The 41,775-nt window shown below is 55.8% G+C and carries 46 protein-coding genes, 2 tRNA genes and 1 pseudogene; 25 read left to right on the top strand and 24 right to left on the bottom strand.

Going from position 1 to position 41,775, the window contains the following annotated elements:
* Nucleotides 1-74: 74 nt before the first annotated feature.
* From HBA26_RS17420 to fumD, 4 genes are all read left to right on the top strand, one after another.
* Nucleotides 75-1,097, top strand: coding sequence for an ATP-binding cassette domain-containing protein (locus HBA26_RS17420; RefSeq protein ID WP_126345695.1), 1,023 nt, complete (start codon nt 75-77; stop codon nt 1,095-1,097).
* Entirely contained in the window at nt 1,090-1,758 is a 669-nt protein-coding gene (locus HBA26_RS17415; RefSeq protein WP_049138910.1) for a methionine ABC transporter permease, read from the top strand. Before HBA26_RS17420 ends, HBA26_RS17415 begins: the two co-directional genes overlap by 8 nt.
* A gap of 23 nt (nt 1,759-1,781) precedes the next feature.
* Complete coding sequence (locus HBA26_RS17410) at nt 1,782-2,594, top strand: MetQ/NlpA family ABC transporter substrate-binding protein (protein WP_028012875.1); 813 nt, start codon at nt 1,782-1,784, stop codon at nt 2,592-2,594.
* A gap of 110 nt (nt 2,595-2,704) precedes the next feature.
* Complete coding sequence (fumD, locus tag HBA26_RS17405; RefSeq protein WP_028012876.1) at nt 2,705-2,914, top strand: fumarate hydratase FumD; 210 nt, start codon at nt 2,705-2,707, stop codon at nt 2,912-2,914.
* Here fumD and HBA26_RS17400 read toward each other — a convergent pair.
* Genes HBA26_RS17400 through HBA26_RS17385 form a run of 4 tightly spaced genes read right to left on the bottom strand, consistent with a single transcriptional unit; the run spans nt 2,895 to nt 5,959 of the window.
* On the bottom strand, nt 2,895-3,581 hold the full coding sequence (locus HBA26_RS17400; protein ID WP_126345694.1) for an ABC transporter permease subunit: 687 nt from the start codon (nt 3,579-3,581) through the stop codon (nt 2,895-2,897). The genes fumD and HBA26_RS17400 overlap by 20 nt on opposite strands.
* On the bottom strand, nt 3,565-4,311 hold the full coding sequence (locus tag HBA26_RS17395) for an amino acid ABC transporter permease (protein ID WP_063153883.1): 747 nt from the start codon (nt 4,309-4,311) through the stop codon (nt 3,565-3,567). The genes HBA26_RS17400 and HBA26_RS17395 overlap by 17 nt, the downstream gene beginning before the upstream one ends.
* Nucleotides 4,311-5,126, bottom strand: a complete 816-nt coding sequence (locus HBA26_RS17390) for an amino acid ABC transporter ATP-binding protein (protein ID WP_063153884.1) — start codon at nt 5,124-5,126, stop codon at nt 4,311-4,313. The genes HBA26_RS17395 and HBA26_RS17390 overlap by 1 nt, the downstream gene beginning before the upstream one ends.
* Nucleotides 5,127-5,128: 2 nt before the next feature.
* A complete protein-coding gene (locus HBA26_RS17385; RefSeq protein WP_071993779.1) occupies nt 5,129-5,959 on the bottom strand; it encodes an ABC transporter substrate-binding protein in 831 nt (276 codons plus the stop codon).
* 241 nt (nt 5,960-6,200) lie between these two features.
* On the opposite strand from HBA26_RS17385, the gene HBA26_RS17380 reads away from it, so the two are divergent.
* From HBA26_RS17380 to HBA26_RS17360, 5 genes are all read left to right on the top strand, one after another.
* The gene (locus tag HBA26_RS17380) at nt 6,201-6,368 is read left to right on the top strand and encodes a hypothetical protein (protein WP_032644868.1); all 168 of its coding nucleotides are present in this window, start codon (nt 6,201-6,203) and stop codon (nt 6,366-6,368) included.
* A 144-nt stretch (nt 6,369-6,512) separates the two neighbouring features.
* Nucleotides 6,513-7,919 (top strand): DUF1996 domain-containing protein, encoded by a 1,407-nt coding sequence (locus tag HBA26_RS17375; protein WP_063153885.1) that lies wholly within the window; start codon nt 6,513-6,515, stop codon nt 7,917-7,919.
* A 91-nt stretch (nt 7,920-8,010) separates the two neighbouring features.
* On the top strand, nt 8,011-9,321 hold the full coding sequence (locus HBA26_RS17370) for an ATP-binding protein (RefSeq protein WP_243854848.1): 1,311 nt from the start codon (nt 8,011-8,013) through the stop codon (nt 9,319-9,321).
* The gene (locus tag HBA26_RS17365) at nt 9,314-9,925 is read left to right on the top strand and encodes a LuxR C-terminal-related transcriptional regulator (protein ID WP_063153887.1); all 612 of its coding nucleotides are present in this window, start codon (nt 9,314-9,316) and stop codon (nt 9,923-9,925) included. The genes HBA26_RS17370 and HBA26_RS17365 overlap by 8 nt, the downstream gene beginning before the upstream one ends.
* 90 nt (nt 9,926-10,015) lie before the next feature.
* Complete coding sequence (locus HBA26_RS17360; protein ID WP_047368400.1) at nt 10,016-10,495, top strand: heme-binding protein; 480 nt, start codon at nt 10,016-10,018, stop codon at nt 10,493-10,495.
* Nucleotides 10,496-10,531: 36 nt separating this feature from the next.
* Here HBA26_RS17360 and HBA26_RS17355 read toward each other — a convergent pair whose 3' ends face one another.
* Nucleotides 10,532-10,672 carry a hypothetical protein gene (locus HBA26_RS17355; protein ID WP_003857665.1) on the bottom strand — a complete coding sequence of 47 codons (141 nt, stop codon included), beginning with the start codon at nt 10,670-10,672 and terminating at the stop codon, nt 10,532-10,534.
* Nucleotides 10,673-10,797: 125 nt separating this feature from the next.
* Between HBA26_RS17355 and HBA26_RS17350 the strand changes: the two genes are divergently transcribed.
* Both HBA26_RS17350 and HBA26_RS17345 read left to right on the top strand, forming a co-directional pair.
* Nucleotides 10,798-11,580, top strand: coding sequence for an MBL fold metallo-hydrolase (locus HBA26_RS17350; RefSeq protein WP_166720963.1), 783 nt, complete (start codon nt 10,798-10,800; stop codon nt 11,578-11,580).
* 72 nt (nt 11,581-11,652) lie between these two features.
* Nucleotides 11,653-12,288 (top strand): carbonic anhydrase, encoded by a 636-nt coding sequence (locus tag HBA26_RS17345; protein WP_028012884.1) that lies wholly within the window; start codon nt 11,653-11,655, stop codon nt 12,286-12,288.
* Nucleotides 12,289-12,316: 28 nt separating this feature from the next.
* Here the strand turns inward: HBA26_RS17345 and HBA26_RS17340 are convergent, their stop codons facing one another.
* The 4 genes from HBA26_RS17340 to mdtK all read right to left on the bottom strand — a co-directional run bounded on the left by HBA26_RS17340 (nt 12,317) and on the right by mdtK (nt 15,715).
* Nucleotides 12,317-13,912: an FAD-NAD(P)-binding protein gene (locus HBA26_RS17340; protein WP_126345691.1), complete on the bottom strand. Its 1,596-nt coding sequence runs from the start codon at nt 13,910-13,912 to the stop codon at nt 12,317-12,319.
* 118 nt (nt 13,913-14,030) lie between these two features.
* Nucleotides 14,031-14,107 (bottom strand) — tRNA-Val (locus HBA26_RS17335).
* 4 nt (nt 14,108-14,111) lie between these two features.
* Nucleotides 14,112-14,188 (bottom strand) — tRNA-Val (locus tag HBA26_RS17330).
* Nucleotides 14,189-14,341: 153 nt separating this feature from the next.
* Nucleotides 14,342-15,715: an MdtK family multidrug efflux MATE transporter gene (mdtK, locus tag HBA26_RS17325; RefSeq protein WP_047368403.1), complete on the bottom strand. Its 1,374-nt coding sequence runs from the start codon at nt 15,713-15,715 to the stop codon at nt 14,342-14,344.
* A 225-nt stretch (nt 15,716-15,940) separates the two neighbouring features.
* On the opposite strand from mdtK, the gene HBA26_RS17320 reads away from it, so the two are divergent.
* On the top strand, nt 15,941-16,582 hold the full coding sequence (locus HBA26_RS17320; protein WP_028012887.1) for a riboflavin synthase: 642 nt from the start codon (nt 15,941-15,943) through the stop codon (nt 16,580-16,582).
* A gap of 31 nt (nt 16,583-16,613) precedes the next feature.
* Here the strand turns inward: HBA26_RS17320 and cfa are convergent, their stop codons facing one another.
* Both cfa and punC read right to left on the bottom strand, forming a co-directional pair.
* A complete protein-coding gene (gene cfa / locus HBA26_RS17315) occupies nt 16,614-17,762 on the bottom strand; it encodes a cyclopropane fatty acyl phospholipid synthase (RefSeq protein ID WP_126345690.1) in 1,149 nt (382 codons plus the stop codon).
* 297 nt (nt 17,763-18,059) lie between these two features.
* Nucleotides 18,060-19,250, bottom strand: a complete 1,191-nt coding sequence (punC, locus tag HBA26_RS17310) for a purine nucleoside transporter PunC (RefSeq protein WP_047368404.1) — start codon at nt 19,248-19,250, stop codon at nt 18,060-18,062.
* A 114-nt stretch (nt 19,251-19,364) separates the two neighbouring features.
* On the opposite strand from punC, the gene punR reads away from it, so the two are divergent.
* Nucleotides 19,365-20,276: a DNA-binding transcriptional activator PunR gene (gene punR / locus HBA26_RS17305; protein ID WP_028012890.1), complete on the top strand. Its 912-nt coding sequence runs from the start codon at nt 19,365-19,367 to the stop codon at nt 20,274-20,276.
* A gap of 17 nt (nt 20,277-20,293) precedes the next feature.
* Here punR and purR read toward each other — a convergent pair whose 3' ends face one another.
* The gene (gene purR / locus HBA26_RS17300) at nt 20,294-21,319 is read right to left on the bottom strand and encodes an HTH-type transcriptional repressor PurR (RefSeq protein WP_008500597.1); all 1,026 of its coding nucleotides are present in this window, start codon (nt 21,317-21,319) and stop codon (nt 20,294-20,296) included.
* A gap of 297 nt (nt 21,320-21,616) precedes the next feature.
* On the opposite strand from purR, the gene HBA26_RS17295 reads away from it, so the two are divergent.
* Nucleotides 21,617-21,706 carry a YnhF family membrane protein gene (locus tag HBA26_RS17295; RefSeq protein WP_020688313.1) on the top strand — a complete coding sequence of 30 codons (90 nt, stop codon included), beginning with the start codon at nt 21,617-21,619 and terminating at the stop codon, nt 21,704-21,706.
* Nucleotides 21,707-21,869: 163 nt separating this feature from the next.
* A complete protein-coding gene (locus HBA26_RS17290; protein WP_100170409.1) occupies nt 21,870-23,036 on the top strand; it encodes an MFS transporter in 1,167 nt (388 codons plus the stop codon).
* Nucleotides 23,037-23,073: 37 nt separating this feature from the next.
* On the opposite strand, the gene sodB is transcribed toward HBA26_RS17290, so the two are convergent.
* Both sodB and HBA26_RS17280 read right to left on the bottom strand, forming a co-directional pair.
* Nucleotides 23,074-23,655 carry a superoxide dismutase [Fe] gene (gene sodB / locus HBA26_RS17285; RefSeq protein ID WP_063438362.1) on the bottom strand — a complete coding sequence of 194 codons (582 nt, stop codon included), beginning with the start codon at nt 23,653-23,655 and terminating at the stop codon, nt 23,074-23,076.
* Nucleotides 23,656-23,777: 122 nt separating this feature from the next.
* Nucleotides 23,778-24,551, bottom strand: coding sequence for a C40 family peptidase (locus tag HBA26_RS17280; protein WP_028012893.1), 774 nt, complete (start codon nt 24,549-24,551; stop codon nt 23,778-23,780).
* A 338-nt stretch (nt 24,552-24,889) separates the two neighbouring features.
* Here HBA26_RS17280 and grxD point away from each other — a divergent pair, with 338 nt between their 5' ends.
* Complete coding sequence (grxD, locus tag HBA26_RS17275) at nt 24,890-25,237, top strand: monothiol glutaredoxin 4 (protein WP_003832760.1); 348 nt, start codon at nt 24,890-24,892, stop codon at nt 25,235-25,237.
* Between the two features lie 44 nt (nt 25,238-25,281).
* On the opposite strand, the gene rnt is transcribed toward grxD, so the two are convergent.
* The 5 genes from rnt to eptA all read right to left on the bottom strand — a co-directional run bounded on the left by rnt (nt 25,282) and on the right by eptA (nt 29,953).
* The gene (gene rnt / locus HBA26_RS17270; protein ID WP_028012894.1) at nt 25,282-25,932 is read right to left on the bottom strand and encodes a ribonuclease T; all 651 of its coding nucleotides are present in this window, start codon (nt 25,930-25,932) and stop codon (nt 25,282-25,284) included.
* A 95-nt stretch (nt 25,933-26,027) separates the two neighbouring features.
* Nucleotides 26,028-26,435 carry a lactoylglutathione lyase gene (gene gloA / locus HBA26_RS17265; RefSeq protein WP_013096923.1) on the bottom strand — a complete coding sequence of 136 codons (408 nt, stop codon included), beginning with the start codon at nt 26,433-26,435 and terminating at the stop codon, nt 26,028-26,030.
* Between the two features lie 100 nt (nt 26,436-26,535).
* A complete protein-coding gene (locus HBA26_RS17260) occupies nt 26,536-27,633 on the bottom strand; it encodes an alkene reductase (protein ID WP_100170408.1) in 1,098 nt (365 codons plus the stop codon).
* A gap of 53 nt (nt 27,634-27,686) precedes the next feature.
* On the bottom strand, nt 27,687-28,286 hold the full coding sequence (locus HBA26_RS17255) for a TetR/AcrR family transcriptional regulator (RefSeq protein ID WP_047368408.1): 600 nt from the start codon (nt 28,284-28,286) through the stop codon (nt 27,687-27,689).
* 41 nt (nt 28,287-28,327) lie between these two features.
* Nucleotides 28,328-29,953 carry a phosphoethanolamine transferase EptA gene (eptA, locus tag HBA26_RS17250; protein ID WP_048960364.1) on the bottom strand — a complete coding sequence of 542 codons (1,626 nt, stop codon included), beginning with the start codon at nt 29,951-29,953 and terminating at the stop codon, nt 28,328-28,330.
* Nucleotides 29,954-30,102: 149 nt separating this feature from the next.
* On the opposite strand from eptA, the gene HBA26_RS17245 reads away from it, so the two are divergent.
* The 3 genes from HBA26_RS17245 to sodC all read left to right on the top strand — a co-directional run bounded on the left by HBA26_RS17245 (nt 30,103) and on the right by sodC (nt 31,886).
* Entirely contained in the window at nt 30,103-30,342 is a 240-nt protein-coding gene (locus HBA26_RS17245) for a DUF1289 domain-containing protein (RefSeq protein WP_045630183.1), read from the top strand.
* A gap of 48 nt (nt 30,343-30,390) precedes the next feature.
* Nucleotides 30,391-31,287 (top strand): aldo/keto reductase family oxidoreductase, encoded by an 897-nt coding sequence (locus tag HBA26_RS17240; protein ID WP_069732381.1) that lies wholly within the window; start codon nt 30,391-30,393, stop codon nt 31,285-31,287.
* An 80-nt stretch (nt 31,288-31,367) separates the two neighbouring features.
* The gene (sodC, locus tag HBA26_RS17235; protein WP_028012900.1) at nt 31,368-31,886 is read left to right on the top strand and encodes a superoxide dismutase [Cu-Zn] SodC; all 519 of its coding nucleotides are present in this window, start codon (nt 31,368-31,370) and stop codon (nt 31,884-31,886) included.
* Here sodC and HBA26_RS17230 read toward each other — a convergent pair.
* Genes HBA26_RS17230 through HBA26_RS17220 form a run of 3 tightly spaced genes read right to left on the bottom strand, consistent with a single transcriptional unit; the run spans nt 31,865 to nt 34,997 of the window.
* On the bottom strand, nt 31,865-33,898 hold the full coding sequence (locus HBA26_RS17230) for an FUSC family protein (RefSeq protein WP_041910337.1): 2,034 nt from the start codon (nt 33,896-33,898) through the stop codon (nt 31,865-31,867). The genes sodC and HBA26_RS17230 overlap by 22 nt on opposite strands.
* Nucleotides 33,898-34,758, bottom strand: a complete 861-nt coding sequence (locus HBA26_RS17225) for an HlyD family secretion protein (RefSeq protein ID WP_126345689.1) — start codon at nt 34,756-34,758, stop codon at nt 33,898-33,900. Before HBA26_RS17225 ends, HBA26_RS17230 begins: the two co-directional genes overlap by 1 nt.
* Before the next feature lie 2 nt (nt 34,759-34,760).
* On the bottom strand, nt 34,761-34,997 hold the full coding sequence (locus tag HBA26_RS17220; protein WP_028012903.1) for a DUF1656 domain-containing protein: 237 nt from the start codon (nt 34,995-34,997) through the stop codon (nt 34,761-34,763).
* 186 nt (nt 34,998-35,183) lie between these two features.
* Here HBA26_RS17220 and slyA point away from each other — a divergent pair, with 186 nt between their 5' ends.
* Nucleotides 35,184-35,624: a transcriptional regulator SlyA gene (gene slyA / locus HBA26_RS17215; protein ID WP_126345688.1), complete on the top strand. Its 441-nt coding sequence runs from the start codon at nt 35,184-35,186 to the stop codon at nt 35,622-35,624.
* Nucleotides 35,625-35,661: 37 nt separating this feature from the next.
* Here the strand turns inward: slyA and HBA26_RS17210 are convergent, their stop codons facing one another.
* Together HBA26_RS17210 and slyB are read right to left on the bottom strand one after the other, a co-directional pair.
* A complete protein-coding gene (locus HBA26_RS17210) occupies nt 35,662-37,023 on the bottom strand; it encodes a GGDEF domain-containing protein (protein WP_126345687.1) in 1,362 nt (453 codons plus the stop codon).
* Between the two features lie 196 nt (nt 37,024-37,219).
* On the bottom strand, nt 37,220-37,687 hold the full coding sequence (slyB, locus tag HBA26_RS17205) for an outer membrane lipoprotein SlyB (RefSeq protein WP_028012906.1): 468 nt from the start codon (nt 37,685-37,687) through the stop codon (nt 37,220-37,222).
* Nucleotides 37,688-37,942: 255 nt separating this feature from the next.
* Between slyB and anmK the strand changes: the two genes are divergently transcribed.
* The 5 genes and pseudogenes from anmK to HBA26_RS17180 all read left to right on the top strand — a co-directional run.
* Nucleotides 37,943-39,067, top strand: a complete 1,125-nt coding sequence (anmK, locus tag HBA26_RS17200) for an anhydro-N-acetylmuramic acid kinase (RefSeq protein ID WP_028012907.1) — start codon at nt 37,943-37,945, stop codon at nt 39,065-39,067.
* A 93-nt stretch (nt 39,068-39,160) separates the two neighbouring features.
* Nucleotides 39,161-39,484, top strand: a complete 324-nt coding sequence (gene mliC, locus HBA26_RS17195) for a C-type lysozyme inhibitor (RefSeq protein ID WP_126345686.1) — start codon at nt 39,161-39,163, stop codon at nt 39,482-39,484.
* A 57-nt stretch (nt 39,485-39,541) separates the two neighbouring features.
* Nucleotides 39,542-40,198: a pyridoxamine 5'-phosphate oxidase gene (pdxH, locus tag HBA26_RS17190; protein ID WP_028012909.1), complete on the top strand. Its 657-nt coding sequence runs from the start codon at nt 39,542-39,544 to the stop codon at nt 40,196-40,198.
* Nucleotides 40,199-40,323: 125 nt separating this feature from the next.
* Entirely contained in the window at nt 40,324-41,598 is a 1,275-nt protein-coding gene (gene tyrS, locus HBA26_RS17185; RefSeq protein ID WP_047368414.1) for a tyrosine--tRNA ligase, read from the top strand.
* Between the two features lie 66 nt (nt 41,599-41,664).
* Nucleotides 41,665-41,775, top strand: a pseudogene (locus tag HBA26_RS17180) (pyridoxal kinase); the annotation flags it as partial.

The following is a 41,775-nucleotide window of genomic DNA, read 5'->3' as shown; positions in this document are numbered from 1 at the left end:
GATAACGCCTGTTTACTATCTTTTGGACATCCATACTGCTAAACCGCCGAGGGCGGCACGGATAACGAATAAGAATGATTGTACTGAGCAATATTTCGAAGGTTTTTGACAACGGAAAGGTGGCACTCACAGCCGTTGATAACGTCAATTTGACGATAGCACAGGGACAAATATACGGAATTATCGGTTACAGCGGCGCCGGGAAAAGCACGCTGATTCGCCTGCTGAACGGTCTGGAGAAACCCAGCGCCGGGAGCGTCACCATTAACGGGCAGGATATCTCCGCCGCAAAAGGTGAAGCGCTGCGCCAGGCGCGTCTGAAAATAAGCATGGTGTTTCAGCACTTCAACCTGCTGTGGTCGCGCACGGTGAGTGAGAACATTGCTTTCTCCATGCAAATTGCCGGTGTGCCAAAAGCGAAGATTAAGGCGCGCGTCGCCGAACTGGTGGAGCTGGTTGGCCTGAAGGGACGCGAAAATGCGTATCCGTCGCAGCTGAGCGGCGGGCAAAAGCAGCGCGTGGGGATTGCGCGCGCGCTGGCCAACAACCCCGACGTGCTGCTCTGCGATGAGGCTACGTCCGCGCTCGACCCGCAGACCACCGATCAGATCCTCGATCTGCTGCTGGACATTAACCGCCGCTTCAAGCTCACCATCGTGCTGATCACGCACGAGATGCACGTGGTGCGCAAAATCTGCGACCGCGTGGCGGTGATGGAGAACGGCAAAGTGGTGGAAGAGGGCGACGTGCTGAGCGTCTTTACCCATCCGCAGCAGCCGATTACGCAGCAGTTTGTCCGCCAGGTGAGCCAGTACGCCGAGGAAGAGACCTTCAATACTGAACTCGCAAACGATCTGGAAGGCACGGTGATCAGGCTGACCTTTACCGGACACAGCACGCACAAGCCGATTGTCGGGGAACTCACCCTGCGCTACGGCCTGCCGTTTAACATCCTGCACGGAAAAATGACGCAGACCGCCCACGGTGTTTTCGGGCAGCTCTGGGTCCACGTGGCGGCATCCGATGAACAACTGAACAATATCCTCGCCGACCTGCAGCACAGCGATATTGAAGGCGAGGTAATTAAACATGTTTGAGAATCTCTTTCCGCATCTTAAGTGGGATCAGCTCTGGGCTGCAACGCTGGAGACGCTGTACATGACCGCGCTGTCCGGCGTGGCGACCTTTGTGCTGGGCATCGTGCTGGGGCTGGCGCTTTTTTTAACCGCGCGCGGTGGCTTGTTCCACAACCGCACGGTCTACAGCGTCATTTCGATTGTGGTGAACGTGTTCCGCTCGATTCCGTTCATCATTCTGATCGTCCTGCTGATCCCGTTCACCAAGACCGTTGTCGGCACCATTCTTGGTGCCAACGCGGCGCTGCCGGCGCTGATCGTGGGCGCCGCACCGTTCTACGCACGCCTGGTGGAGATCGCCCTGCGTGAAGTGGATAAAGGCGTGATTGAAGCCACGCGCTCGATGGGCGCACGGCTGAGCACGCTCGTGTTTCGGGTTTTACTGCCGGAGTCATCACCTGCACTGGTATCGGGTATTACGGTAACGCTGATTGCGCTGGTGAGCTACAGCGCAATGGCGGGGGTGATTGGCGCCGGTGGTTTGGGAAATCTGGCTTATCTGGAAGGATTCCAGCGCAACCATGGTGACGTCACGCTGGTGGCAACGGTGACCATTCTGATCATCGTTTTCATTATCCAGTTCTGCGGCGATGTCATTACTTCACTGTTAGATAAACGCTAATAAATACACACAGGAACCACATCATGAAAAAGACACTGACGCTGATCGCCGCCGCAACCCTGAGCGCCCTGAGCTTCGCCTCCTGGGCCGACACCCTGACCGTGGGCGCATCCAACACGCCGCACGCCGAAATTCTGGAGCAGGCAAAGCCGATTCTGGCTAAGCAGGGAATCGACCTGGAGATTAAACCGTTCCAGGACTACATTCTGCCGAACACTGCGCTGGCGGGTCATGACATCGACGCGAACTATTTCCAGCACATTCCTTACCTGAACAGCGTGCTGAAAGATCATGCTGGCGATAAAGACTACGATTTTGTCAGTGCGGGCGCGATCCACATTGAGCCAATCGGCATCTACTCAAAAAAATACAAATCCCTGAAGGACCTGCCGGAAGGCGGCAAGATCATCATGCGTGATGCGGTTTCCGAGGAAGGCCGTATTCTCTCCATCTTCGAAAAAGAGGGCGTGATCAAGCTGAAGCCGGGCATCGACAAAGTGACGGCGCGCATCAGCGATATCGTTGAGAACCCGAAAAAACTGAAGTTCACGCCGAACGTGGAAGCGTCCCTGCTGCCGCAGATGTACAACAACGACGAAGGCGACGCGGTGGTGATTAACGCCAACTATGCGATAGATGCCGGTCTGGATCCGGTTCACGACCCGATTGCGGTCGAGAGCGGTGAAAACAACCCGTACGCCAACATCATTACCGTGCATCGTGGCGACGAGAAAAAGAAAGACATCGTCGCGCTGGTGAACGTGCTGCACTCCAAAGAGATTCAGGACTGGATCCGCACCAAATACAAAGGCGCGGTCATTCCAGTAAACAACTAATTATTTGATTTTCCAGATGAAGCCCGGCGAGATCCTCGCCGGGCTTCTTTTTTGTATCCGGCGGGAGAATCATTTAAGCTCAACGTTTAACAGGCAATGGAGTGATGACGATGGGTAACGTGACCAAAGATGAAGCGCTGTACCAGGAGATGTGCCGGGTGGTCGGAAAGGTGGTGCTGGAGATGCGTGATTTAGGGCAGGAGCCGAAGCATATTGTCATTGCGGGCGTGCTGCGCACGGCGCTGGCGAACCAGCGCATCAAGCGCAGCGCACTGACAACCGAAGCGATGGAAACGGTGGTTAAGGCGCTGGCCGGCTAACGCGCCAGCGTTTCGCGACCTGTTCAAGCGAGCAGCAGAGCAGGTAATAGACCGCACCCGTAAAGATAAAGATGGCCGCCGGGTAGATTTGCACCCGGTTGTTGACCTGTCCCGCCACCGTGGTTAGCTCCGGGACGTTGACGATGAATGCCAGCGACGTATCCTTCAGCAGGCTGATAAAAATTCCCACCAGCGACGGCAAAATATTTCTCAGCGTCTGCGGCAGCAGCACGCGCCACAGGGTTTGCTGCGTGCTGAACCCCTGAGACAGCGCGGCTTCGTGTTGACCCGCAGGGAGCGCCCTGAGCCCGGCAAAAACCGAATGCATCACCGATGCCGCCGTAAACCAGGCCAGCGCCAGCGTCACGGTCAGCGCCCCCGGCAGGTCCCCGCCGGTGATCAGCGGCAACAGGTACCACATCCAGAAAATCACAAAAATCAGGGGAATACCGCGAATCAGCTCTGCCCACAGAAAAAGCCCCCTGCGCACCAGCCCAGGATAGCGCCAGGCGAGGCACGCCAGCGCCACGCCGCCGGGAAGCGCAAGCAGGGCGGCCCCTGCGGCCATCAGCAGCGAAAGCAGTACGCCGCCGGGTTCACCCGCTGCCGTTCGTCCCCACAGCAGATAATCCAGGTTTTCGACAATAACGTTAAATCCTGCAACCATCTTTTTTCCTCCCTGAATGCGGACCGACGCGCACCAGCACCATCCCCATGACAATGCCGGTAAGCAAATAGAGCACCGTACCGACGATAAACGCCTCCATGGCGTGGGCGTTGTAACTTTCAATCTGCCGGACCTGGTAGGTTAGCTCAGCGAAGCCAATCCCGCTGGCGAGCGAGGAGAGCTTCATCAAGTTGAGGTACTGGCCGACAACGGGCTGCCAGGCGTTGGCGAGCCCCTGCGGCAGAAGGATGTAGCGAAATAAACGCCACGAGGAGAATCCTTGCGCCAGCGCCGCTTCCTGCTGTCCGGCAGGAACAGAACGCAGTCCCGATGCCGCTTCCTCAATTAAAAATGCCGAGGTAAAGACGCCCAACCCCCAGGCAGAACATAAAAACTCAGGGGTAAACCACCAGACGTCGCCGGGCAGAATTGACCAGTTGTGATCCGCATTCACCGCGTCTCGAAAGCCCTGCGGTAACCCGTTCCAGGCGGCGAAATACCAGAACAGCAGCTGCACCAACAGCGGCGTATTGCGAAACAGCGATACCCAGCCGTTGACGACCGCATTCCCGATGCGTCCACCGGAAAGACGCAGGAGCAAAAAGGTCAGTGCAAGCAGGCTGGCGATCAGGCCCCCCGCCAGCGTCACCCACAGGGTGGTGAGAAAACCGGAGAGTATCCACTGCAGAGGCTGTCCGGCCAGCACGCCCTGCCAGTCGAGGGCGGGCATCAGAGGTGCTCCTGGTGCAGCGGGTTCAGCACTTTTTGCAGGAAACGCTGCGCCCGGGGATGCGACGGTTGACGGAAAAATTGCCCCGGCGGCGAGGTTTCAAGAATCTGCCCGCCGTCGATAAAGACAATCCGGTCGGCAATTTCCCGGGCGAACTGCATCTCATGAGTCACGACAATCATGGTGATCCCGCTATGGGCAAGGGCTTTCATGACGAATAACACTTCGCCAATCATCTCCGGATCGAGCGCCGACGTCGGCTCGTCGAAGAGGATGATCTGCGGCGATGAGGCCAGGGCGCGGGCAATCGCCACGCGCTGCTGCTGGCCGCCGGAAAGCTCAGCGGGGAAGTGGTGAGCCTTTTCCTGCATTCCGACCTTCTCCAGCAGCGCCAGCGCGCGCTCCTGAGCTGGCTGCGGCTTCCAGCCGTGCACATGCTCCAGCGCCAGGGTGATGTTCTGGCTGGCGGTGAGGTGGGCATACAGATTGAACTGCTGAAACACAAATCCAACGCGGCTGCGCAGCTGACGCAGCCTGCTGCCGGAAAGCTGCCCGGTCGGCTTGCTGTCGACCAGGATTTCCCCGCCGCTCAGGGTTTCAAGCTGATTGATAAGACGGATCAGCGTTGATTTACCCGAACCGGAAGGGCCGAGAATAGCAACCACTTCACCGGGCGTGATGGTGAGGTTAATGTCGCGTAAAACCTGATGGTCGCCGTAGCGTTTGTCCACGTGACGAAACTCAACACTGGCCTGTTCCAGATGTGAAAAATCCGCGGCAACGGCCGCGGAGTGGGAAAATAAACCTGAGAGCATAATTACCTGGCTTCTATTTTAAAGGCGCGAGGCTGTGGAGCGGGCGTGTTTGGGCCAAACCAGACGTCATAGATTTTTGCCGCCTGACCGTTCTTCTCGAGATTAACCAGCTCATCATTGACTGCTTTCAGCAGCGCCGTTTCACCTTTCTTCACCCCGACGCCAATTTCTTCTTTACTGAGCAGATCGGGCAGGATTTTGAAGTTCGCTTTATCCGGGGCCTGTGCCAGCAGGCCTGCAAGAATTGTGCTGTCCTGGGTAATGGCCTGCACGTTGCCGTTGCGCAGCGCCGTCAGCGCCAGAGGAATGTCGTCATAAGCCAGCACGCGGGACTGCGGGAAACGCTGGTGGAGCGCCTGTTCACCCGTGGTGCCTTTGACCGCGCCAATGCGCGCCCGGCTGTATTCATCCAGCTTATCGGGCGATTTGGCGGGAACCAGGAACTGTTGTCCGGTCACGAAATAGGGGGTGGAGAAATCAATCACCTGCGCGCGTTCCGGGGTGATGGTGATATCCGCTACGATCAGGTCTGCTTTACCGGACTGAAGCAGCGGAATGCGGTTGGCCGGATTGGTGGCAACCAGTTCAAGCTTCACGCCGAGTGATTTTGCCAGTGCTTTGGCAAAGTCCACGTCGTAACCCACGATCTCGTGCGTTTTTGCATCAATTGAGCCAAACGGTGGGTTGGCGTCAAACGTGGCGACTTTCACCACCCCCGCGGCCTTAATATCCTCCAGCCGATCGGCCAGCGCCTGCGCTGAAAACAGGCTCCCGGCGGCCAGTAATCCCAGAACTGCCGTCCCTTTTTTAAACCTTTTCATCTTTGCTGCCATAGTCATCGTTCGTCCCGTTGTTTTTGTTTTGCACCGTTACGCTCCCATAAGCAAAAGCTATCGCCAAATAAGAAATTGTTCTTTGCTCTATACAAAAAAGCATTAGTGAACAGTATGTTACCGGCAGGTAAATGTAAGGAGCTATTTGCACATCCTGCACATCGACTGCCGGAATTGATATTTCCGCGGCCAGGAAACGCGTGCTTAACTCAGGGCTGGTGAAGCGAGAGGGGTAAAGGCAATGAAAAAATGGATCGGCACGCTACGGCGGTTTTTTGCGACCCGGCCAGCGAATGCGGAGAACAGCGCGCAGCGTGTTCTGGAGTCAATACTGCCTGTTGCCAGCCTGTATGGCGTGGACGTCGCTAACATCGACCCGGAGTGGTTCCATGATAAAACGTCACGCTGAACTTCGCCGCACGCGCGAAACGTACTGGAATGAGCTGTGCGTGATCCGTGTAAAGCAGGGATGAACGGAAAAATACGCGGGCAAATCCTCGGTAAACCCTGGCCGTTTTGATACCAATATCTCCTTTCTCAGAAGGAGATGATAATGAAACGGACAGTATTAATCCCGGCACTTTCTGCCACCGCACTACTGATTGCCATGCAGGCGGCGCACGCTGCGCCACAGGCGCACGTCGTCTGCGGTTACTCCCACACGCTCGGCGACGATGCCATTATGATGCACGGCATGCCCAACGAGGCCATGCTGCACGATTTTTTTGGCAACGTGCAAACTGATGCCTTCTCCAGCCGTGAATCGCTGCGTAAAGATGAAAAGACCACCTGCGATAACAAAGCAGACAGCTCGGCCTACTGGGCACCCTCTCTGAAATTGCCTGACGGAACGGTGGTCAAACCCGCCTATCAAAAAACCTATTATCAGGCATCGAACGTCGACGCCTGGCCGCTGCACCCGTTCCCGGCGGGGCTGTCGCTGCTGGCGGGCGATCATCACGGCACCGCGCCGAATCCACATATCACCTTCCTGTGCGCTAACGGCAAGGGCTACACCACCAAAACGGGTGAGGTCTGCGGCTTACGCAAGGCGAACGATGCCGTGCAGTTTAATATTGGCATTCAGTTTCCGAACTGCTGGGACGGGGTAAATCTTAAGCCCGCTCACGGTCTGGCCAACGCCACCTACGACACCAAAGGGCAGTGCCCGTCCGACTTCCCGGTGAAAATTCCCACCGTGAACATGAACATTGCGTACGTGCTCCCGACGATTAGCTCGCTTGATACCAGCAAAGCGCAGCTTTCTCTCGACCCCATCATGCACGGCAACGAGCGTGAAGAGCGGTGGGGGAGCCTGTATACGGCGCATGCTGATTTTATGAACGGCTGGACGGAAGACGCCGCGCGCTTTATGACCGACCTGTGCATGAACCGCGGTCTGGACTGCGGCACCACCGTTCCGTATGGTTATTCAAAAGCGAAGGCCAGCGTCTGGCTCAGCAGCCTGGAGCCCGCGCTTACCCAGCCAGAGCCCCAGGTCCTGCTGGTGCAGGATAACTGGCAGAACGGCGGGCGCACCAAAAACAGCGAAACGCTGTCGCTGGTGAAGTTTCACATTCCCCCGCTGCCTGCCGGACAGGATCCTTCGCAGTTTAAATACCGCGTGCGGATTTATGGCGGGAAAGTGGAAACCAACGGCGCGGATCAAATTTTCTTCTATCCGGCAAGCAACGACTGGGATCCGGCCAGCGTGAGCTGGCAGTCGCGGCCAGCCTGTAACTACCGCTCGGATGCGGTGCTTTACCTTAACCACTCCCGCGAATACCGGATGGTGGACGTAGATAAAGCGGTGCGCAAGGCGCTGGCAGAAGGGAAAACCGAGATTTCGTGGTACATCGGCGGCGATCGTCAGGGAAATCACTACCAGTTTGAGACGGCGTCTTCCCCGCAAAGCCTGATCCTGATGCTGACCGGCTTTAGCAAAACGCCGGAGGTCTGATTACGCCCGCGTTTTTTTGTTCTCATCAACGTTAACTGGTAATGTCGACAGCCTGAATGACGGGCCAGTTAACGCGATGAGCATAAAAAAGATGATAAAGCGCAGCATCGCTGCGTGGGTGGTGGTCTGCCTGATAAGCGGCGTGCTGCTGTATGCGGAACAGATACGCCGCCAGTTCTGGGAGCGCGATCGCGAGTTTACGGCGCTGTATTCGGGGATCGGCGCCGTGCTGACGCAAAACGAGTCGGTACTTCCGCTTCTGACCGGCGATGAAGACCTCACCGCGTTACGCAAAAAATTCCCCCACATTAAGGCTCTGGAAAAAACCACCGGTCGCGCGCTGGACGCCGCCCGCGTGGAGCCTTTTCGCGGCGTTCAGTACTGGTTATACAACCCGTGGCGGCAGATCCGCATCCTGATCGACTTAAGCGCGCTGCTTGCGCCGATCCATAGCTTTGCAGAGCTGCATCTGAACCTTTCGAATGACGATCGTCCGCGGTCAACGGGCACTTTCTGGCACTGGCAGCGCACCTTCCCGCAGCATACTCAGCCCTTTATTCTCACTGCCGCGGCAGATCCGGACTGGTTCAGGGTCTCCTGGCTGGCGTATCCGCTGCTGTTTCTGACATGGGGGATAGTGATTGGGGGCGCGGGAACCGTGCTCTGGCAGCGCAAACAGCGCCAGCAGGCTGAGCAGCGTGCGCTCTATTATCAGCACGCCAGGCTTAACACGCTGGGAGAGATCACCGCGGGCATCGTCCATGAAATCAACCAGCCGCTGACCGCCGTGCAAACCTGGATCCAGGGGGCGCAGCGACAGCAGCAGGATAATCCGCAGGCCGTGTCGCAGGCGCTCGCGGTCGCGCTGCTGCAAACGCAGCGTATCAGCGCCTTGCTGACCCGGTTTCGCGAGCATGTGGTACAGGAAAAGGTGACCCTGCGCGAAACCGATCTGGTACAGTGCTGGCAGCAGGTGGAGAATTTACTGGAGCACGAGCGTAAATCCCGGCGTATCGCGGTTATTCATGCGTTTGCTGTGGATGCTACGACCGTAATGGCGGACCGACTCTGGCTGGAGCAGATCCTGCATAATCTGCTCAGCAATGCGATTCAGGCGCAGCAGGAGAGCGCGGACGGCTGGGTGCGAATCGACAGTCAGAAAAATGAGAAGGGCATTCTGGTTACCCTGACCGACGGCGGGCCCGGGTTTAGCCCGGATGCCCTGCAGAACGCATTTATGCCATTCTTTAGCGGACGCCCCGGCGGAATTGGGCTGGGAATGACGTTAACGGAAACGCTGATGACGCGCATGAACGGCTCGATCGCCCTGGACAATGCCCCGCAGGGTGGGGCGCAGATCCGCTTGCAGCTGGCAGCAGGAAAGGAGTTAAAACATGGATAAGGTGGTCTGGCTCATTGATGACGACGAGTCCATCAGAGAATCCCTGTCGTTTTTACTGTCGGGGATGGGCTGGCAGGTTAAGACGTTTGCGAGCGTCGAGGCTTTTACTCAGGCGCAGAGCGGTGAATCGTCGCTTGTCGGCTGTCTGCTGCTGGATATGCGCATGCCGGGTAAAGGCGGGCTGGCGTGGCTGGAAGAGGGCGAATGGCCGTGGCCGCTGCTGCCGGTCGTTGTCATGACCGGACACGGAACGATCGACGCCTGCCGTCGCGCGTTTCGCAACGGCGTATTTGAGTTTTTCACCAAGCCGTTAGACGCCGATAAGCTCATCGAAACGGTTGGGCTGGCCTTTGAGGAGAGCCAGCGACGGTCTGCCACCTGGCAGGATATTTCGCAGATCAAAGCACGCTTTGAACAGCTAACCGCGCGGGAGCACGAGGTACTGACCGTACTGATGGAAGGGTGCAGTAATAAAGAGGTGGCAGCACGCCTGAATCTTTCCCCGAGAACCGTGGAAGCGCACCGTGCGGCGGCGTTTGCCAAGCTCGGCGTCACCAGTCTGGTACAGGCGAGCCGGGCGTACGATAAATTGCAATCCGTATAACTACCAGGTGGAGTGCGTAATCAACCGAATTACGTTTCATCGCGCCGTTAAGTAACCTCCGGGATGTCTAACAACACGCGAGGAAGTGCGATGAAAAAAGTCATGATGGTTGCGGCACTGGTCGCAGGTAGCGTAAGCCTGGCCGCACAGGCCGAGACGTTGACCCAAAAAAATCTCTCTCTGACGCAGGCTAACGCACTGGCAACATCCGCCATTCAGTCCTGTGCAGCGAAAAATTACCAGGTCGCGGTCACGGTGGTTGACCGTGCGGGCGTGGTAAAAGCGGTGCAGCGTATGGATAACGCCGGTCCTCACACGGTTAAAGCCAGCGAAATGAAAGCGTTTACGGCGCTCAGCGCAAAGAATGCGTCAGGCAAAGTGATGGAAGCGGCGCAGAGCAATGCGGGCGCACAGAACATGCGTGATATTCCTGGCTACCTGCTGCTGGCAGGTGGTCTGCCGGTAAAAGAAGGCGATGAGGTGATTGGGGCGATCGGCATCGGCGGCGCGCCGGGCGGTCATCTTGATGAAGCCTGCGCTCAGGCGGCCATTGACGGGCTGAAAAAGTAATATAAAAAAAGCACCGGTTTACCGGTGCTTTTTTTATCAAATCTTGCAGGCATCACCGCAGTCGTCGTCGGCAACAATCGCCTGCGCTTTTTTATCCGCGTCGTCCAGACGTTCCGCGTTACGCTCTTCCGCTTCATCCAGACCGTTAAAAACTAAGTTATCGAGATCAATTTCCATGTTGCACCTGCTCTGTTCGGTTTTTGATACTGGCACAGTATAGGGTAAAAAACATCGGCAATGTACCTCGCAGCACATAAGGATAATCCCTGCCATACTCAGTGCTTTATCACCGAGGAGCGCTCATGATTACACTCTGTAAAACCTGCGGTACCTCCTATGATGGAAAGCCGGAGAGATGTCCGATTTGCGAGGATGAACGCCAGTATGTCCCGGTCAGCGGTCAGGCGTGGATTGATTACGCGACGGTGACGGCCACGCACGTGAGTAAATGGCAGCAGCTGGAGCCCGCGCTGTTCAGTATCAAAACGGTTCCCGCTTTTGCGATTAACCAGAGGGCGCTGCTTCTGCGCACCCCGCACGGCAATATTCTTTGGGACTGCATTGCCAACCTTGACCCGGCAACCCAAACGCTCATCACCGCGCTCGGTGGCCTTCACGCCATTGCGATTTCGCATCCGCACTATTACACCACGATGCAGGAGTGGGCCGCGGCTTTCGATGCGCCAGTCTACCTGCACGCCAGCGACCGCGAATGGGTGATGCGCAACAGCCCGGCGATTCATTTCTGGGATGGGGAGGCGCTGGAGATTTGGCCGTCCGTCACGTTGCTACGTCTCGGCGGCCATTTTGCGGGCGGAACGGTGCTGCACTGGCAGGAGGGCGAGGGCGTTTTGCTGGCGGGGGATATTTTGCAGGTCACCCCGGGGAAAGATGCGGTGTCTTTTATGTGGAGCTACCCGAATATGCTCCCGCTGCCTGCCCGTACGGTTGAGGACGTTACCCGGCGCCTGGCGGGAAAATCGTTCGCTCGTCTTTACGGCGCATTCGAAGGGCAAAACATCCCGGCGAACGCCGACGACATCGTGCAGCGGTCGGGCCAGAAATATATTGCTTGTCTCAGGTAAAGTACGGTGGGTAAACTTTACGAGTGTGATCGCGATCATACCTAAACGAAAACAGATAAAAGAGAAATTGCTATGCAACATATCATTGAAGGTTTTCTCAGCTTTCAAAAAGAGATTTTCCCGCAACGTAAAGAGCTCTTTCGCAGTTTAGCGTCCAGCCAGAATCCCAAAGCGCTGTTCATCTCCTGCTCCGACAGCCGTCTGGTTCCTGAACTGGTCACCCAGCAAGAGCCGGGACAGCTTTTTGTCATTCGTAATGCTGGCAACATTGTCCCGCCTTTCGGGCCGGAGCCGGGCGGCGTATCTGCAACTATCGAGTACGCGGTGGTGGCGCTGGGCGTGACGGATATCGTGATCTGCGGCCACTCCAACTGCGGCGCGATGAAGGCAATTGCCGATAACGCCAACCTGGAGCCAATGCCAGCCGTATCGCACTGGCTGCGCTATTCCGACGCGGCGAAAGCCGTGGTAGAGAAGAAAAGCTGGGATAAGCCTATCGATAAAGTGAATGCGATGGTGCAGGAGAACGTGTTTGCGCAGCTGAGCAACATCAAGACCCATCCGTCCGTCGCGGTGGGCCTGCGTAATAATTCGCTTCGTCTGCACGGTTGGGTGTATGACATTGAAAGCGGCAAAATCCTTGCACTGGATAAGAACACCAAAACGTTCGTATCGCTGTCGGAAAACCCGGAGGTCTTCTTCGAGTAATCACCGATAGCAGGGCATGGAAGCCCTGTCAGTTCTCCACGTACGGTAACCGACGCCGTCTCCCCGAGGCAGGTTTTTCAGCCGCCTTCGCCATCGCCTCTGCAATCTCCGCACACTCCGCCAGCCCCTGAACGAAGGGACTATCGTGCATCAGCCACGGTATAGCACCGAAAGCAATGCGCCCGCGAACCGTTTCAGGCGCTTTAAGCGTGTAATCCTCGCCAACGTCGGGTATCTCGTCGCCCGTCTCTGCCAGCTGTTTACGCAGCGTCGGGAAAGGCAAATCCTTTGTTTTGAGCGGCTTTTGTCCGCGCGCGTCAATAAACACGTCGAAACGATAAACGCTCTCTTTGGTGGTAATTACCGTCCGATCGCTGCCAGCGTCGAGCGTGTAATCATCGCCGAGCGCCGCCACGCTAATGATGCCGGCCTCGCGAAGCGCAAGCAGCCTGCGGATAGACTGCGGCGGAATGGCGGCATAGTTGTCGATAAACACGCGGGCGAGGCCCTGCTTAAAGCGCTCTCTGTCCTCTTCGCTGAGGTGGGGCACAATCTCCTGAACCACCTCATGCAGTCGAAGGACGGTATAGCGCCAGGCCACGGTGCGCCGTTCGCGTTTGTTGCGTTCAACCTCGCTGAGGTTCTCTTCCGCCCAGGTAAAGGGCCCGTGCCGTTTACGGTCCTCAAACCATGCCTCACGAAGGCTGTCGGCATCCTGGTTACGCAGAGAAATTTTCTCGCACCACGCCGGGTCAGCGAGCTCGAGCTCTTTCACCATCAGGGAAAATATGCGGTCAAGCAGGCCGTCCGATCCTTTGGCTATCTCGTGTTCAACCACAAATTCGGTCAATACCGACAGCGGTTCGTAAGGGATTGGACAGTAAAAATCGGCTTCCGGCAGAATGCCCGTGCGGGACATCAGCGTAATGTTTAACCCTTCACTGCCCTTGTCGAGGAGGAATTTACCGTCACGAAACTCACCGTGCTGCATTACCACCGCCATAGCCGCGTCCAGACCGCTCAACGACGTTCCCATAATGCCCACGCGACAAGGGGGAATGCTGGCGTCCATCAACCCCGACCACGGGCTGGGGAAGAACGTGCGCGTAGCTTCCTCCTCATCTGGCCAGACGTGGCCGGTGGCGATAACCGCCAGGTCGAACCGATCTGGCAAAGTGGTGTCGTTGACGGAAAGCGTTACGCCGGTTGTCGAGGGGATGATGTCCGTTACCTTCGCGGATTCATGGACCGTAACCTGGAACCCCAGCTTTTTTGCCTCTTTCACGATTGAACGCAAGCTGTCGCGAAAATACTCTCCCAACAGGAGTCTGGGCAGGAACTGCCGGTCATGCAGGCTGGCTTTATCAACCTTAAAGCGCGCCAGATGGGTGTCGCTCTGTTCCTTGAGCCAGTCGAGGTAGGTCATAAAAATGGGCGGAATTTCTATGCTCGCAATGTTCGCCAGCATCAGCCGGGAATTATTGTCGTCGTTATAGGGCATGCCCACGCCGGCTTCATCGGCCTGTTCGAAGACGGATACGGAGAGCGGGGTGCTGTTATTAAGCAGATGATAAAAGGTGTAAATCCCTGTGGGGCCGGAGCCGATAATCGCGATATTCTTCATTGACGCGCTTCCTGTATTCATTCCATAAGAAAAGCGTAGCAGGAGAATAATGATGAAAATAAGCGATTAAGAAAATTCAGGGTAAAAGTAGAGAATTTGCACCATTTCAGGACTGAAATGGTGCGTCCGAGTGGACTCGAACCACCGACCCCCACCATGTCAAGGTGGTGCTCTAACCAACTGAGCTACGGACGCAGAATGGTGCGTTCAATTGGACTCGAACCAACGACCCCCACCATGTCAAGGTGGTGCTCTAACCAACTGAGCTATGAACGCAACGTGTTGTCGGTGACAACGGGGACGAATATTAGCGGCACAGCATCAAGGAGGCAAGAGGGAAAACGCATTTTTCTCTCTGATTTCACGCGATTGCTTCATTACCGCGCAAAGTGAAGAGAAAGTAGCCGCCAGCTGGCGGCTACTGCGTAGTTAACGCGCAGCGCGCTGCAAAATTACCGTTGACGGCTGGCGCTGCAGGAAGCGCATGCGCATCATCATCATGATCGCCGCCGACGTCAGTCCGATGATAAAGCCCATCCAGAATCCGGCCGGCCCCATGCGATCAACGACCAGATCGGTCAGCGCCAACACGTAGCCAGTAGGCAGACCCAGCACCCAGTAGGCGATAAAGGTAATAAAGAAGATCGAACGCGTGTCTTTATAGCCGCGCAATACGCCGCTGCCAATCACCTGAATGGAGTCAGAAATCTGGTAAATCGCGGCCAGCAGCATCAGGTGCGATGCCAGCGTGACGACCTCCGGATTATCGTTATAGAGCAGGGCAATTTGCTCGCGCAGCGCCACGGTAAAAAGCGCCGTGCAAATGGCCATGCAGACGCCAACGCCTAATCCGGTGCGCGCGGCGGTTTGCGCATCAAGCGTCGAGCCTTGCCCCAGGCGGAAGCCCACGCGGATCGTCACTGCCGCGGCCAGCGACATGGGCAGAACAAACATCAGAGAGCTGAAGTTGAGCGCAATCTGGTGCCCGGCGACGTCCACAATGCCCAGCGGGGAGACCAGCAGGGCGACCACGGCAAATAGGGTCACCTCAAAGAACAGCGCAAGGGCAATCGGCAGCCCCAGCTGCACCAGGCGCGTCATGATGTTCCAGTCCGGCGTGCTGAATCTGTTCTCGTTACGAATATCGCGCATGGAGCGGGCGCGCTTCACAAAGGTAAGCATCGAGAAGAACATGACCCAGTAAACGGCAGCCGTCGCCACGCCACAGCCGACGCCGCCCAGCTCCGGCATGCCGAAATGGCCGTAGATAAAGATGTAGTTCACCGGAATATTCACCAGCAGGCCGATAAAGCCCATCACCATGCCTGGCTTGGTTTTCGCCAGCCCTTCACACTGGTTACGGGCGACCTGGAAAAAGAGGTAGCCGGGCGCACCCCAGAGCAGGGCACGCAGATAGCCCACGGCTTTGTCTGCCAGCGCCGGGTCAATATTATGCATGGCGCGGATGATATGACCCGCGTTCCAGAGCACGATCATAATCAGCACGGAGACAAACCCTGCCAGCCAGAAACCCTGGCGGACCTGATGGGCAATACGCTCGCGACGACCCGAGCCATTAAGCTGAGCGATAACCGGGGTGAGGGCGAGCAGCAGACCGTGGCCGAACAGGATGGCCGGCAGCCAGATTGACGTGCCGATGGCAACGGCCGCCATGTCGGTGGCGCTGTAGCCACCCGCCATTACCGTATCCACAAATCCCATTGCGGTCTGGGCCACCTGCGCGACGATCACTGGTATAGCCAGTGCCAATAGCTGGCGCGCTTCATTCATGTACTTCTGCACGTGAACACCTTTATTTTGTAGTTATATGAGAGACTAAAAAAGCCGCCGAAACGGGCAGCAAGAAGAAAATGCAGGGGGGTGCCAGCTATTGTAGCGGGCTTTAGCTATTTATCTAGTGAAAAAATCGCCAGAAAATGCGCTCCGCTGGCAACCTGTTTTTCCAACTGTTATTGTGGTGGGATTAAACGGTGTCACCACCGTCCGGAAAAAACAGGAGTTGTAAGCATGTTTACTGGTATTGTGCAGGGCACCGCCAAAGTGGTGTCCATCGATGAAAAACCTAATTTTCGTACTCATGTTGTAGAGCTGCCGGAATATATGCTCGACGGCATCGAAACCGGCGCCTCGGTTGCCCATAACGGCTGCTGCCTGACCGTCACCGAAATTAATGGCAACCAGATTAGCTTTGATTTAATGAAAGAGACGCTGCGTATTACCAACCTGGGCGAGCTTGTGGTGGGGGACACCGTCAACGTTGAGCGCGCGGCGAAGTTCAGCGACGAGATTGGCGGCCATCTGATGTCCGGGCACATCATGACCACCGCCGAAGTGGCGAAAATCGTTACATCAGAAAATAACCGTCAAATCTGGTTTAAAGTGCAGGACCCGTCATTAATGAAATACATCCTCTATAAAGGGTTTATTGGCATTGATGGGATTAGTCTGACGGTGGGAGAAGTTACTCCGACGCGTTTTTGCGTGCATTTAATTCCCGAGACGCTGCAGCGCACCACGCTGGGTTCGAAAAAACTGGGGCATCGCGTGAATATCGAAATCGATCCGCAAACCCAGGCGGTTGTAGATACCGTTGAGCGCGTGCTGGCCGCAAAAGAAGCCGCAATAATTAAAGCTGTAGAAGAAGAATAAAAAATAACCCCGGCTGACCGGGGTTATTTTTCTAGCGTGCGACCCGCAAGCCGTGTTCAATCCCACGGCTAAAAACAACCTGCCAGAGCTGAATATCTCGCGCGCGAAACGCCCCCGCGCAGGCATTCAGATAATAGCTAAACATCCGCTTGAATCGTTCAGAATAGTTGTCCGCAATTTCAGGCCAGGCTTCCTGAAAACGTGCATGCCACGCCATTAACGTGGTGTCGTAATCCGCGCCGAAGTTATGCCAGTCTTCCATCACGAAATGGGATTCGCTGGCGTTGGCAATCTGGCGTACGGACGGTAAACAGCCATTCGGAAAGATGTATTTGTTGATCCACGGGTCAACGTTATTGTCGGTCCGCTTAGAGCCGATGGTGTGCAGCAGGAAAATACCGTCCGGTTTCAGATTACGGTCCACCACCTCGAAATAGGTGTCGTAATTTTTCGGCCCGACGTGCTCGAACATGCCCACGGAAACGACCCGGTCAAACTGTTCGTTCAGATCCCGGTAATCCTGCAGGCGGATATCCACATCAAGCCCCAGGCACCGCTCCTGCGCCATTTTTTGCTGTTCAGCGGAAATGGTGACGCCGACCACGCTGACGCCGTAGTGCTTCGCCATAAAATACGCCAGCCCGCCCCAGCCGCAGCCAATATCCAGCACGCGCATACCGGGCTGCAACTGCAATTTCTCGCTAATCAGGCGCAGCTTGGACTGCTGAGCCTCTTCAAGCGTCGACGCCTCTTTCCAGTAGGCGCAGGAGTATTGCATGAAGGGGTCCAGCATACGGCTGAACAGATCGTTGCCGAGATCGTAATGCTCTTTGCCGACGATCCAGGCACGCTTTTTACTTTGCAGGTTAAAGAGACGGGCAGAGGCGACACGCAGGGTGTCTTTAAGATTACGGGGGAGCTGTTTTTCCAGACCCGCACGCAGCACGCTGGCGAAAAAAGTATCCAGCCGTTCGCATTCCCACCAGCCGTCCATATAGCTTTCCCCCAGGCCTAGCGACCCCTCGCGCAACACGCGTTTAAAAAAATCGGGATGTTTAACCTGAGGATCCGATGGGGATGATCCGTTGATAGTGATGCCTGCCCGACCTAACAGTTCACTGACGATCCGGGACCAGTTATCGTCCGGAACGCTGACTTCTTCTATACACGATGAACTCATAGCTTCTCCATCACCCTACTGTGATCAGAACCTTAAAACAGCGTAGACGCTTTTTTGGTTTGTGAGAAATCTCACGGTAAATACCGCGAGGCTAGTATCCGACGTAGAACAGAGGAAGGGAGATAACCCTTGCCGAAATGCCTTCCATGGTAAAACGGGAGCACTCCGGCTCCCGTTAACACATAATATTTATCGTATTTAATCGAACCAAATTTAGTATAGGCCTCAAAATTTGGTGATTCAATAGAAAATTCTTAGCAACCTAATCACTGAAAATTAACATAGTTTCTGGCGCGATTAGGCATGCGAGGTTTCTACCTGCGTGCTCTCATCCTGCGCGGAAGCCTGCATGCGATAGCCTATGACGGCCAGCGCAACGGTAGCCAGCATCACGCTGGTTGTCGTCAGCAGCGGCGTGGCAATCAGCGCGGAGACCACCAGGCTTGCCAGGAAGCACAGCCCCAGCTGCAGGGTGTTCTGCAGCGCAGCCGCACGGCCTGTCGCCTGCGGGAACGGACGCAGCGCCTGCGCCACAACGATAGGGTAGATCGCCCCGTTCGCGATGGCCATCACGCAGAATGGAATCAATATTTCGGCCAGACCCGCGCCCGGAATAAACCCAACGGCCCAGGTGCCAATGACGCTCAGCGCATAGAGCACCAGCAGCCACGGCAGCATCTGCTGGCCTTCCCATTTTTGCAGCGCCGCGCGACAGCCGTACCCGCCCACCAGAAACGCGATGGTCTGCGGAACGTAGCTCAGGCCAATGGCCGCCGGGCTATAGCCCATATCGTGCAGAATAAACGGCGAGCCGGTCAGCCACGCGAAGAAGCTCGCCGAGCAGGCGGCATAGATCAGAACGTTGCCGCGATACGCTTTCGCGCTCAGCAGGGAGGTGAAGGTAATCGGCTTCGCGTCTGCGTGCGCCTCTTTTTTATGCGCGGGCTTGAGGGCGAACGCCGGCAGCATCAGCACCAGCGTGATGGCAAACAGCGTGGCAAAGATGGCCTGCCAGTCAAAGTGCGCGAGGATCCAGCTGCCCAGCAGCGGGGCGAGGGCCGGAGAGAGCCCCACCAGCGGCATGATGGTGGCGAAAATACGGTTAGTGCGGTTCGCCGGATAGTAATCGGTGACCAGCGCCTGCCAGGTCACGGCCGCGGCACAGACGCCGACCGCCTGAACAAACCGCAGCACCAGCAGCCAGGTGGCATCGCGCACCCATAGCATCCCCAGGCAGCCCACGGCAAAAATGGCCAGCCCCAGCAGCAGCACCGGTTTACGCCCAAAGCGATCCGAAAGCGGTCCCCAGAGCAGCTGCGCGAAGGCAAAACCGGCCAGGAACAGGCTCAGGCTGGCGCTGATGGCGGCAGCAGGGGTTTGCAAATCTTCCTGCATGGCGGCAAACGCCGGCAGGTACATATCGGTGGCCAAAAAGCCCAGCACGCTTAAGCCGCCGAGCCAGACTAAAAAACCTTTCCTGGGTTGCACTGTTTTATTCTCCTGAGGAGGCAGGTATACGTTGGCGCTGAGTGTAGGGAGTGCAAAGCCGCTTGTGAAACGCTAATATTTGGCGGGTGCATTCAAATTTTTTGCAGGCAGAAAATGTGGTCAGATTATTCTCTTGAAGTGGTCGATGCTGTCGCGCGTAACGGCAGCTTTAGCGGAGCGGCGCAGGAGTTGCACCGCGTCCCTTCAGCCATCAGCTATACGGTGCGACAGCTTGAGGAGTGGCTGGCGGTACCGCTGTTTGAACGGCGGCATCGTGATGTGGAATTAACGCCCGCAGGGGCGTGGTTTTTAAAGGAAGGGCGTTCTGTTATCAAAAAAATGCAGATCACCCGCGAGCAGTGCCAGCAGATCGCGAACGGCTGGCGGGGGCACCTTTCCATTGCGGTGGATAACATCGTTAAGCCCGAGCGCACCCGGCAGATGATTGTCGATTTTTATCGACATTTCTCTGACGTAGAACTGCGGGTCTCGCAGGAGGTGTTCAACGGCGTCTGGGATGCGCTGGCGGACGGCAGGGTAGAGATGGCGATTGGCGCGACCCAGGCGATCCCGGTCGGGGGACGTTACGCCTTCCGCGATATGGGGATGCTGAGCTGGAAATGCGTGGTGGCAAGCGATCATCCGCTGGCGGCGACGGAAGGGCCGCTGAGCGACGATACGCTGCGCAGCTGGCCGTCGCTGGTGCTGGAAGATACCTCCCGCTCGCTGCCGAAGCGAATTACCTGGCTGCTGGACAACCAGCGGCGGGTTGTCGCCCCTGACTGGGGATCATCGGCGACGTGCCTCAGCGCCGGGCTCTGCGTAGGCATGGTGCCCGCCCATTTTGCACGTCCGCGAATCGACACCGGTGAGTGGGTTGAGCTAACGCTGGAGAATCCGTTCCCGGATGCGGCCTGCTGCCTCACCTGGCAACAAAATGATGTCTCGCCGGCGATGGCCTGGCTGCTGGACTATCTGGGGGACAGCGAAACGCTTAACCGGGAGTGGCTGCGGGAGCCAGACTGACTGGCTCCGCAATGAAATTAACGACGGTAGTCGCGGAACGGGCCATCCGCAACGGAACGGCGTTCGATGAGGCGAGGGTGAACTTCAATGGACTGCGACTCTTCACGCTTGTTGACGATCCTGTCCAGCAGCATATTGAAGGCGGTTTCACCCAGTGAATCTTTCGGCTGGTGAATGGTGGTCAACGCTGGCGTGAAGAAGCGCGCGTTGCGCACGTTGTCATACCCGATCACGGAGATGTCCTGCGGTACGCGCAGACCCAGCTCGTCGGCCGCACAGAGGGCGCCCATCGCCATGATATCGCCCCCGCAGAAGACGGCGGTTGGACGGTGAGGCTGGGAGACGATCTGCTGCATCGCGCGGTAGCCTGATTCCGGCTCAAAGTCGCCCTGCACGATCCAGTTTTCCGGCACGGTGATTAGCGCTTCTTCCATCGCTTTCATAAAACCAGCCAGGCGGCCCGCGCCGGTGTTGCGTTCCAGCGGACCCGGGATCACGCCAATCTCGCGGTGGCCGCGTTCGATCAGATAACGGCCCGCCATGTAACCGCCTTCGAAGGCGTTATCGATAACGGAGTCGGTGAAGTCGGCGCGCGCTTCGCCCCAGTCCATCACCACCATAGGGATATGGCGATACTCTTCCAGCATCGACAGCACGGATTCCGGGTACTCTGAACACATCACCAGCAGGCCGTCCACGCGCTTTTGCGCCATCATCGACAGGTAGGCGCGCTGTTTTTCAATGCTGTTCCAGGCGTTGCCGAGAATCAGGGTATAGCCTTTCTGGAAGCAGTTTTTTTCTACCGCTTCAATGATCTCGGCAAAATAGGCTGCTTCGCTGCTGGTCGCCAGCAGACCAATAGACTTGGTGTGATTAACCTTGAGGCTGCGCGCAACCGCGCTTGGCGAGTAGTGCAGCTCTTTGATCGCTGCCCAGACGGCGTTGCGCGTCTCTTCCGCCACAAAACGGGTTTTGTTAATTACATGTGATACGGTTGTAGTGGAAACGTTTGCGCGTTTTGCTACGTCTTTAATTGTTGCCATTAAATGTCACTCCAGACCATATCCTAAACTCCTGAAAAACTTGAAGGTAAACGTTTGCCTTCTCTCACCCTTATCACGCAATTTTGAATTGCGGCACGCCGGGAAAACGACACGGGACGTCAGGAGGGGGTCAATGGCCGGTACGCTAATAAATTTAGCGTGGAATTTTGGCCTATCTTGATGAAAAGGGGAAGAGGTAAAGTGTTTATCAGCTTAAATCCAGGAAGATTTTTGACGTAAACTGTGCAAAAATGAGCAAGCTCACTTTTCGTGGGGGGATTAAAAGGAGAAAAATTGATGAGTTCCGATCTGAAGTTTTCGCTGTTCACCACCGTTATTGTGCTGGCGCTGATTGTGGCGGCTGGCCTGACGGCTGCGCTGCATTGATTTACGCGGGGGGAGAGCCTTCTCCCTCCCGAACGCTCCGATTGTTACTTCTCTGGCAAAAATCTTTTGCCATTTTGTTAACTTCTCATTTTTTGTGATTGATGTCATGCTTTCCGCTTCTTTGTTCTGTGTCACCACATGACACGGCATCCGGAGTTGACGCATGAAAATCAATTTTCCCCTGCTGGCCCTGGCGATTGGCGCTTTTGGGATTGGCACCACTGAATTCTCCCCGATGGGGTTACTGCCCGTTATCGCCCGGGGCGTGGACGTCTCGATCCCGGCCGCCGGGATGTTAATCAGCGCCTACGCCATCGGCGTGATGGTAGGAGCGCCGCTGATGACGCTTCTGCTTTCGCACCGTGCGCGCCGCAATGCGCTGATTTTCCTGATGGCGATTTTCACCCTGGGCAACGTGCTTTCGGCCATTTCGCCGGATTACACCACTCTGATGCTGTCGCGCATTCTGACCAGCCTCAACCACGGTGCCTTCTTTGGTCTGGGCTCGGTCGTGGCCGCAAGCGTGGTGCCAAAACACAAGCAGGCCAGCGCCGTGGCGACCATGTTTATGGGGCTGACCATCGCTAACATCGGCGGTGTTCCTGCGGCAACCTGGCTGGGCGAGGTCATTGGCTGGCGGATGTCCTTCCTGGCGACGGCCGGACTGGGCGTGGTCTCGATGGTGGCGTTATTCTTCTCCCTGCCAAAAGGCAGTGCGGGTGAACGCCCTGATGTACGCAGAGAGCTGTCGGTGCTGATGCGCCCGCAGGTACTCTCCGCGCTGCTGACCACCGTGCTGGGGGCAGGAGCGATGTTTACCCTCTACACCTATATTTCGCCGGTCTTACACGACATTACCCACGCAACGCCACTCTTTGTTACCGCGATGCTGGTGCTGATTGGCGTCGGCTTCTCGATTGGCAACTATCTCGGCGGGAAATTTGCCGACCGTTCCGTGAGCGGCACGCTGAAGGGCTTTTTAACCCTGCTGATTGTCATTATGGTCGCGATCCCGTGGCTGGCGCAGAATGAATTCGGCGCGGCGATTGCGATGGTTGTCTGGGGCGCTGCCACCTTTGCCGTGGTGCCGCCGCTGCAGATGCGCGTGATGCGTGTCGCCCATGAGGCGCCGGGTCTCTCGTCTTCCGTGAATATCGGGGCGTTCAACCTCGGCAATGCGCTGGGTGCTGCCGCCGGAGGCGCCGTGATTTCAGGCGGTCTTGGGTACAGTTTTGTGCCAGTGATGGGGGCGATTATTGCCGCGCTCGGCCTGCTGCTGGTGATGATGTCCGGCCGTAAACAGCCTGAAGCGGTTTGCACGGCTGAATAAGCAAAAACGCAGAAGGGTTACCCCTTCTGCGTGTCTCTTACGCGGCGAAGTTCTTCGCGACAAAGTCCCAGTTAACCAGAGCCCAGAAGTGCTCCAGGTAGTTCGGGCGCGCATTGCGGTAATCAATGTAGTAAGCATGTTCCCACACGTCCACTGTCATCAGCGGCGTAGCGCTGGTGGTCAGCGGGGTGCCCGCGTTAGACGTGGACACGATAGCCAGTTTGCCATCCGCCTCTTTTACCAGCCACGTCCAGCCAGAACCGAAGTTCTTGATGGCGGCATCGGTAAACTTCGCTTTAAACTCTGCAAAGCTGCCAAAGGCGGTGTTGATGGCGGCTGCCAGTTCACCGGCAGGTTCGCCACCGGCATTCGGCGCCAGGCAGTGCCAGTAGAAAGTGTGGTTCCACACCTGAGCCGCGTTGTTAAAAACGCCACCCTCTGAGCTGCGAACGATCTCTTCCAGCGTTTTGCCTTCAAAATCGGTGCCCTTGATGAGGTTGTTCAGGTTAGTGACGTACGTCTGATGATGCTTGCCGTAGTGGTATTCCAGGGTTTCCGCTGAAATGTGCGGTGCCAGGGCGTCTTTTGCATACGGTAGTGCAGGTAATTCGAACGACATTGCTTCTCTCCTTATTGTATTTTGTGTTGCCAATAACCCTACAGACAACAAGGACAGGATAGCAAATTGAAAGGGTATGCAAAAGAGGAACTTACCCTGCCGCAGATGCGGCAGGGCAGGGATTAACGAATGGTTTTTGGCGTCATGACGCGACGCGCGCCGACGTAATGACGTACCCAGTAATCTTCGCTGAGCGAGGTGATCTGAATGTCCTGACCGCTGCGCGGAGACTGGATGAATTTCCCGTTGCCGACGTAGACGCCCACGTGGTCAGCCGTACCGCGACCCTGCGTGCGGAAGAAGACCAGGTCGCCGTTTTCCAGCTCACCCCGGTTAACCGGTGACGCATCGCGCAGGTGATACATCTCATTGGCGGTACGTGGAATACGGAATTTAACCAGATCTTTATAAGCGTAATAGACGAGGCCGCTGCAGTCGAAACCGGTACGCGGCGAACTGCCGCCCCAACGATAAGGTTTGCCAATCTGCCCCATCAGTTTATTCATCGCGGTTTTTTGCGCTTTTTGCACACGCACTTTATGCACATCCGCCAGCTTTGTTACCTTCGTGCATTTTGCTTTATGGCCTTTACGGGTAATGCATTTTTCTGTAACGAGGTTAGCGGCGGTCTGCGAAGCTTTATTTTTGGCGGTGCGGGTAGTGCGGGAAGATTTTGTTTTCGTCTTGCTGGAAGCGGTTTGTTTAGTCTGAGCGGTGGTTTTTTTCTTGTCGTTCTTGCTGCTGGTTTTTTTCTTACGTTCTGTGGCTTTCACCAGATGGCTTTTTTGTACAGCAGATTGCCGCGCCTGCTGAGAGGCGTTTGCCGCTGGCGTTAACGTGAGAGATGTAAACAGTAAAGCACAGAGCGTGATCGAGATTTTAGTTATCCGCGCCACTGGGCAGTCCCCTGATATATGCAGGTCATCAATAATACCCGCGTGTGATTTACAAAGCCCGTCGATTCTAATCCATAAAAACCCGAGAAGTTAATAGCATTTTTCAATCTAAAAACGTGTTTCGTTAGCAAGTGCAAAAAAATTCATCGTTCTGACGCACAATTGTTCACTCCCTAAGCAAAACCCTGACGGGCGGAGGGGTAAACACCATTTGCAATGCAACTTTTGTGGAGTCGGGGTAAAATATATAAACGTGACGAAAATGTTATTTTCCGATGCCAGCCTGACCCGCTACAATGTCAGACTATTGCCGTAACAGAAGTTAAAGGAAGCAAGACATGAGCACCACTATTGAAAAAATCCAGCGCCAGATCGCTGAAAACCCGATTCTGCTGTATATGAAAGGTTCTCCGAAGCTGCCAAGCTGCGGCTTCTCCGCGCAAGCGGTTCAGGCGCTGTCAGCCTGTGGTGAGCGTTTTGCTTACGTTGATATCCTGCAGAACCCGGACATCCGCGCTGAGCTGCCAAAATACGCTAACTGGCCGACCTTCCCGCAGCTGTGGGTAGACGGCGAGCTGGTGGGCGGCTGCGATATCCTGATTGAGATGTATCAGCGCGGCGAACTGCAGCAGCTGATCAAAGAGACGGCGGCGAAGTACAAAACGGAAGAGCCGGACGCTGAATAATTTTCTGCGTTAATAAAAAAGCGACCTGAAGAGGTCGCTTTTTTTTATTCTTCACTGTCGCCCATCGGCAGCGGCCAGCCGCCCAGACGCTTCCAGCGGTTGACGATCTCACAGAACAGCTCTGCGGTGCGCTCCGTATCGTATAAGGCGGAGTGCGCCTGGGTACCGTCAAACGGTATACCCGCCGTAATGCAGGCTTTGGATAAAACCGTTTGTCCCAGTGCCAGGCCGCTTAGCGCGGCGGTGTCGAAGGTCACGAACGGGTGGAAAGGGTTGCGTTTGAGCGACGCGCGTTCGGCTGCTGCCATGGTAAAGCTGTGATCGAAGGTGGCGTTATGGGCTACCATGATGGCGCGGCTGCAGTTGCTCTCTTTCATGCCTTTACGCACCATTTTAAATATGGCGTGCAGCGCATCATATTCACTGACTGCACCACGCAGCGGGTTATGCGGATCGATACCGTTAAACGCCAGCGCCTCCGGCTGTAAGTTTGCCCCTTCGAAAGGTTCAATGTGGAAATGCAGCGTGGTGTCCGGTGTAAGCCAGCCCTGTTCATCCATCTTCAGCGTGATGGCGGCAATTTCGAGCAGCGCATCGGTTTTAGCGTTAAATCCGGCTGTTTCTACATCAATGACAACGGGATAAAAACCACGAAAACGGTCGCACAGACCGCTAAATTGAGCGTTATCGGACATCAGGGTCTCTTACAAGGGGAAAAAGCAGTGCGCATTATGGCAAATTTTGCAGGGTGATGCAGTAAAACTACGGGCGCATGTTGCGCCCTGAGGGATCAGTTGCCCAGACCGCGACCCGCGTCTTTGGCTTCAATCAGCTCGATCTTGTAACCGTCCGGATCTTCTACAAAGGCAATAACGGTGGTGCCGCCTTTTACCGGGCCGGCTTCGCGCGTGACGTTACCGCCGTTGCTGCGAATGCGTTCACACGCCTCGGCCGCGTTGTCCACTTCCAGCGCGATATGGCCGTAGGCGGTGCCCAGCTCATAGCTGTCCACGCCCCAGTTGTAGGTCAGTTCAATGACCGCTTCATCCGTTTCCGGGCCGTAACCCACGAACGCCAGCGAGTATTTGTATTCCGGGTTTTCGCTGGTGCGCAGCAGCTTCATGCCCAGGACGTTAGTGTAGAAATCGATAGAACGTTGCAGATCGCCAACGCGCAGCATGGTGTGAAGTAGGCGCATAATTTCCTCATTAACCAATGGAATAGACTATTTTTTTGAACAGAAACGATGTTTTAGTATAGCGGCGAAGTGTCGCCGCTATCAATGAACAATGGCGAGATTACAGTGAAGGGTAGTCGGTGTAGCCTTCCGCGCCGCCGCCGTAGAAGCTCTCAGGACGCTGCGGGTTCAGGGCCGCTTTCTGCTGCAGTCGAGCAACCAGATCCGGGTTGGCAATATAGTCGCGGCCAAACGCCACGGCGTCGATCAGCCCTTTATTAATCAGATCTTCGGCTTTCTCAGGGGTATAAGCACCCGCACCGATGATCACCCCGTGGAAGCGCTCGCGCACTTTCTGACGGAAGGCTTCCGAATAAGGCTTACCGCCGGCCCAGTCCGGCTCGGACATGTGCAGATAGGCAATGCCACGTTTCGCCAGCTCTTCAATCAGATACAGCGCGTCCGCTTCTTCATTCGGACCGTTGTCGACGTTCTGGAACGTACCGATTGGGGAGACGCGGATACCGATACGATCCGGGCTCCACTCCTGACAAACGGCGTCAACCACTTCCAGCACCAGGCGGGCGCGGTTTTCGACGCTGCCGCCGTACTGGTCGGTGCGATGGTTAGACGACGGTGACAGGAACTGGTGCAGCAGGTAACCGTGCGCGGAGTGCAGCTCAACCAGGTCAAAACCGGCTTCGCGGGCGTTGGCCACGGCCTGACGGAAATCGTTCACGATACCCGGGATCTCATCCAGCTCCAGCGCGCGTGGCGTAGAGGTGTCGACGCGGATCGCGTTACCGTTTTCATCGCGCAGGGAGGTGCGGGTGTTCGCGTTCAGGGCAGACGCTGAAACCGGCGCCTGACCGCCAGGCTGAATGCTGCTGTGGGAGATACGACCGGTATGCCACAGCTGGACCGCAATGCGACCGTCTTCAGCGTGAACGCCCGCGGTGATTTTCTGCCATGCGGCGATCTGCTCCGGGCTGTGCAGCCCCGGCGCACCCGCATATCCCTTGGCCTGAGCAGAAATTTGCGTGGCTTCAGTGATGATCAGGCCAGAGCTGGCGCGCTGACGATAGTATTCACCCATCAGTGGGGTTGGGATATCACCCGGCTCAATGCTGCGCAGACGGGTAAGCGGAGCCATAAACACGCGGTTTGGCGCGGTGACGGCACCCACTTTTAAGGGGGTAAATAATTTTTCAGCTGACATAACGACTCCTGAGTAGACCAGTCGACTAGTAATAACGTAAATAAAAACGCCTGCTAAGCGCCAGGCGCAGTAATCGTACTTATCACATGTGCCAGCGCGCTTTCGAGCGGCACGGCACTGCGAGAAATTTTAGCCTGCAGGTTGGCGCCTAACCAGAGGGAGTAGAGCACCTGAGCCTGCGTTAAGGGATCCCCGGGGAAGGCGAGCGTATTTTCTTCGCGCCCCTTCGCCAGCGCCTGCGCCAGCAGGGCGATAACGCCGCTGGCGCCTTTATCCATTGCAGTGCGCATATCTTCTGAGAGATCGCACACTTCGGCAGAGAGTTTAACCGTCAGGCATCCGCTGATAATGCCCTGCTGACAGAACTGGTTCAGCGTTTCCTGGTAGTAGTTCAAAACACGATCCCGATAGTTACCTTCCCCCGTGGCGAAGTGGGTCGCGAGGCGTTGGTGGTAAGCAGCATAGTGCCGCTCCAGCATCGCCACGCCAAAGGCCTCTTTGGACCGAAAGTAGTGATAAAACGACCCTTTCGGTACCTCAGCGGTTTTTAATAGCTCGCTCAACCCCATACCGGTGAAGCCGCGGTGCATGCACAGCCGCTCGCCGGTCGCCAGGAGATGTTCGCGCGTGTCGTGTTCAGTATTTCTGCTCATGGATTCACTCTAATAGACCGTTCGGTCTAATGCAAGCGCTGTTACCGGCGACACGCATTCAGAATGTCCAGCTGTTGCTGATAAACGCTTGATTTAACGTCCATCATGCCCAGCACCGTCGAGAATAAATTGTCCTGCGAAACCGCATTTTTTGCTGCGTGGTCGCGTAAACACTGCGCGTTGATGCCAAAGTTTTTCGCATAGTCCGGGGACAGCCAGAACATAAACGGAATGTGCGTCTGCTGCTCCGGCGCCAGCATGTACGGCGTGCCGTGCAGATAAATACCGCTTTCACCGAGCGATTCCCCGTGATCCGAGAGGTAAATCAGCGCGGTGTTCATGTTCGCCTGACGGGCTTTCAGCGCATCAATGGTTTTGCTGACCATGCTGTCGGTATACAGGATGGTATTGTCATAGGTGTTCATCAGCGCCTGATGGTCGCAATCCTGAATTTCGTTGGTGTCGCAGGTGGGGGTGAATTTACGGAAATTATCCGGGTAACGGCGATAGTACGCCGGGCCGTGGCTGCCCATCAGGTGGATAACCAGCACCGTGTCCTGCTTCAGACCGTCCAGCACGTTGTCCAGGCGGTAGAAATTCACGTCATCAATACAGGACTGGTCTTTGCAGAACTGATCCAGCTTCCACTGCGTCATGTCGGTATGGGGAATACGATCGCAGGCACCTTTACAGCCACCGTCGTTGTCGCGCCACAGGAGGTTGATACCCGCATGGTTGAGTACGTCGAGCAGCCCTTCCTGATGGTGCGCCAGGTCGGCATCGTATTTGCTGCGCGTCATACCGGAGAACATGCACGGAACGGATACGGCGGTTTCAGTGCCGCACGAGGAGGCCTGCGGGAAGTTAATCACATCCTGCTTTTTCAGCTCGGGGTTGGTTTCACGCCCGTAGCCATTGAGGGAGTAGTTCGCCGCGCGCGACGCTTCGCCGATGACCAGCACCAGAACGGTTTTCTTCTGCTGACCCGTAATCAGCGCGCCTTTGTGCGCATCTTCGCCAATCCGCACCAGCGTTTGATCGCCGGCAAACCAGCGCATCTTGCTGTATTTCACCACGGCGCTGACGTAGTTCGCCGGAGTGACCATTTTGACGATGCTTTTGTTATTGCGGAACAGCGACGCGTAATCTTTATAAAACACCGCGGCGATAAGAATAATCACCAGCAGGGCACCGAGCATCGCGGCAACTCGCGTCAGCAGGGCGTACCACCATTTGCCGGTACGAATGCGGGTCAGCGCCAGCACCAGGGATGGAACAAGACCGGCTATGACAATCCACAGAATCATCTGCGGGGTCACCAGCGCGGTGGCTTCCTGAGAATTAGTTTCGAACACGTTCACAATCATGTTCTGATCGATGACCGCGCCGTAGGTAAACATAAAGTAAGTTGCCGCAGCGCACCCGACAGTTAAGACGATCATCAGCGGCTTACGGATATACGGGATATTGAGCAGGCTAAATACTATGACCCAGCCACAAAACAGCACCACCGGTACGGATGCGGCGAAGAGAATATCGTGCAGATGCGCAGGGGCAATAATGGCCCAGCTGCGCTGTATAAACAGCCCGTTAAGCAGAGTAAAAAAGAGTGCACAGCCCAGAGTAAATTTTATGTCGTTACATTGTAACTTTTTACTTAACCACATCGATCGTAAAACCTGTCATTGTCATGATGTGGCGAGTATAAAGAGGGAAGATTAGTGAAACCTTAATGCCACAAAACTGTGGTAAAGCCCTTGCACGCGGCGCTTTTAGCGTCTTCACTGTAGGTGAGAAAGGTTAACCGGAGGTGAGTGTGGCAGAGCAACTGGAGTTTTTCCCCATCCAGAGCCCGTGCCGGGGGATTTGTCAGTCAGATGAACGCGGTTATTGCCGCGGGTGCATGCGTACCCGTGACGAGCGTTTTAACTGGCAAAACTTCAGCGACACGCAAAAGCAAGAGGTGCTGCGCCTCTGCAGACAGCGACTTCTGCGCAAAATCCGCGCAAACAAAGCCTCTGAGACCGAAGAACCCCAGCAACCTTCACTGTTTTAATGCGGTAATTGCGTATACTCATGACATCACGTCCTTGAGGAAAATGTTATGGTTCAGCGTATTACCCTTGCCCCCCAGGGGCCAGAATTCTCCCGTTTTGTGATGGGCTACTGGCGCCTGATGGACTGGAATATGTCCCCCCTCCAGCTGGCAAGCTTTATTGAAGAGCATATCGATTTAGGGGTAACAACCGTCGATCATGCGGATATTTACGGTGGCTATCAGTGTGAAGCCGCCTTTGGCGAGGCGCTCAAGCTGGTTCCGGCACTCCGGGAGCGCATGGAGATCGTTACCAAATGCGGTATTGCCACCACGGCCAAACCGGAGCATGCCCTCGGCCACTACATCACCGACAGCGCCCATATCATCAAGAGCGCCGAGCAGTCGCTGGTCAATCTGGCAACCGATCGTATCGACCTGTTGCTGATTCACCGTCCGGACCCGCTGATGGATGCCGACGAGGTGGCGGAAGCCTTCCTGAGTCTGCATCAGAGCGGGAAGGTGCGTCACTTCGGCGTCTCCAACTTTACCCCGGCCCAGTTTGCGCTGCTTCAGTCTCGTCTGCCGTTTACGCTCGCTACTAACCAGGTTGAGATCTCCCCGGTGCATCAGCCGCTGCTGCTGGATGGTACGCTCGACCAGCTGCAGCAGCTGCGCATTCGCCCGATGGCCTGGTCGTGCCTCGGCGGTGGACGCCTGTTTAATGATGATGCGTTCCTGCCGCTGCGCAATGAGCTGGAAACCATCGCCCGCGAGCTGAACGCCCAGAGCATAGAGCAGGTGGTTTACGCCTGGATCCTGCGTCTGCCGTCAAAACCGCTGCCGATTATTGGCTCCGGGAAAATTGAACGCGTCCGTTCCGCGCTGGCCGCCGAAGAGCTGCAGATGACCCGCCAGCAGTGGTTCCGCATCCGCAAAGCCGCGCTGGGTTACGACGTGCCTTAAACCGCAAGAAGGTGACTTTCCGGTGAAATCTGTGCCCCTGGTATACACTTAAGGGGCAAAAAATAACCAGCGGAGGTCATATGAAGCGTTTTACTCTGGCATTGGTCACGCTGGTTGTTTGCGCAGGGGCGCAGGCAGCCAGCGACGAAGTAGAAATGAATCTCGTCACCTCACAGGGTGTGGGTCAGTCCATCGGGACGGTGAAAATCACCGAGACCGATAAAGGGCTGGAATTCGCACCCGATCTTAAAGCACTCCCGCCGGGCGAACACGGCTTCCATGTTCATGCCAAAGGGAGCTGTCAGCCAGCCATGAAAGAGGGTAAACCGTCGGCAGCGGAAGCAGCAGGGGGCCACCTCGACCCGCAGAATTCAGGTAAACATGAAGGGCCTGAAGGTATGGGACACCTGGGCGACTTGCCGGTGCTGGTGGTAAACAATGACGGTAAAGCCACGGATCCGGTCGTGGCCCCGCGGCTGAAAAAGCTGGATGAGGTCAAAGGCAAAGCGCTGATGATCCATGTGGGCGGCGATAACATGTCCGATCAGCCTAAACCGCTTGGCGGCGGCGGGGCGCGCTATGCCTGCGGCGTAATCTGATCCCCAATCGTTCCTGGCGGGGGCGCCTGTTCCAGCTGCGACAGCGAGCAGTGCAGGCGCCAGATTATCGAGGCCAAATCGCGGGCTGCGGGAAGATGATGCCGGGCAAGGGTGTCGCAGATCCGCTGCAGTTCAGCCAGCGTGGCCTCCAGAGGCCGCTGCTGAACGCCGCGCTCGCTCATCACATCGCGTAGCAGAGAGATACACACATCACGTACCTGCGACAGCGGATCGGAGCGCGTTTCCCATGCGCGAAGTTGCCAGACCACGTGCGAGCAGTTCAACAGCACCACCCCCCAGCGCAGCAGCCAGCGTCGGGACAGCGCGTCCTGGCTGTTATTTAACTGGCTAACGTGGTGATAAACCAGCGATTCATACTCGCTTTCTTGCAGATGCGGCTTGCGGCTGAGCTGGTCGACAAACCCTCTGCGCAATTCACGGATATGTCGACGGCTTTTGCGTGCGTCAGAGCCGGGACGCAACACCGCGAAGGCCAGCCACGCCAGCCCGACGCCAAGGATCTTTGCCAGGTTGTCATTCAGAAAAGCGGCGTAATCATACACAGGCGGATTCGTCACGGAGATAAACGAGCCCATAAAGACAATCAGCTGCCCCCACAGACCCGCCAGTTTCGGCATTTGCAGCTTAAGGAGCTGCATCGTAGTTAACAGCGGAAACAGGAACAGCAGAAACTGCCAGAGATCGCTTATCTGCACCATCAGGCCAAACTTCACCACAAAACTGAACAGTGATAGCAAAACAAGCGTTCGCAGCAGCAGCGTAAGCGAGTTAAACGGCGAGGCCGCGACGGAGTAAAGCACGCAGCTGATAGCGGCAAGCGTTAACGCCGCAGAACCTGACTCCCACTGCGTGGTAATGCTCCACGCCCCCACCAGCATCAGTGCGCTGAAGGTGCGAAAACCGCTCCACAGCGCTTCCAGATAATCGGTGTGACGTGCGAGAGCCGGGCTGCCGGGAACGGCGAACTCCGTGACCGGGGTAGCATTCTCAACCGCCTTAATCCAGCGGCTGCTGCGCAGGTATAGCCGACAAAAGTAATTCAGCCGCTGCCAGAAGGCGCGATGGCGATAATCAAACTCATCCACCGGGGCGAGCGGGGCGATAATCTTCGCGACGGTATAGATGTCCGCATCCGGTCGCGCGAGCGCCGCGAGCAGGGTTTCGATTACCGCGCGAGTGTTTTCTGGCGGTGTCGGCCAGTTGAGCAGCATTCGGCGCAGGCTGGAGATAGCGCTGGTCATGCGCAGCTGCTGGTGCAGCAAATAGTTAAGCAGCGTGTTCTGACGGCGAAAACGGTAATGGCTCCAGAACGCCTGAATTCGCAACAGATTCATGGTCAGGATCTGCCCGATAACCTTTTCATGCGCGAGGCGGATGTCATCGCTTGTATCCGGTTGCCACAGCAGGCTCGCATGTTCCAGCAGCCGGGTATGCATGGTTTTCAGCGCAGTGATAAGCGCAGTGCCGTCAGAGGTGCTGGGCAGGATCATCATCATAAATCCGCCGCAGAGGATCCCGACAATGACTTCGCAGACGCGCGCCTGTGCGATATCCCATAGCTCGGTGGTGTCGAGCACGTTGACGACCGGGAAGGCGATAATGGCGGCGGTATAGCCCGCCAGCTGGAAAGCATAGGCCACGTTATTGGTGAAATGGGCGCAGGCCCAGGTACAGCAACCCAGCCATGCCGCCATGCTCAGCAGGAACAGCCACGGATCGTTCAGCGTGTGGCCCGCGATAATTAACGCCGCGGTGGCGCCCAGCAGGCTACCTGCGATACGGCCAAGGCTTTTGCTGATCACCCCACCAACGGTGGGGAAGCTTACCACCGCCGCGGAGGTCATCGCCCAGTAGGGTTCATCCAGGTTCAGATAATAGGCAACAGTCAGCGCCAGGCACATGGCAATGCCGTTACGCAGCGCGTAGCGCCACTGGGGGCGCGTCGCTTTCATCCACGGCGTGTTTTGCCAGGAGAGCGCCTGCAGCTTCATTAACGGGTTCCGATAGAGACAGTGCAGGTGGTGCCGGAAACCAGCGTGATGTCCTCGGGTAAACGGTCAAACTCCACGCGCACAGGCACGCGTTGAGCCAGGCGCACCCACGGTACGTTCGGCTTGATGTCCGGCACCAGCCCGGAATCCGTTTCAACGCTTTGATCATAAATGGCGCGGCCAATGCTGGAAACGTGACCCTGTAACTTTTGCGGGCCACTATACAGCGTTATGGCGGCGGGTGCGCCTTCATGGATATGACGAAGCTTAGTCTCCTCGAAATAGCCCACGACGTAAAATGAGTGGCTGTCGACGAGAGCAAAAACCGGCTGACCGGCGGAGGCATAATTTCCCACCCGGGCGGAGAGGTTGGTCACCCATCCGTCGACGGGGGCGGTGACCACGGTTTGGGTTAACTCCCACTGCGCCTGCTTCAGCGCGGCCTCAGCCACGTTGACGCTCGCCTGCATGGCCTTGACGTTGATATTGGCGGTATCTAAATCTTCCGCGGAGATGTAGTTTTTCGACAGGTGACGGCGGCGATTGGCCTCATTATTGGCCTTAGCAAGGTCAGACTGGGCTTTAGCCAGCTGCGCCTGGGCGTTCAGAATCGCAATGTGATACGGGGTGTCGTCGATGCGGAATAACACCTCTCCCTTTTTAACGTACTGGTTATCCTTAACCAGCAGCGTTGTGATACTTCCCGAGACCTGGGGGGTGATGCTGACCTGCTCAGCGCGAACTTTGCCGTCACGGGTCCAGGGGGACTGCATATAATAATTCCACAACCACCAGCCAGCAGCCAGGGCGAGGACAAGAACGAACAGGGTGGAAAAGTACTTCAGCGTTTTCAGAGGCATATTCACCACACGATCAGAACAGCAAGGCCCAGGCATACGGAGAGGGCAAACAGGGAGAGATCCATCAGCATGGGGTGCCAGATTTCGCCGGAGTACATCCAGTCGCGAAGCAGGCGATGCGCGATGAGCCAGAGAACAAAGCCCACCAGCACGGCTTTAAACAGGGGAGGAAAGTAGACTGACGCACCGAAGATCAGGTCCTGAAGGGGTAAACCTTCTGAGCGATGAAAAAAGATCACAGGCAGAAATCCTTTGCAGTGAACAGAATGCCGCGTTGGCTTGTCTGAGTATGAAGAAGCATCATAATTCAGTGTAAGTCATACTTTTGAGTCCGATGAATGCAGTATTGCATTTGTTTTGCCAATACAAATGCTGCACACTATTCTAAAATCAGTATAATAACTTAGCAAGCTAATTATAAGGAGATGAAATTGGAATCGCCATTAGGTTCTGATCTGGCAAGGTTGGTACGCGTCTGGCGTGCTCTGATTGACCATCGCCTGAAACCTCTGGAACTGACGCAGACGCATTGGGTCACGTTGCACAACATTCATCAGCTGCCGCCCGACCAGTCGCAAATTCAACTGGCTAAAGCGATAGGCATTGAGCAACCGTCGCTGGTGCGCACGCTTGACCAGCTGGAAGAGAAGGGACTGATCTCCCGGCAAACCTGCGCCAGCGATCGTCGCGCCAAGCGCATTAAACTGACGGAGAAAGCGGCGCCTATCATCACTGAAATGGAAGCGGTGATCACCAAAACGCGCGGTGAAATCCTTTCAGGGGTTTCACCGACGGAGCTGGAAATGCTCATCAGCCTCATTGCGCGCCTTGAGCAAAACATTCACGATCTACAGTCTCGCGACTGACCAGACAATAGGGCCTTGCATCTGCAAGGCCTTGTTTTTACTTAAAGACAACGACGCGGTTACGGCCCGTCTCTTTCGCTTCATACATCGCCTTATCGGCACTTTCCACGCACGCTTCTGCGCTTACCGACGAAGAGGTTGCCGTAAACACCCCCATGCTGATGGTAATCGGCTCTGGTAACTGACCCTCGCTGCTAATTTTATCAAAACCGCTTAGCTTCAACCGAATGCGCTCCGCCACCTGATATGCGTCTTCTGCGGAGGTGTTTGCCAGCATCAGGACAAACTCTTCGCCGCCGATTCGCGCTGCGATATCCTGCGGACGTACGGAGTCCATAAGCAGATTGGCGACAAACTGCAGGACTTTATCTCCCTGCAGGTGACCGTAGTTGTCGTTGATACGCTTGAAACGATCGAGATCGCTGACGATAACCGAAACCGGGCGGCTGGGTTTGGCGGTGCCCAGCGCCTGGTTTAACGATTCATAAAAATAGCTGCGGTTATAAAGGCGCGTGAGCGGATCGCGAATCGAATTTTGATACGACTGCTGATACTTCAAATGGGAGTCACGATACAACCTGAAGACATCATAGAGCAGCACAAAAATAATAATCAGCGTCGCGACGGTTTCAAATAATCGGGCGCGATACCAGGATATATCTTCTGCATGTCCGCCTACCAACAGCATAGAGAGCGTGACGACATAGCAGACACACAAAAAATTACCGCCTACCCAGAACAGATTACGCACGCGCGTAATAAACATCAGCGTGGCTAGTGTCACGACCCAGAGAACGATTAATGAAATATTAATGCTGTGGCTCCAGAGAACCATAAACTGCCGTGTTTCATTATCAACCAGATCGAGGGATAAAAACGGGGAATGGCTGGAATACATCCAGGCCAGAATCACCATACATGCGGTAAAAAGAAATGAACCGCTAACGATGATGATATGCGCCAGCCGTGAAAGGGGCAGATTGCGCGTGGGATAAAGTAATGCCGAAACGATCATCAGCACCGCCATTAAGAGGTGGCGGAACATATAGTAGATCATCGCATCGTTGTAGTTCACAACGTTGAATTGATAGAGATCCAGCCACGCCGGAAAGCTGGTCAATGTTCCGACCATCAGCAAGGCCGAACCGGCAAAGGCAAATGAGATGGCAATCAGATAGAGCCGCCGCTTATCACACCAGTATTTCATTGCCATAAAACAGGCAATAAACAGGTGAAACACGAGTAAAAAAATGGTGAGTGTGGGGAACAAAAGAGGCGAAAAGGACGGAACCCAGTCAACCAGTTTTGAAAATAAAGCCTGTAATATTCCGATGACGACCAAGCAACCGAAACAGAACGAGATATAACGACCTTTTACAGAACGACTATTCGCAAGCATATAAAGTTTTACAAATTAAAATAATTATGAAGAGATGATTGCGAAGAGTTTAATCAATTAGCACGCTAAATACTTTGCGCAGAAACAATATATGGCGCGTTTAATAATGCGTGGGATGAATGTATTCTGTAAATATATTTGTGAGGGTGATATATATTGTAAATGGATGTGGCCTGATGACCACATCCATTTTTAATTAACGCGGAGAAACGGTAACCTGGCTGCCGTTGCTCGCCAGCACGACGCGTTGACCCGCAGAGAAGCGGGTGTTGCCCTGCTTCTGAACAACCATAATGGTGCTGCCGTCGTCTTTACGAATTTCCAGCTCTACACCCTGGGTTTTGTTCATCGCGCCCTGAACGCCCTGACCCGCGACACCACCCGCTACAGCGCCCGCTGCGGTTGCCAGAGAACGGCCCGTGCCGCCGCCCACGGTATTACCCAGGAAACCACCCAGTACAGCACCGCCGATTGCGCCCATCACGTTGTTTTCATCACCACCCTGAATTTGTACAGGACGGGCGTTAACAACGGTACCGTAAGTCACGCTCTGAACCTGTTTTGCTTCAGAAGCGCTGTAAACGTCGCCAGACAGCGAGCTGTCGTTCACACAGCCAGCCAGGGTTAAACCAATCAGCGAAACGCCCAGTACACGTACAATCATTTGAATCTCCTGTTCACCAAAAACGCCCATCTGGAGGCATCCGTTATGGCTAAATTATATGGCATAAAGAGCCATAGTTCATATCTTTGCACTAACAATAAGAAAATTGTACTTGAATTTGACTTAACGAGACATAAACAGGAGCCACTCGCCATACCGGCAAGACATTGTTAAAAAATATTATCGTCGGATGGCAAAGGAGCGCTGTTTATGGTTGAGTGGATATCCTTAGCCCACGCAACGTAAGGAAAGCGCATGAAATCGGGTCGCTACATTGGTGTGATGTCGGGCACCAGTCTGGATGGGGTAGATGTCGTTCTGGCCGCCATTGACGAACATATGGTGGCACAGCAGGCGAGCCTGACCTGGCCAATCCCCCTTTCGCTGAAAGAGGACATTCTGAGCATCTGTCAGGGGCAGCAGTTAACCCTCTCCCAGCTTGGTCAACTTGATGTTCGGCTGGGGGCGCTGTTTGCGGATGCGGTGCAGGCGTTAATGCAAAAAGAACACCTTCGTCCCCAGGATGTGGTCGCCATCGGGTGTCACGGACAAACCGTCTGGCATGAGCCGACTGGCGACGCGCCGCATACGTTGCAAATCGGCGATAACAACCAGATTGTGGCGAAGACGGGCGTAACGGTCGTCGGGGATTTTCGTCGCCGCGATATTGCGCTTGGCGGCCAGGGCGCGCCGCTGGTGCCTGCCTTCCATCAGGCGTTGCTGGCGCACCCTACAGAACGCCGCATGGTGCTCAACATAGGCGGGATTGCTAACCTCTCGATGCTTATTCCGGGGCAGCCCGTTCGCGGCTACGATACCGGCCCGGGGAATATGTTAATGGATGCCTGGATCTGGCGGCAGTGCGGTCAACCGTATGATAAAAACGCCGAGTGGGCGAGCGAGGGTAAAGTGGTTCTCCCGCTGCTGCAGTCCATGCTCAGCGACCCTTATTTTGCCTTACCGGCGCCGAAAAGCACGGGACGAGAATACTTCAACTTTGGCTGGCTCGAGCGCCAGCTTGCGCTGTTCCCGGCACTTGCCCCGCAGGATGTCCAGGCGACGCTTGCCGAATTAACGGCCGTGTCGATCTCTGAGCAAGTGCTGCTCAGCGGCGGCTGCGAACGCCTGCTGGTGTGCGGCGGGGGAAGCCGAAACCCGCTGGTGATGGCGCGTCTTGCCGGGCTGCTGCCGGGCACCGAGGTGACAACGACGGACGAGGCCGGCATCAGCGGGGATGATATGGAAGCGCTGGCTTTCGCCTGGCTTGCCTGGCGCACTATCGCAGGGCTGCCAGGGAATTTGCCGTCGGTAACCGGCGCGCGCGAGGCCAGCGTCCTCGGGGCGATTTTCCCTGCAAATCCTCGTCATAATCAGAGTTAACTGAAATTCAGCGCGGCGCCTCGTCGTTAGAATGGAATAAAACAGGGGGGCAGCCATGCCCTCCAGGACCAGTAAAGTCTTCGGAATACGCCCATGAAAAAACTTCTTCTTATTGCCGCGCCTTTATTGCTGTCAGGATGCAGCGTCTATAACCAGTTCCTTGAGCGCATGCATACCGATACGCTGGAGTATCGCTGCGATGAAAAACCGCTGACCGTGAAGCTGAATAACCCGCGTCAGGAAGCCAGCTTCGTATACGATAACAAGCTGCTAACCCTTAAGCAGGGTATCTCGGCCTCCGGGGCGCGTTATTCGGACGGCATCTATGTCTTCTGGTCGAAAGGCGACAGCGCCACGGTCTACAAACGAGACCGCATTGTGCTGAACAACTGCCAGCTTGAAAATCCGAAGCGTTGAGATTTTTACAGGGGCGGCGCACAATAGCGCCACCCAATCTCAAGATCAGCTAACGCCATGTCAGATAACGACGAACTGCAGCAAATTGCGCATCTGCGCCGTGAATACACCAAAGGCGGCCTGCGTCGCCAGGATCTTCCCGCTGAACCCCTCGTGCTTTTTGAGCGCTGGCTGAAACAGGCCTGCGACGCGAAGCTGGCCGACCCAACGGCCATGGTCGTCGCGACGGTAGATGAAAACGGTCAACCGTATCAGCGCATCGTCTTGCTTAAGCATTACGACGAGAAAGGGCTGGTGTTCTATACCAATCTGGGCAGCCGCAAGGCGCACCACTTAGAAAACAACCCGCGCATCAGCCTGCTGTTCCCGTGGCATATGCTTGAACGTCAGGTGATGGTCACCGGGAAAGCGGAACGTCTCTCGACCCTTGAGGTGGTGAAGTATTTCCACAGCCGCCCGCGCGACAGCCAGATTGGCGCCTGGGTATCAAAACAGTCCAGCCGGATCTCTGCCCGCGGCGTGCTGGAAAGTAAATTCCTGGAGCTGAAACAGAAGTTCCAGCAGGGGGAAATTCCGCTGCCGAGCTTCTGGGGCGGCTTCCGCATTCCGATTGAGCAGATGGAATTCTGGCAGGGCGGTGAGCATCGCCTGCATGACCGCTTTTTATACCAGCGCGAGAATGGCGGCTGGAAAATCGACAGACTGGCCCCGTAATCCCCGAAATTTGTTGATTTAAGCGCTAGCGCACACCGCGCTTGCGCTTTATTCTATGGTCCTTTCGCATCAGGCGAAAAGTCGTGTACCGGCAAAGGTGCAGTCGTTTATACATGGAGAATTTGATGGCAAGCAGTAACTTGATTAAACAATTGCAAGAGCGGGGCCTCGTGGCCCAGGTGACGGACGAGGAAGCGTTAGCAGAGCGACTGGCGCAAGGCCCGATCGCGCTCTATTGCGGCTTCGATCCCACCGCTGACAGCTTGCATTTGGGGCATCTTGTTCCATTGTTATGCCTGAAACGCTTCCAGATGGCGGGCCATAAGCCTGTTGCCCTGGTGGGCGGCGCGACCGGTCTGATTGGTGACCCGAGCTTTAAAGCCGCGGAGCGTAAGCTGAACACCGAAGATACCGTGCAGGAGTGGGTGGATAAGATCCGCAAACAGGTTGCACCGTTCCTCGACTTCAACTGTGGTGATAACTCTGCCATTGCTGCTAACAACTACGACTGGTTTGGCGGCATGAACGTGCTGACCTTCCTGCGTGACATCGGCAAGCACTTCTCTGTTAACCAGATGATTAACAAAGAAGCGGTCAAGCAGCGTCTGAACCGTGACGATCAGGGTATCTCCTTTACCGAGTTCTCCTACAACCTGCTGCAGGGCTATGACTTTGCCTGCCTGAACAAGCTGCACGGCGTCTCTCTGCAGATCGGCGGCTCTGACCAGTGGGGGAACATCACCTCCGGTATCGACCTGACCCGTCGTCTGCATCAGAACCAGGTCTTCGGCCTGACCGTTCCACTGATCACCAAAGCTGACGGCACCAAATTCGGTAAAACCGAAGGCGGCGCGGTGTGGCTCGATCCGAAGAAAACCAGCCCGTACAAATTCTATCAGTTCTGGATCAACACGGCGGATGCCGATGTTTACCGCTTCCTGAAGTTCTTCACCTTCATGGACATTGCAGAGATCAATGCGCTGGAAGAGGAAGATAAGAACAGCGGTAAAGCGCCGCGTGCCCAGTACGTGCTGGCGGACGAAGTGACCAAACTGGTTCATGGTGAAGAGGGCCTGGCCGCGGCAAAACGCATCACCGCAAGCCTGTTCAACGGTACGCTGAGCGATCTGAGCGAAGCGGACTTCGAACAGCTGGCGCAGGACGGCGTGCCGATGGTTGAGATGGAAAAAGGAGCTGACCTGATGCAGGCGCTGGTGGACTCTGAGCTCCAGCCTTCCCGTGGTCAGGCGCGTAAAACCATCGCCTCCAACGCTATCACCATCAACGGTGAAAAGCAGGCTGATCCGGAATACACCTTCGTTGACAGCGATCGTCTGTATGGCCGCTACACGCTACTGCGCCGCGGTAAGAAAAACTACTGTCTGGTCTGCTGGAAGTAAGTAAAAGTCTCGAGGGGCGTGGGAAACCACGCCCTTTTTGTTTGTTCAGGGTTTGGTAAGAAAAAGATGAAGAACATCCTCGCCATTCAGTCCCACGTTGTGTTTGGACATGCTGGCAATAGCGCAGCGGAATTCCCGATGCGCCGCCTCGGTGCCAACGTCTGGCCTCTCAATACC

It is taken from the genome of Enterobacter sp. 725m/11, from assembly GCF_011683705.1.
In the GTDB taxonomy this organism is placed as follows: domain Bacteria; phylum Pseudomonadota; class Gammaproteobacteria; order Enterobacterales; family Enterobacteriaceae; genus Enterobacter; species Enterobacter bugandensis.
This window is presented reverse-complemented; position numbering and strand designations above follow the sequence as displayed.

What these genes read in the sequence shown, in the direction of transcription:
- slyA (WP_126345688.1), top strand. Translation starts at nt 35,184, where the DNA reads ATGAAATTGGAATCGCCATTAGGTTCTGATCTGGCAAGGTTGGTACGC.
- HBA26_RS17360 (WP_047368400.1), top strand. Translation starts at nt 10,016, where the DNA reads ATGAAAAAAGTCATGATGGTTGCGGCACTGGTCGCAGGTAGCGTAAGC.
- HBA26_RS17345 (WP_028012884.1), top strand. Translation starts at nt 11,653, where the DNA reads ATGCAACATATCATTGAAGGTTTTCTCAGCTTTCAAAAAGAGATTTTC.
- eptA (WP_048960364.1), bottom strand. Translation starts at nt 29,953, where the DNA reads ATGTGGTTAAGTAAAAAGTTACAATGTAACGACATAAAATTTACTCTG.
- HBA26_RS17210 (WP_126345687.1), bottom strand. Translation starts at nt 37,023, where the DNA reads ATGCTTGCGAATAGTCGTTCTGTAAAAGGTCGTTATATCTCGTTCTGT.
- HBA26_RS17295 (WP_020688313.1), top strand. Translation starts at nt 21,617, where the DNA reads ATGAGTTCCGATCTGAAGTTTTCGCTGTTCACCACCGTTATTGTGCTG.
- HBA26_RS17260 (WP_100170408.1), bottom strand. Translation starts at nt 27,633, where the DNA reads ATGTCAGCTGAAAAATTATTTACCCCCTTAAAAGTGGGTGCCGTCACC.
- HBA26_RS17375 (WP_063153885.1), top strand. Translation starts at nt 6,513, where the DNA reads ATGAAACGGACAGTATTAATCCCGGCACTTTCTGCCACCGCACTACTG.
- HBA26_RS17370 (WP_243854848.1), top strand. Translation starts at nt 8,011, where the DNA reads ATGATAAAGCGCAGCATCGCTGCGTGGGTGGTGGTCTGCCTGATAAGC.
- HBA26_RS17385 (WP_071993779.1), bottom strand. Translation starts at nt 5,959, where the DNA reads ATGGCAGCAAAGATGAAAAGGTTTAAAAAAGGGACGGCAGTTCTGGGA.
- HBA26_RS17320 (WP_028012887.1), top strand. Translation starts at nt 15,941, where the DNA reads ATGTTTACTGGTATTGTGCAGGGCACCGCCAAAGTGGTGTCCATCGAT.
- HBA26_RS17290 (WP_100170409.1), top strand. Translation starts at nt 21,870, where the DNA reads ATGAAAATCAATTTTCCCCTGCTGGCCCTGGCGATTGGCGCTTTTGGG.
- slyB (WP_028012906.1), bottom strand. Translation starts at nt 37,687, where the DNA reads ATGATTGTACGTGTACTGGGCGTTTCGCTGATTGGTTTAACCCTGGCT.
- HBA26_RS17380 (WP_032644868.1), top strand. Translation starts at nt 6,201, where the DNA reads ATGAAAAAATGGATCGGCACGCTACGGCGGTTTTTTGCGACCCGGCCA.
- fumD (WP_028012876.1), top strand. Translation starts at nt 2,705, where the DNA reads ATGGGTAACGTGACCAAAGATGAAGCGCTGTACCAGGAGATGTGCCGG.
- sodB (WP_063438362.1), bottom strand. Translation starts at nt 23,655, where the DNA reads ATGTCGTTCGAATTACCTGCACTACCGTATGCAAAAGACGCCCTGGCA.
- mliC (WP_126345686.1), top strand. Translation starts at nt 39,161, where the DNA reads ATGAAAAAACTTCTTCTTATTGCCGCGCCTTTATTGCTGTCAGGATGC.
- HBA26_RS17340 (WP_126345691.1), bottom strand. Translation starts at nt 13,912, where the DNA reads ATGAAGAATATCGCGATTATCGGCTCCGGCCCCACAGGGATTTACACC.
- purR (WP_008500597.1), bottom strand. Translation starts at nt 21,319, where the DNA reads ATGGCAACAATTAAAGACGTAGCAAAACGCGCAAACGTTTCCACTACA.
- HBA26_RS17400 (WP_126345694.1), bottom strand. Translation starts at nt 3,581, where the DNA reads ATGGTTGCAGGATTTAACGTTATTGTCGAAAACCTGGATTATCTGCTG.
- HBA26_RS17415 (WP_049138910.1), top strand. Translation starts at nt 1,090, where the DNA reads ATGTTTGAGAATCTCTTTCCGCATCTTAAGTGGGATCAGCTCTGGGCT.
- grxD (WP_003832760.1), top strand. Translation starts at nt 24,890, where the DNA reads ATGAGCACCACTATTGAAAAAATCCAGCGCCAGATCGCTGAAAACCCG.
- pdxH (WP_028012909.1), top strand. Translation starts at nt 39,542, where the DNA reads ATGTCAGATAACGACGAACTGCAGCAAATTGCGCATCTGCGCCGTGAA.
- HBA26_RS17365 (WP_063153887.1), top strand. Translation starts at nt 9,314, where the DNA reads ATGGATAAGGTGGTCTGGCTCATTGATGACGACGAGTCCATCAGAGAA.
- HBA26_RS17395 (WP_063153883.1), bottom strand. Translation starts at nt 4,311, where the DNA reads ATGCCCGCCCTCGACTGGCAGGGCGTGCTGGCCGGACAGCCTCTGCAG.
- HBA26_RS17355 (WP_003857665.1), bottom strand. Translation starts at nt 10,672, where the DNA reads ATGGAAATTGATCTCGATAACTTAGTTTTTAACGGTCTGGATGAAGCG.
- HBA26_RS17230 (WP_041910337.1), bottom strand. Translation starts at nt 33,898, where the DNA reads ATGAAGCTGCAGGCGCTCTCCTGGCAAAACACGCCGTGGATGAAAGCG.
- anmK (WP_028012907.1), top strand. Translation starts at nt 37,943, where the DNA reads ATGAAATCGGGTCGCTACATTGGTGTGATGTCGGGCACCAGTCTGGAT.
- HBA26_RS17240 (WP_069732381.1), top strand. Translation starts at nt 30,391, where the DNA reads ATGGTTCAGCGTATTACCCTTGCCCCCCAGGGGCCAGAATTCTCCCGT.
- rnt (WP_028012894.1), bottom strand. Translation starts at nt 25,932, where the DNA reads ATGTCCGATAACGCTCAATTTAGCGGTCTGTGCGACCGTTTTCGTGGT.
- gloA (WP_013096923.1), bottom strand. Translation starts at nt 26,435, where the DNA reads ATGCGCCTACTTCACACCATGCTGCGCGTTGGCGATCTGCAACGTTCT.
- HBA26_RS17390 (WP_063153884.1), bottom strand. Translation starts at nt 5,126, where the DNA reads ATGCTCTCAGGTTTATTTTCCCACTCCGCGGCCGTTGCCGCGGATTTT.
- HBA26_RS17225 (WP_126345689.1), bottom strand. Translation starts at nt 34,758, where the DNA reads ATGCCTCTGAAAACGCTGAAGTACTTTTCCACCCTGTTCGTTCTTGTC.
- punR (WP_028012890.1), top strand. Translation starts at nt 19,365, where the DNA reads ATGTGGTCAGATTATTCTCTTGAAGTGGTCGATGCTGTCGCGCGTAAC.
- cfa (WP_126345690.1), bottom strand. Translation starts at nt 17,762, where the DNA reads ATGAGTTCATCGTGTATAGAAGAAGTCAGCGTTCCGGACGATAACTGG.
- sodC (WP_028012900.1), top strand. Translation starts at nt 31,368, where the DNA reads ATGAAGCGTTTTACTCTGGCATTGGTCACGCTGGTTGTTTGCGCAGGG.
- HBA26_RS17420 (WP_126345695.1), top strand. Translation starts at nt 75, where the DNA reads ATGATTGTACTGAGCAATATTTCGAAGGTTTTTGACAACGGAAAGGTG.
- HBA26_RS17410 (WP_028012875.1), top strand. Translation starts at nt 1,782, where the DNA reads ATGAAAAAGACACTGACGCTGATCGCCGCCGCAACCCTGAGCGCCCTG.
- HBA26_RS17350 (WP_166720963.1), top strand. Translation starts at nt 10,798, where the DNA reads ATGATTACACTCTGTAAAACCTGCGGTACCTCCTATGATGGAAAGCCG.
- tyrS (WP_047368414.1), top strand. Translation starts at nt 40,324, where the DNA reads ATGGCAAGCAGTAACTTGATTAAACAATTGCAAGAGCGGGGCCTCGTG.
- HBA26_RS17255 (WP_047368408.1), bottom strand. Translation starts at nt 28,286, where the DNA reads ATGAGCAGAAATACTGAACACGACACGCGCGAACATCTCCTGGCGACC.